A 48,797-nucleotide genomic window follows, 5' to 3' on the forward strand; every position below is an offset into this window, starting at 1 on the left:
CCAGTGGCCTGCTTTTACTCCGCCACGATGGCCTGGAATCCGACCGCCGTTGACATTTCCTAGACGACGCGCCGATGGGTCCGAGGGCGCCTCGCTCCACAGTTTCGACGCCGGAAGAAGAGGCCATGGCGGTGGTGTTTCAGCAGCATACGCTGCTGCCGCCGGATGATTGCCCCTACGCTTTGCAGGCCTCGATCCCGCATCTGACGCGCTCGGCCCGGCACCGCTGTTTCCAGCGCCACCGCATCAGCAGGCTGCCCGAGATCGACGGCGATAAGGTCGCAAGACGTCTCAAGGCCTTACGCGGCCTCACACCCTACGAAGCCATCTGCAAGGCATGGGCGGCCGGGCCAGAGCGCTTCAGACTTGATCCCGCCCAGGTGACCTCGGGACTGAACACCTGGAGGCTCCGCCTCCATTGTCTCATGCTTTATTCGGGATCAGGCATCACCCGATGTTATCCAGATCCTCCTCCGCACGGCGTCAGGCTTGTGGGCGCCGCCGCAGATACCAGAGTGCGAAGACGCCGGAGATCGCGAGCTGGCCGGCCACGAGCAGGAACGGCCAGTCGAAGCTGCCGGTCCGGTTTGCTATCACCGCAAAGACGAGGGGGCCGCAGATCGAGCCGACGAAGCCGAACAGGCTGGCGCCGGAGGTCACGTCGCCGATCAGTGCCGGTGGCGACACCCGCGCCAGCTCGGCCATGTGGACGCCGTTCCAGCCCATCGAGGTCGATCCGACCAGGGCCATGCAGAGATAGATCAGCCAGGGATTCGTCCCGGCCGTACCGATCAGGAGCGTGATGGCCGCGCCGGCGGCCAATGCCAGCAGGCAGAGCAGGCGCAATCCGCTGCCCATCCGGTCAGCCAGCCAGCCGAAGAAGATGCGCGCGATCGTGCTCGCCACGAGCAGGGTCGCGACGAGATGGCCGGCTTCCGCCAGCGTCTTCCCGTGCCGGGTGACCATATAGGTCGCGGTGAAGGCGGTGATGCAGGCCTGCGTGATCGAGAACGAGACGCCGAGCGCCGTCAGCATAGGCAGAGAAGCATGCGAACTCAGCACGCGGGCCGATCGCGAAAGCGACGAGGGCGACAGGAACATCCGCGCCCAGGCCCGGTTCTGCGTGCCCTTTTCCGCATCGAGGCTCCGGCGGAAGGGTTGCACGAACAACGCGCTGATCAGGACGACCGCGATCATGGCCTGGATCGCGCCGGTGAAGCCGAAGCTCAGGACCATCGGCGCGACGGAGAAGCCCGCGATGGCGCCGCCGAGCGGCACGCCGGCCTGCTTGATCGAGAAGACGAGAGTCCGGTGGTCGGCAGGCGCCGTGCGCATCAGGATCTGGCTGCCGGCCGGCGTGTTGGGAGCCAGCCCGAGCCCCAGCAGCAGGGCGCCGACAAGGCCAATCCATACGAAGGGCAGCGACAGCAGCAGCAGCAGCCCGGCCGCGACGAAGACCAGTCCGATCTGCAGCCCTCGCACCGGACCGTGATGGTCGAGCATCGGATTGCCGCAGGCGAGGAACCAGCAGATGCCGGCCGAGACCACCGCCGAGACATAGCCGATGCTCTCGGGCGCGAGGCCCCAGCGCAGGGTCAGAACCGGGCCGAGAAGCGGGGTGGCGGCGCCGGCGAACGAACTCACGACCTGGACGAGGAGCGTGGCGCTGAGCGCGCTTCCCCACAAAGGCAGCTTCAAGGCGGTTCCCCCGATCCCGTCGCCGCCTGCTGATTCCGCTTCTACGGAAGCGCGGGTAAGAGCGGCGGTCTAGGATCGTTCTCCGGCAAGGGCTTCGGACGGTCGAGATGGATTGATGGGCTGGCGGGCCTGCGCCAGGAGCATGCGGACTTCAGGTGGGCGTCGGCTCGATCAGCACGAGCCTCTTGCCGGCCTGGACCGTGTCGCCCGGCTGGCAGGCGATATCGGCAACCATGCCGCCGATGCCGGCCGGGAGCGAGGTGAACAGCTTCATCGATTCCAGCACGGCGACGACCTGTCCGGCCTCCACGACATCGCCTGGCGTGACGCGAACCTCCGCGACCACGCCCGGCATTGGGGCGGACACCGCCCCAGAGCCGGCTCCGGCGCCGCCGGCCGCCGCGGCGGGGCGTGCCTCGCTGCCGATGCCGATCGTGAAGGTCTCGCCGTCGAGGATCAGCCGGACACGGCCATCGGCTTTGGCATGGTGGCCGCGTAGGACGCGGTCCTCGAACGAGAGCTCGAAGCTTCCGGCGCTCAGGCGCAGCGCCAGTTCGATCCCGCCCTCCGGGTCGAGGACGACGCGTCTGCCATCCGGCAGGAATCGGACTTCCAGCTTCGTTGCTCCGTCTTCCTCCTCGGCGATCAGGCGGCTCGTCGCCACGCCACCGGCCGGCGCCAGCAGGCGGAAGCCCGCAAGGCTGTTCCAGACATCGAGATTCGGGCGTGCTGCTTTCTGGCTCTCCAACCAGAGCAGGGCGGCGACGGCGCGTGCCAGCCGGTGGTGGGGGCGGTTCGCCGTCCAGCCATCGGGGAAGGCGTCCTCGATGAAGCGTGTCGTCGCCTTGCCTTGCGCGAAGATCGGATGCTCGACCGCATCGATCAGGAAGGGCAGGGTGGTCGCGGGGCCGAGAATGGCGAACTCGCGCAGGCCCGCCGCCAGCCGCGCGCAGGCCGTGGCGCGGTCCGGCCCGGCTGCGATCGCCTTGGCGAGCAGTGAGTCGTAGAACAGCGACACTTCGGAGCCGGCTCGCACTCCGCTGTCGACACGGATCGAAGCGGGCTCGGCATAGCTCGCGATCCGCCCGGTATCGGGCCTGAAACCCTGGTCGGCGCGTTCTGCAGTGATGCGGGCCTCGATCGCATGCCCGTTCTCGCGGATATCAGGCTGCAAGGCCGGGAGCCTTTCGCCCGCGGCGATCCGGATCTGCCACTCGACGAGGTCGTAGCCGGTGATCGCTTCGGTAACGGGATGCTCGACCTGCAAGCGCGTGTTCATTTCGAGGAACCAGGGCTCGTCGAAGCCGTCCTCCAGGATGAACTCGACGGTGCCGAGATTGTCGTAGCCGATGGCCTTGGCGAGCGCGACGCCGCGCTGCAGCAGCTTGCCCCGGATCGCAGGCGCCAGATTGGGGGCGGGGGCTTCCTCCAGCACCTTCTGGTTGTTGCGCTGGACCGAACAGTCGCGCTCGAAGAGATGCACGACATTGCCGTGCTTGTCGCCCGCCACCTGCACCTCGAGATGGCGCGGGCGCATCACCAGCTTTTCGATCAGCAGGGCGGGATCGCCGAAGGCGGCCTGCGCCTCGGCGCGTGCGATCTCGATCGCCGGCACCAGCTCCGCGGCCGCGAAGACGCGGCGCATGCCCTTGCCGCCGCCGCCGGCCGAGGCCTTGATCATCACGGGATAGCCGATCCGCGCCGCCGCATCGGCGAGCGCGACGTTCGACTGGTCCTCGCCGGCATAGCCCGGCACGCTCGGCACGCCGGCCTTCTCCGCGATCAGCTTCGAGCCGATCTTCGGCCCCATCGCGGTGATGCATTCGGCCGAGGGGCCGACGAAGATGCGCCCCGCCTGCCGGCAGAGCAGGGGCAGGTCCGGCTTCTCGGAGAGGAAGCCGTAGCCGGGATGGATCGCTTCTGCGCCGCTGCGCGCGGCGGCCTCCATGAGCGCTTCCGCCCGCAGATAGCTGTCGCGCGCGGCGGCGGGGCCGATGCGCACGGCCTCGTCGGCGAAGGCGACATGCTGCGCATCGCGATCGGCATCGGAGAAGACGGCGACGGTGCGGATGCCGAGGCGCCGGCAGGTCCGCATGATCCGCACGGCGATTTCGCCGCGATTGGCAACAAGGAGAGAGCCGATCATCGGGGTCACATCCGGTAGACGGGACGATGCCCGGGCAGGTCGATCTCGCGCGCGGCGAGCGAGAGGCACAGGCCGATGACGTCGCGGGTCTGGGCCGGCTCGATGATGCCGTCGTCCCAGAGCCGGGCCGTCGCGTAATAGGGCGTGCTCTGCTCCTCGAATTGGCGGCGCGTCTCGCGATCGAGCTTCTCGATATCCGCCTCGTTCGCGTTGCCGCGCGTCAGGCTGGAGCGACGAAGCTCGGTCACCACGGTCGCCGCGACATCCGGCGACATCGTCGCGATCCGCGCATTCGGCCAGGCGAAGAGGAAGCGCGGCTGGAAGCCCCGCCCGCACATGCCGTAATTGCCGGCGCCATACGAACCGCCGATGATCACGGTGTAGCGCGGCACCCGCGCGTTCGAGACGGCATAGACCAGCTTGGCCGAATGCTTGGCGATGCCGCCGCGCTCGGCCTCGGTGCCGACCATGAAGCCGGTGATGTTCTGCAGGAACAGGAGCGGAATGCGGCGCTGGTCGCAGAGCTCGATGAAATGCGCGCCCTTGAGCGCGCTGTCGGAGAACAGCACGCCGTTATTGGCGATGATGCCGACCGGCTGGCCGTGGATATGGGCGAAGCCGGTGACCAGCGTCGCGCCGAAATCCGGCTTGAAGGCGTCGAAAACGCTGCCATCGACCATGCGGGCGATGACCTCGCGCACGTCGAAAGGCTGCTTCAGGTCGGTGCCGACGATCGCCTCGATCTCGGCGGGGTCGTAGAGCGGCGCCCTGACGGGGCGCGCCGTAACGCGCGATGGCGCCGGCCAGTTCAGCGCGCCGACGATGTCGCGGAGCTTGGCGATCGCTTCGTATTCGTCCTCGGCGAGATAGTCGCTGACGCCCGAGACCTGCGTATGCATCTCGGCGCCGCCCAGCGTTTCGCCATCGACGATCTCGTTGATCGCCGCCTTCACGATCGGCGGCCCGCCGAGATGGATGCGGCCGGTGCCGCGCACCATCACGACCTCGTCGGACAATGCCGGGATATACGCCCCGCCCGCCGTGCAGCCGCCGAACACCGCCGAGATTTGGGGCAGGCCGGCCGCCGACATCCGGCATTGCTGCAGGAAGGCGCCGCCGAAATGGTCGCGGTCGGGGAAGACGCGATCCTGTTCCGGCAGGAAGGCGCCGCCGCAATCGACGAGATAGACGCAAGGCAAGTGGTTCTCGAAGGCGATCTCCTGCGCCCGCAGATGCTTCTTCACCGTCTCGTGGAAGAAGGAGCCGCCCTTCACCGTCGCGTCATTGGCGATGATCATGCAGGGCGTGCCCGCGACGACGCCGATGCCGGTGACGATGCCGGCGCCCGGCACCTCGTTGCCATAGAGTTCCCAGGCCGCGAGGGCTGAGAGTTCGAGGAAAGGCGTCAGCGGATCGATCAGGAGGTCGATGCGCTCGCGCACCGGGATCTTGCCGCGCTCGCGATGGCGTGCCTTGAGCTTTTCGCCGCCGCCGGCCAGCACGTGCGCATGGCGCTCCCGCAGGGTCTGGATCAGAGCCCCGTAGGCGGCCCGCTTCTGCTGTTGCTCGGCTCCCGTGCCGACCCTGCTTTCGATGACCGGCATGCGTGCTGAGCCCCCTTGGATGTGCCGGCAGTTGGCCCGCCAACAGGATGTTGGCTATTGACCTACCTGCCGGTAGGCAGTTGAGCAAGAGGAAACGCTAGCGCGTCCGTCGAAGGTTCGACGCGGCCAGGTCGAGGATGGATGGTCGCTGTTGCGCCACATCCCCGGTCGAAGATGCGCGGCGGCTTCGGGCATCGGTCCGGCTTGGCCGGCATTCGTCATGCTGACACGCACAGGAGAGATGTATTGATATCAATCTAACCGGGAGCTGACACGCTCCCCGGCCTCGTCGGAAGGGTGCCGAAGCCCGTCAGTAAAGGAGACGACCATGAAGATCGTGACCAGCTTGAGTTTCCGGGGGGAGTGCAGGGCGGCATTCGAATTCTACGCCAAGGTCCTTGGCGGCAAGATCACCGCGGCCATGCCCTATGGCGACGCGCCGCCCGGCATGCCGATCACCGACGAGAAGTACAAGACCTGGCTGATGCATTGCTGGCTGGAGGTCGGCGATCAGGCCCTGATGGGCGCCGACATGGACACCGCCTGGGCCCCGAACGTGGACAAGCCGAAGAACGGCTTCGACGTCACCCTGCATACCGGCGACAAGGCCGAGGGCCAGCGCTGGTACGATCAGCTCTCCGAAGGCGGACGGGCCGCCATGCCGTTCAGCGAGACCTTCTGGTCGCCCGGCTTCGGCTCGCTCGTCGACAAGTTCGGCATTCCCTGGATGATCAACACCATCCCCGCGGCGGGCTGGAAGCCGGCGCAGGGCTGAGCCGTCCAGGCAAATCTGAGAGGCGCTCCGCAGCGCCTCTCACACGCGCTTGTAGATATCCTCGATGCGAACGATGTCGTCCTCGCCGAGATAGGAGCCGACCTGAACCTCGATCAGTTCGAGCGGAATCTTGCCGGGGTTGGCCATGCGATGCACGCAGCCGATCGGCAGATAGATCGACTCCGTCTCGTGCACGATGATGGTCTCGTCGTTGCGGGTGACCTCGGCCGTGCCCCGCACCACGACCCAGTGCTCGGCGCGATGATAGTGCTTCTGCAGCGAGAGGACGCCGCCCGGCTTCACGGTGATGCGCTTGACCTGATAGCGCGCGCCCATGTCGACCGAGAGATATTTCCCCCAGGGGCGCTGGATCTCGCGATGGGCGCCAGCTTCCGACTCGCCATGGGCGGTGATCAGCGCCACCATCTGCTTGACCTTGTCGGATTGCTCCCGCGGCGTCACCAGAACGGCGTCGCGCGTCGAGATGACCGCGATGTCGTCGAGGCCGATCACGGCGACGAGCGCGTCCTCCGAGCGAACGAGATTGTTCGCGCCGTTGAGCACATAGCCGCGCCCCTCGATGGCGTTGCCGTCCACGTCCTTCTCGGACAGGTCCCATACGGCGGACCAGCCGCCGACATCCGACCAGCCGAAATTGCCGGCGACGACGGCGGCCTTCTGCGTGCGCTCCATCACCGCATAGTCGATCGAGATGGTCTTGGCCCGGCTGAAGGCCGTCGCCTCGAGACGCAGGAAGGCGAGATCGGGTTCGGCTTTGGCCACGGCCTCTGAAACCGGAGCCAGGACGTTCGGCTCGAAGGCTCCGAGCTCCGCTCGCATGGTGGTCGCATCGAAGATGAAATTGCCGGAATTCCAGAAATAGCCGTCGAGCAGATACTGCGCCGCGCGCGCCGCGTCGGGCTTTTCGACGAAGGCGGCGATCCGGCGGGCGCCGTCCCCTATCTCTTCACCGGGCCGGATATAGCCGTAGCCCGTGGCTGGCGACGTTGGGGGAATACCGATCGTGACGATGCGGCCTTGCTGGGCGACGATTCCGGCCTGGCGGCAGGTTTCGACAAAGAGCTTCCCGTCCTGGACGACATGGTCGGCGGCGAAGACACCGACGATCGCACCCGGATCGCGCGCAAGTGCGAGCTCGGTCGCAGCTGCGACCGCAGCGGCTGAATCGCGCCGCACCGGCTCGAGCACGATCTGGGCGCTCGCGCCGCAAGCTTGAAGCTGCTCCTGAACGGTAAAGCGATACTCGACATTGGTGATGACGATGGCGGGCGCGAAGACCTTGTCGTCGGACAGGAGCCTCATGGTCCGCTGGAAGGTCGAATCCCCGCCGAACATCGAAATGAACTGTTTCGGCATCGTGTCGCGGGATACCGGCCATAGGCGGGTTCCGGCGCCGCCGCACATTACGATCGGGATAATCTTCGAAGGCATGGGCGATAGACCTGCGCAGCTCACTATGGCGAGCGTTCAATAAAGCATGTCGAGCGTTCATCCCATGGGGAAGATACGCGCTGATCCATCTTTTCAGGATCAGGCCTAACGATGCTGGAAGCAAGCCTCTCCGTGACGCTGCGCGATATTGGCGGCCATGACCAAACTGTCGGGGAATGTCCGGATCGTGCCGGAGCAGGCCAAATGAAAAACCCGGCATGGTCGCCCATGCCGGGTTCGCATCTCGGGCAGCGGCGCGGGCGCCTCAGGCGAGCAGGAACGACTGCTCCAGCACGTCGCGTGAATCGAGGCCGAGCTGGACGTCGAACTGGCCGCTTTCCATGACCTCTTTCAGGTCGCCATTGATGAATTTGAGCTGGTCCGGGCCGATCTCGAAGCGCACCACGCGGCTCTCGCCGGGCTTCAGCGTCACTTTCTGGAAGCCTTTCAGCTCCTTCACCGGCCGCGCGATCGAGGCATAGGGGTCGGCGATGTAGAGCTGCACGACATTGGCGCCTTCGAAGCTGCCGGTATTGGTCAGCGTCGCCTCGGCCGTCAGCTTCTCGCCGCGCTTGATGCGGCTGGCCGAGAGCTTGAGATCGGTCAGCGCGAACTTGCTGAAGCTGAGCCCGAAGCCGAACGGATAGAGCGCACCCTGTTCCTCCTCGAAATATTGCGAGGTGTAGTTGCCCGGCTTGCCCGGCGTGAAGGGGCGCCCGATCCGCAGCGCGTTGTAATAGGTCGGGATCTGGCCGGCCGAGCGCGGGAAGCTGATCGGCAGCTTGGCCGCGGGGTTGTGGTCGCCGAACAGGATGTCGGCGATGGCGTTGCCGCCCTCGGTACCGGCATACCAGGTCTCCAGCAGCGCGTCGGCATTGTCCTTTTCCCAGCCGATGGCGAGCGGGCGGCCGTTCATCAGCAGGACGACGAGCGGCTTGCCGGTCGCCTTCAGCGCCTGCAGCAGCTTGCGCTGCGAGCCCGGCATCTCGATCGTGACGCGGCTCGAGGATTCATGCGACATGCCGCGGACCTCGCCGACCACGGCGATCACCACATCGGCCTGATTGGCGATCGCGACGGCCTCATCGATCATCACATCGACCGGGCGCGGGTCCTGGATGACCTCGGGCTTGTCCCAGTTCAGGAAGTTCAGGTAGTCGACGATCTTCTGGTCGTCGAGCACGTTGCAGCCGCGCGCGACGATGAGCTTGGCCTTGTCGCCGATCGCGTTCTCGATGCCGGCCTTGACCGTGACGGCCTGCTCGGCGACGCCTTGCGCCGACCAGCTGCCGAGGATGTCGAGCCCGGAATCGGCCAGCGGCCCGATCAGCGCGATCGTGCCCTGCTTCTTCAGCGGCAAGGTCTGGTTGCGGTTCTCCAGCAGCACGATGCTGTCGCGGGCGATCTCGCGGGCCGGTTCCCGATGTAGCCGGTCGTTGGCGCGTACGTCGGACGGATCGTCCTCCTGCTTGCCCATCCGCAGGAATGGGTTGGCGAAGAGGCCCATGTCGTATTTGGCGCCGAGCACCTCGCGCACGCAGGCGTCGAGCTCGGCCATCTTGATCTCGCCGGAGGCGATCAGTCCGGGCACTTCGGCGAGATAGACCTGGTCGGCCATGCTGAGGTCGATGCCGGCCTTGATCGCGAGCTTGGCGGCCTCGCGGTTGTCGCGGGCGACGCCGTGGCGCGTCAGCTCCGTGATTGCGCCATGGTCGCTGACGGTGACGCCCTTGAAGCCCCATTGCTTGCGCAGGAGGTCCTGCAGCAGCCAGGTATTGGAGGTGGCCGGCACGCCATTGACCGAATTGAGTGCGACCATGACGCCGCCGGAACCAGCGTCGATCGCGGCCTTATAGGGCGGCAGATAGACCTGATGCATGCGCAGGGGGCTCATGTCGACCGTGTTGTAGTCGCGCCCGCCCTCGACCGCGCCATAGAGCGCGAAATGCTTGACCGCGGCCATGATCGTGTCCGGCTGGTTGGGCGAAGTGCCCTGGAAGCCGCGCACGCTGGCCCGGGCGCATTCGCTGACGAGATAGGGGTCCTCGCCGAAGCCCTCGGAGGTCCGGCCCCAGCGTGGATCGTGGCTGATGTCGACCATCGGCGCGAAGGTCATGTCGACGCCGTCATTGCAGGCCTCGATCGCCGAGACGCGGGCCATGCGCTCGATCACGGCCATGTCGAAGCTCGACGCCAGGCCGAGCGGGATCGGGAAGGTGGTGCGGTGGCCATGGACCACGTCATAGGCGAAGAAGAGCGGGATCTTCAGGCGCGAGCGCCTGACCGCGGCTTCCTGCATCGGCCGGTTGTCGCGCCGAACGACGGTGTTGAACGAGCCGGCGATGCGCCCGGCGGCAATTTCCTCGACGATTTTGGCGAAGGGCATCTCCGGGCCGATGCTGATCAGGCGCAACTGCCCGACCTTCTCGTCCACGGTCATCTGCGCGATCAGCTTGTCGACGAAGGCTTTCTTCGTCGCGGCCGGATCGGCGGCGCGCGCCGGCTTCGGCTGGGCCGCAGCGGGAAGCGCGGCCATTCCGGCGACGAAGGCGGCCGAGGCCATGGCTCCGAGCGCCTGCCGACGGGACAGGCCGGCAGCGGCCTCTTCAGGGGACACCGTCTCCAGTCCTTCGACGACCGGCGCAGCGTTCTTATGATCCATGCTGAGTTCGTTCACTTGAGAAGAGAGGGCGGCGAAGGGTCGCGCGGGAGCGGTCCGAAGAGAACGCGCTCATTCCTTGACCCTTGGGGCGATGATGGGCATGTGTTCGGTGCGCCGCTGCCAATGTAGGACGGGCGCTCCGTCCCGCCGACGCCCACCTTTAAGGAGGTAGTGTGAACTTGTCGACCCGTTCCGCCGACGGGGCCCCGCTCATGGCCCGATCTTCCTCTTCAGCCCGGCATGGGCTGATGCGGCTGCTGGACCAGTGCGGACAGGGCCGGAGCAGGTCCGGTTTCGCGCGGCTCGGCCTGCTGCTCGGCTGGCTGGCTCTGGCGGTTGTCGCCGGGCCGTCGGCCTTCGCGCAGCAGAAGCCGGCATTCGGGCTCGACGACGTGGTCGCCAAGGCGAAGGCGCTGGCGGATGCGCCTTATGTCGCACCGGTCAGCAACCTGCCCGACGTCTTCAGCAAGATGCAGTTCGCCGATTACCAGAAGATGCAGCCGAAGCGCGAACGCTTCGCCTGGATGGAATACAAGACGCCGTTCAAGCTGGCCTTCTACCATCAGGGCATGCAGTTCAACACGCCGGTGAAGATCAGCGAGATCGTCGACGGCGCCGCGCACGAAATCCCCTATGATTCCGGGCGCTTCGACTTCGCCGACCTGCATTTCGACCGCGAGGCGACCAGCAAGCTCGGCTGGGCCGGCTTCCGCGTGGTCTATCCGATCAACCAGGCCGGCAAGCTCGACGAGATCATGAGCGTGCTCGGCGCGAGCTATTTTCGCGTCATCGGCAAGGGCCAGATCTACGGCCTCTCCGGCCGCGGTCTCGCGATCGATACCGGCTTGCCGATCGCCGAGGAATTTCCCGCCTTCCGCGAATTCTGGCTGCGCCGCCCGAAGCCGAAGGACAAGCACCTGACCTTCTACGCACTGATGGATTCGGTGCGGGCTTCCGGGGCCTACGAGTTCACCCTGACGCCGGGCTCCGACGCCGTTCTCAGCGTCAAGGCGCGCGTCTTCCTGCGCCAGGGCGCCTCGCCGACGACGCTCGGCATTGCGCCCCTGACCAGCATGTTCCTCTATGGCCCGCAGCAGCCGTCGCCGACCCCGAATTTCCGCCCGGCGATCCATGATTCCAATGGCCTCGCCGTCCGCACCGGCACTGGCGAATGGATCTGGCGACCGCTGGTCAACCCGTCCATGGTCGCGATCAGCGATATCCCGGCGGAGAACCCCAAGGGCTTCGGCCTGCTCCAGCGCGGCCGCGACTTCTCGCGCTACGAGGATCTGAAGGATCGCTACGACCTGCGTCCGAGCGCCTGGATCGAGCCTACCAACGATTGGGGCAAGGGCAATGTCCGCCTCGTCGAGATCCCGACCGCCGACGAGACCAACGACAATATCGTCACGCTCTGGGTGCCCGACAGCAGGCCCCCGTTCGGCGAGCCGATGCGCTTCGACTACCGCATGCACTGGACCATGGACGAGCCTGCCCTGATGAAGGGCGACATCTCCCATGTCTGGCAGACGATGCGCGCGGCCGGCGAGATCTACCAGTCCAACCTGATCCGCGCCGGCGACGGCACGCTCGCCTTCCTGGTCGATTTCAAGGGTCCCTCGCTGCGCAAGCTGGCGAAGGACGCCCGCCCGACCGCCGTGGTCTCGGCCAACGACAATGTCGAGATCGTCGGCACGGAGTTGCAGCCCAATCCGGCCATCCAGGGCTGGCGCCTGATCTATCGGATCAAGGTCAGGAACCCGGCCGTCTCGTCTGATCTCGACGCGGTGCTGAAGCTCGGCGACCGCACGCTGACCGAGACCTGGAAGTTCAGGCTGCCGCCGACGCAGGCCGCGACGGACAAGGAAACCTATCTCAACCGCTTCAAGGCGATGGAATAGGCGCCGCGCGCGTCACGCTCGGCCGATAGCGAGCGCCCCAACCTGATCATCGGGCGCTCGACCGTGCGATAGATGAGCCAGGACAGCGTCAGCGTCAGGCCTATGCAGACGAGCATCGTGACGAGATCGCCACGCTCTCCGGTGAACGGCAGGACGCGGTAGACGGCGGCGTTGACCGGGCCGTGGAACAGGTACATCGCGTAGCTGATCAGTCCGGTCCGGGCGAGCAGGGCGGAGCGCGGCCGCTCCAGCCGGATCGCCGCCAGGAAGACCACGAAAGCGAGCAGATAGGCGGCAAGGACGGGCGCGAGCCCTTCCATGATGAAATGGTCGCCGCGTGCCAGCGAAAACGGCGAGACCGCGATCACGGCTGCAAGCTGCGCGAAACCGATCAGCCACGCCGCAAGGCAGGCGCCCGTCCTGCGCTCGACCAGCCAGAGCCGCAGCAGCAACCCGAGGAACAGGAACGGCAAGTGCATGCCGAGATACTGGACCGGCAGCTCCGCGAGGCCATGCAGGCGCAAGTGCACGGGCAGCACGGTCGCGGCGATCAGACCGAGGCTCAGGCCGAGCAACGCGAACACGTTTCGCAGGAGCCTCGTCGCGAACAGCAGCGCGACGAGCCCGTAGAAGACGAGCTCGACGAACAGCGTCCAATAGATCGGCGAGAGCCAGGGCTGGCCGAAGAGCGGCGGCGCCATCGTCATGTTGGCGAGCAATGTCGTCGCCGACGGCCTGTCGCCGGAAAGCCAGGCCGTTGCGGTAAGCACGGCCAGCGCCAGCCACAGCGCCGGGTAGAGCCGGAACAATCGCGAGATCGCGAAATGCCGGAGCGGCCGCTCGCCGGCGATGCTGAACGGCACGACGAAGCCGCTGATCAGGAAGAACAGCGCCACGCCGAACCGCCCGAGGCTCAGGGTCTCCACCACAGACCGGGCGAATGTGCTCATCGGCCCGGTCGCCGGTGGAGCCTGCCGCAACAGATCGCCGAACAGGTGCTCGATCATCACGCTAAGCGCTGCGATCGCCCGCAATCCGTCGAGATGGGCATAGCGCTGTCGGCTCATGCCGGCCTCATCGCAGGCCGAGTGCGCGCAGTGTTGCGCGATCGAAGCCCGGCCCGGTCTCATTCTCGGCGAGTGCGAAGCCGCCGGTTCCCGCATAGGTCCACGCAGCCCAGGCGAAGCCTTGCGCTTCGGCCAGCTCGCGCATGTCGCGCAGCCAGTGCTCGCGGGCGGCGGCACCTTCGGGCGTATCCATATAGGGCGTGCGGTGGACGCCGAACTCGCCGAGCAGGACGGCATGGGCAGGCAGGTGCTGCGCGATGCGCCAGTCGTTCACCCGCCGAAAAGTCTTCTCAAGGCTCGATCGATCGAAGCCGCCATAGCGTGCGAGGGATCGTTTCGCAGTGAGCGCCTGCTCAAGCGCGGAGCCGTCGAGAGCGAGGCCGGCAATGCGCTGCCGGGTTGCGGCCACCATCGCATCGGTCGAGGGAGGCGCCGGATAAGGAATCGCATCGAGCGCATGGGCCGGGCTGCCGCGCACGCCCTGATGGGTGAACTGCCAGGGTGCGTAGTCGTGATAGGTGTAGATAAGGCGGCTATCGCCCGCGAAGGGCCGCGTGTCGAGTGCGGTCAGCGCGGACGCTGCGTTCATCGACCCGCCGCCCAATACGAGCGGCAGCCTGGCTGAGCCTGTCCGGGCGGCCCGGTAGCAGGCTTCGAGCATGGGTTGCCACATCGCCTGCGACACCTCCGGCTCATTCATCAGCTCGAAGGCGAGCCTGGGATGCCCGGTGCTCGCCCTGCTCTCGGCAAGCGTTTCGAGAAGGTCGGCCAGGCGTTGCTGCAGGGCAAGCACGGCACGGAATTCCGGCGCATCGACACCTGCGGTCAAGGCGGCCGGCCGATAGGCCGGATTCATCGCGCTCGGATGCAGATCGACGATCACGCCAAGATCGGCATCGAGCAGATCGCGAGCCGTGCCGATGAGCAATGCATCGACCCGGTCACGCGCTGTCCCTTGGAAGGTGAGGAAAGGCCCGACATCGACGGCAAGCCGCACGAAATCGAAGCCGGCGGCACGGATAGCCTGCCGCTGCGCCGCATCGAAGCGGAAGCGCGGCGCCGAGAAGGGCGCATCGCCATAGCTGCCATCCGCGCGAACTTCGGCCCAGCCCAGGGCATGCGAGACGCCGATGCCGCGGCGGAACAGCGGGATATCGCTGCCGGCTCCGCTTGCGGCCTGTGCAGGCCCGAGCGCGGCGAGGCCGGTCAGCCCGGCAAGGACGGAGCGGCGGCTCGTCATGTCGAGGCCCCCGGCCAACCAGCCTTGCCCGGATAACGCGCCGTCAGCGCGCCATCGAGAATGATCATGTCGTCGCGGCCCGCGAAGGGCGCGGACAGCCCGCTGAGCGAGGCTTCGCGCAGAGCGGGGTCGACGGTCCGCGACGGCACGAAGCGGACATCGCTCCAGCCTTCGGTCTCGAAACTGCTCATGTAATCGGCGGGGCGCAGCCGGTTCGGCTGGCCGGGAAAGGCGAAGAGCCGGTAGAGCGGTGCCGGATAGCGATAGATGTTGTTGGGGTCCTGTTCCCGGATCCAGCGCGAATGGGTCTGCAGGTCGATGATATGGACCGCTTCGCAGCCGGGTCGCGCGACTTGCGTCATCGCGGCGATGGCGCTCGCCGGATCGTCATAATGCTCGAAGGCCGCGCAGCTCACGATCAGGTCGAATTGCCGCCCTTCGGACAGGCGCGGGATGTCGAAATCCCGGCCGACCGCATAGCCGAAAGCGCGGGGGCTCGCCGCGCCGGCAAGCGCCGATGCGCGCGCCCGGCCGAATGCATTGCCCTCCGGGAAACGCGCCAGCAGCCGCTGGTAGAAGGCGGGGTCCTCGCCCCCGGCGAGGTCGAACACGTCGATCGCATGATAGGAGCGGGCGCCCAGCGCTAAGAAGAGCACGCCGTTTCCGCGCGAGGCGCCGGGGCTGAGCTCCAGCACGTCCCGTCCCCGAACATCGAAGCCCGGTGGCATGAAGCGACGCAGCGAGGCGAAGATGTCGAGGAGATAGGCGATCTGCCCGTCGGGATCGGATTTCGCCACGGTGTTGGGCGTGCTGTAGCCGTTGAGCCTGCTCTTGCCCCAGGCCAGACCGAGGAAGCCGAGGCCGAGCACGGTCATTTCGAGATTGCGCAACGCGGTTTTCACCATCAGCCTCCCAGTTCGACATGTTTTGCCGGGCGGGCGCTGCGCTGGCGGACAGGCCCACGCCGCCAGTCGAGTAGCGCGCTCTCGTAGACATCCATGGTGCGATCGACGATCGCGCCCCAGCCGAAGGAATCGAGCACCTGCGCCGCGCGGGCGGCGCCTTCGGCCGGGGCGGGCGCGGCGAGTTTCGTCGCGATCGCCTCCGCCAGCCGGTCCACCGCGCCCAGCGGGAAATAACTGTCCGGCCCGAGATCCACGGCGAGGTTGGCGTCGATATCGCTGGCGAGGCTGGGCACGCCGTAGCTGAGCGCTTCGAGCAGCACCATCGGCATGCCTTCATGGCTCGAAGGCAGCACGAACAGAGCGGCATGCCGGTAGAGCTGGCAGAGGGCTTCGCCGCGCTGGAAGCCGGCCATCACCACGCCGGGCGTCGCTGAAGCCGCCGCCTCGACCGCGCGCTGATAGGGGCCGGCGTGATCGGCGGCGCCGGCGATGACGAGCCTGAGGCCGGGATCGGCGAGGCGCGCGAAGGCCTCGATCAGGTCGAGATGCCGCTTCTCCTCGACGATCCTGCCAACGGACAGGATGTAGCGCTGCGGCCGGACCCGGATGCGATCGAGATAGGACGTGTCGGGATCGGTCTGCACGGGGCTCTCGACGCCGTTCGGGATGAAGGTCGCGCCGACGCTGAACTTGCGCCGGACAGCCTCGACGATCGCTTTGGAGACGCCGATATTTGCATGCGAGAACAGCATACCCATCGCCTCGCCGGTGCGCAGGATGGATTTCGCGACTGGTCCCCATTTCTGGCGCTCGTAGTCGAAGCCGTGATGCGTCACCACGACGTGCAGGCCTAGCAGGCGCGCGAGCGGCGTCAGCAGCGCCGGCCCGATCGCATGGATATGCACGAGGTCCGGATTGCCGCGGGCCGCGACGAACAGGCCCAGCATCGTGTGCAGCAAGGCCTCGAAGCTGCGCGAGCGCGGCGCCCAGACCGGGGTGACGGTGACGCCTTTCCAGGTATAGGGCCGCTGGGACGCGAGATAGGGCGCGCGCCCGAGCACCTCGACCCGCCAGCCACGCTCGACCAGGCGCGCCGAGATCGCCGCGACATGGGTCTCGACGCCGCCCTGGATTTCGGGGACGCCGCGCAGGCCGACGAAGACGATCTTTCGTTCGGGCAGCCTGGCGCCGATCGGTGGGATCAAGGTGTACATCAGCAGATCGCCTCGTACAGGGTGAGGGTACGTTCGCGGTATCGATCGGGCGAAAACTCGCGGCCGACCCAGTCGCGGCCGCTGGCGCCCATTCCGGCCCGTGCGGAGGGGGAGTGCGCGGCGAGCGCGGCCATCGCCTCGGCAAGCGCAGCGGCGTTGCCGGATTCGACCAGGAGGCCGGTCTCGCCATCGGCGATCAGCTCGGGTATGCCGCCGATCCGGGCGCCGATGACGGGCCGTCCGAGCGCATAGGCCTCGAGCAAGCTGATCGGCGCGTTCTCGTACCATTCGGAAGGCAGGACCAGCGCCAGCGATTCCCCGATCAGGCGCTGCAGGGCCGGCTTGTCGAGATGGCCGGCAAAGACGACATCGGTGCCGAAATTCTCCGCGAGCCGGCGCAGGCGCTCCTCTTCCGGGCCGCTGCCGGCGAGGACGAGCTTCTGGCGCGCCAGCGCGGCGGCGCGCAGCAGCGTGGCTAGTCCCTTCTCCGGTGCGAGCCGCCCGGCATAAACGAAGTAGTCGCCTTCGCCGGCTGCGGACGTATAGGCGCTCGTATCGATGCAGTTCGGGATATGGGCGATGCGATCGGCATCCCAGCCCCAGGCGACGAGCTTGTCGCGATAGAAGCGGCTCGGCGCGATCAGGCGGTCGAGCGTGTCGCGATAGAGCCCGAGGCTGCGATGGACCAGTGTCTCCATCAGGACGAGGCCGCTCACCGCAGCGGAATCCTTGACGCAGCGGCGCAGCAGGACGTTGTGGATGCGCCCACCCCGGCAGCGCTCGCAGACGCTGCCCCGGCTCAGCATCTTGTAGGCCGGGCATGCCACTTTCAGGTCATGCGCCGTCATCACCAGCGGCACGCCTTCGGCCTTGAGGGCGCTGAAGATCGACGGCGAGATATGGTGGTAGACATTGTGGGCATGCGCCACATCCGGCCGCGCCCGCCCGATCAGCGCGCGGACCTTCCGGCGCGCCTCCAGCGAAAAGACGATCTTGGCGGCCTGCCGCGCCTTGGTCAGATGCCCGCTTGCCCGCCCGAACTCGATCTCGGACACGAAATGCCCGGACCACGGGCTCGGCAGGTTGGCGGGGTGCTGCATGGCGAAGGGCACCACGTCCCAGCCGGCGGCGGTGAACAGGTCGATATGGTCGAGAAAGACGCTCTCGGCGCCGCCGCGGCGATAGAAGTAGTTGTTGATGGCGAGCAGCCGCCGGGTGTGCGTCATCGCCGCTGCCCCCCCGAGCCTGTCGGCCTGAGGCCCATATGGTCGAGCGCCGCATCCACGGTCAGGACCCGGCAGCCGCGCGCGACCGCATAGCCGACCAGCAGGTGGAAGCTGGGCGCCGTGCAGCCATGCGGCGTCGGCCGCGGCGAGACGTCATGCGTGAAGAAGATCAGCCAGCCGGGATCGGTGACGAGCGCGTCGATCCAGCGGGCGAGCCCGAGCACATGCTGCTGCGGCTGGCGGATCTCGACCGCCCGCAGGAAGGCCGGGTCGGTTGGGCCGCGATTGATCCCTTCGCCGCCGGCCCGGCAACTGCGGAAGGCACGGGTGAGAAGGGCGCGCTTGCCGAAGGAGCCGCTATTGTAGGGATAGGCGAAATTACGCGGTGCGGGCCGCGGATCGATCGCGTCGAGATAAGCGGCATTGCGGGCGAGGTCGTCAGTCAGGGTGGGGCCGTCGACCTGCCTGACATCGTGATGCCCGAAGCTGTGGCAGCCGATCTCGTGGCCTCGCGCGGCGAGCTCCCGGCAGCCGGCCCGGTCGATCAAGGTGCGGCCGGGCTCGACCTGCCCCTCCAGCCCGCCCGAAATATAGAAGGTGCCGCGGGCGCGGTTGGCTTCGAGGACCGCAGCGCCGACATCGAGGGCGGAATCCGGCACGTCGTCGAAGGTGAAGGAGACGATCGGCTCCTGCGTGGGAACCTCCATGGTCGCGCGCGGGACGGCGCGGATCAGCCGGTTCTCCATGCGGCCGGCGAACTGGTCGAACCGCGTCGACAGGCGGGCGAGGCTTGCCCGCGAGGCTGGAATTCCGAATGGATCAGGCATGGGCCGGCTCCATTTCGCTGGAATGGTTTGCCGGCTCGCGGATTTCATGCGCGTTGGCCTGGAGATGCAGGCCGAAGATCGCGACGACCAGCATGAACCAGATCAGGCTGCCCGACTGGAAGAACAGGCTCTCGACGCAGGCCGCGAGGATTCCGTAGAGCCAGATCCGCACGAACAGGCGGGTCAACGCGGGGTCGTTGGCGGTCGCCTCTGCCCGGTTGATGTCGCGCAGCGGCAGCCAGACGATCAGGATGAGCGTCAGGACGAGGCCGGGCAGCCCGGTGGTGATCGCCATGTCGAGATAGGCGTTGTGGCCGTTGAAGGCAGCGTAGGCCCAGCCCGCCGCAGCGCCGCCCTTGTGGACCATCGCGTCGGTCTGCCAGAACAATTGGAAGCCATGGCCCGCCAGCGGCTGGTCGAGGGCGGCGGTGGCGCCGATCTTCCAGATGTCGATGCGGTTGGTGAAGGTCGGGTCGATGCCGAGCCCGGCGACGAGGCCGCGCATGGTCGGCGACATCGCGCAGCCGATCGTCAGGATGTTGAAGGCGGCGATCCCGAGCACGACCAGCGGAATCCGGATGGTGCGCCAGCGCTCGAAGACCCAGGCGATGGCGAGGATGCCGGGCAGGGCCGCGATCGCCGATTTCCCGCCGGTCTGGGCGAGGAACAGGGTAGCCGCCAGCACCATCAGTCCGCCGAGGAGGCGCCGGCCCGTGCCGAACAGGTAGAGACCGACGAAGCTGATCACCACCATTGCCGCGGCGGCGACGTTCTTATGGGCGAAATGGCCGCGCCAGAAGCCCGCATTCATCGGCTCGCGGACCTCGCTGGCCTGATGGATCGCGAGATGCGGCAGCAGGGCCACGCCGAGATAGGCAAGCGCCAGCGCCCCGAAGCAGCAGAGCGCGAGCATGCCGGCGAACTGGCGCTCGGAGCGCGGCAGCAGGAGCAGGGCGCTGCCGTTCACGATCGTCAGCATCGCCAGCAAGACGCGCTTGAGCGCGAGATCGGGCTGCGCCGAGAGCGCCGAGGCGAAGCCGAACCAGACCAGCATCACGATCAGGATGCCGCGCGGCCGGGCGGCCAGATGGCGCGCGCTCGACCGGAAGACGGTAAACCACAGAGCCGCGGTCAGCCCGAGATAGACGATCTGGTTGAGCGCGCTCGACCTGGTCGTCGCAGCATCGCCGGTGCCGATGGCCGAGAGATCGATGAACGGCGTCAGCGTGACCAGGTAAAACAGCAGCGTCGCGGTGAAGAGCAGGGGCGCGGCGATGCCGGCGGCAGGGCGCGGTTGCGCAAGGTCCATCATGGCGTTGCGCTCCTGCGAACGGCGCGGAGATAGCCGAGCCCGGTGAGCGCGCCCGTGGCGATGAGCAGGCCGAGCACCAGGCCGGCCCCGGCTGCGACGATCGGGCGGGGCGGCCAGCTCGGCCGCAGGGGCGCGGTGGCCGGCGTGATCACCCGCACATCCGTCGCGTCGATCTGCTGGCGCTGCGCCGTCTCGCCGGCCCGCGTCAGGAAGGTCTGGTAGAGCCCGGTTCGGGCGCTGGCCTCGCGCTCGAGTTCGCGCAGCCTGACCAGCGCCTGGTCGTCGACCGAGACATGGCCGCGCAGCGCCTTCGTCTCGCCGTTCAGCGTGTCGAGCGCGCGCCTGGCCTGGTCGACCTCGATGCGGGCGGCGCGGCGCAGGCGCTCGGTCTCGGATTTGATCGCCTTCGCCAGAGCGTCGGCTTCCGCGAGCACGTTCGCGAGCGATGGGTGGCGCGGGCCGAGCGTCTTGGAGAGCACCGCGACCTGCCGGCGCAGGCCCGCCTCGTCGGCGAGCAATCCGGCGAGCGTCTGCGACTGGACGGCGCCGCCCTGTACGCCCTGCGTCGAGACCGAGCGCGACACCTCGTTGTAGCGCGCCTCCGCCTCGGCGAGGCGTGCCTTGGCATCCGTCAGCTTGGCACTCATCCGCTCCAGCGCTTCCGAGCTCAGCGGTTGCTTCGACAGGCCCTGCTGCAGGCCATGCGCCCGGCGGAACGCGTCGACGCGGTCTTCGGCCTCGGTCGCGGCCGCCTTGATCTCGTCGAGGCGGGCGGCCAGTCCCTGCGCGGCGCGCCCGACCCGCTCGGCATCGGCCCGCACGATCTCGGCGCGGAAGGTTTCGACGATGGCGTTGGTCAGCCGGGCCGAGAGGGACGCATCGCTGGCCCAGGCCGACACGGATACGACATAGGAGCGCTCCTGCCGGGTCACGGTCACGCGCCGAGCGACGGTGCGGGCAAGCTCGGTCGTTTCAGGAGGCTGGCCTGAAGCCCGCAGGAAGTTCGGCAGCCAGGGGCTGGGCGCGAATTCGGGATCGTTCCTGAGATCGAGCTCCTCGACGACCCGCCTGATAACATTGCCGGAGGCGATCATCCGCATCTTGCTCTCGACATCCAGGATCTGGCTGTCGCTCTGGATATTGGTCGCGTAGAGGTCGTTCGGGGCGATCAGCAGGTTGGACGGCGCGATCGTCAGCTCCGTCGTCGCAGTGAAGCGCGGCGTGGCGAATTGTCCGGCGCCGACGGCCGCGACGGCGCCGGACAAGGCCGCGATCGCCAGCCAGGGCCAGCCGCCCAGGAGCCAGCACAGGACCCGCGTCGGGCTGATGGTGGGAGCCGGCGGGAGAGGCCTTTCGACGGCGCGCCGATAAGCGGCATCGTTCCCGCCCGGCATCGGGCTGGTTTCGGTCGTGACGTACATGGCGGCCTGCGTCAGTGAGAGGGGGAGTTGGCTTTGCGGCTTGCCGGGCTCAGCGCCGCGCCGGGCGGGCGGGCAAGGTTGGCGGCGACCATGTTGAGCATAGGTCCTCCCGGACTTGCGTTCTCTGCAAAATCACATCTTCAGATTGAAGTAATCCTTTTCTGATAAGAAAATACAACCTATGGTAGGGTTTTCAATTAAACGTTAACCTTAACTTGGGCGACGCTGACGATGGCCGGAATTGCCGCGAACGAGCGGTTACAGCGCATTCGCCCGGCTCTCGTCAGCTATCTCATGTCGAGCGGCGCGCTGGCTTCGGCTGCGTTCTCGCAGCTCGCGACCTTTGCGATCCTGGCGCGCGCGCTCGGGCCGATCGAGTTCGGGCTGTTCGTCCAGATATCCGCCGTCACCACCATCGCGGTCCAGCTCTGCGGCCTGGGCGCTTCCGACTGCCTGCTGCGCCGGGTCTCGCGCGAACCGGGAAGCTACGCCGCCCTGCTCGGCCATAATCTCTGCCTGATCGCTCTCACGGGTACGGTGCTCGTATCCGGCGGCGCGCTTGCGTTATCGGCCTGGCTCCGGATCGGCTCCGGCCCTTCGGTGGGCACCGGCACGTTGGTGCTGCTGCTCTTCGGCAATGTCGTCGTCGTCAGGCTGATCCTGCTGGCCGAGACCGCGTTCCTCGGTCTCGGCCGGTTCCATCAGGCCAATCGCGCGGTCGTCGGCTTCGCTCTGTCGCGCATGGCCGTCGCGGCGCTGGCCTGCCTGGTCTTCCGGGTCTCGACGCTGGCGGATTGGGCGCTCTGGCAATGCGCCGGGAACCTGCTTTACGCGCTGCTCGGCGCCGTCTGGCTTCGGCCGCTCGGCCGGCCCCGGCTTGCGGTCCTGCGCGAGGAGCTGATGCCCGGCCTCCTGTTCGCTTCGCAATTCGCCATACGGGCCGTCCGCGCCAATGTCGACCTGCTGGTGATCGGGCTGTTCGCACCGCTGGCGACGGTCGGCAGCTATGGTGTCGCCCGGCGGATCATGGATGCGAGCTACCTTGCGATCGATGCCCTCAACCGTCTGCTCTATCCGCGCCTGGCGCGGGCGAGCCGTGACGGCCTGCATCACGCTTTGCCCCTGACGAAGCAAGCACTAGCCGCGGCGCTTGCACTGGGCCTGACGACCTGCCTCACCCTGTTCCTGCTGGCGCCTGAGCTCCCGGCGCTGTTCGGGCGGCAATACCAGGAGCTCTCCTTCTTCGTGCGTTGCCTGTCGGGCACCATCGTCCTCGTCGGCGCCTGGGCTGTTGCGGTCGACCTGCTCGGAGCGTCCGGGCGTCAGGATATCAGGGCCTGGATCCTGAACGGGGCGAATCTGCTGGGCAGTGCCTTGATCGCGGCGGCGACATGGCTCGCGGCACCGATCGGCACCTTCGTCGCGCTCTACCTCGTCGAGGGCGCCATCGCGGGAATCGCCTGGATCGTGCTGCTCCGCCTCGTGCGGCGCAGCCGCGCGCAGGCCGAAGCAGGTCGCGTCCTATGAGGCATCCTTCACGACGCGGCTTTCGATCCAGGCGTCGGGAGCCTTGCGGGCCTGCAGGAAGCCGAGCGGCAAGGCGGCGGCGTGGAACAGCCAGGCGACGACCGCATAGAGCCCGAGCGAGACACTCCGTTGCCGCAGGCTCATCATGCCGACGATGCCGGTTGTCAGCGCGGCGTCGAGGGCGAGGCCGAGGAGAGGGCTCGGCAGCACGAAGGGCAGCGCCACCATCAGCACCAGCCAGGCATAGACGCCGGCCCAGAGCTTCAGCTCGGGCAGATCCTGGACGAGCTGCCGCCATTGCGGTTGGCCCATCGCCGCACGCAGCAACTCCCCGATGCCGCGCAGATAGCCCGATTTCCAGCGCCGCAGCAGCAGCGCATAGGCATTGAGCGCGTGGCCGAAATGGCGGACGAAGCGGCGGTCGAGCCGATGCAGGCTCCAGCCATGCATTCGCAGGCGCACGCCGAGATCGAATTCCTCGTAGCCGTGCAGGTTGCGGTCCGAGAGATACCCGGCCTGCTCGATCGCCGCGCGCCGGTAGAGCCCGCCGCCATTCATGCGGTCGATAGGCCCGGTCCGGTTCTCCGGCGAGGCGCGCCGCCCGCGCCGGACATATTCGAGGCTCGTATCGTTCATCTCCGCGACATGGCCGGTGACGCCGGCGGCCTTGGGATGAGCGGCGAGGAAGGCGTGCGCCTCGGGCAGGAAGCCGGGATCGAGCAGCATATCGCCGTCCATAAGGCAGATGAAGGGCGCGCGGCTGTACTGGAAGCCGAGCTGGGGGCCGATGCCGCAGCTTGGAGCGGTGGCGGCATCGAGCTGGACGACGCAGATGGGATAGGCCGTGGCGATGGCCAGCGTGCGGTCGCGCGAGCCGCCATCGGCCACGATGACCTCGCCGCCGATCCCTTCCAGCGCCGCGAGCACGCTCTCGATGGCGGCGCCGATCCGCGCTTCCTCGTTGAGCGTCTTGAGGATGACCGAGACCGTCATCGCATCCGCCTCAGTCGAAATCGCAGAGGAGCCGGCTCCAATCCTCGCCGGCAAGCCCGCCGAGATAGATGTCGCCGCGTGCCAGCGCCTCGTTGATCTCGGGGATCCGCGTCAGCGCGACGGTGAAGGCCCGGTGCCGGAAGACGAGCCAGCGTTGCAGTGAGAGCCCGGTCATCAGGGCAGCCTGCGCGCGTCCCCGCGCCTCGACATGGCCGGTCTCGTCGAGATGGCGGAACATGGCATCGAGCACCGCGGATTCGCGGCCGGGAAGCGACAGCACGTTGAGGACATGCGCGGTCCGCCCCGGCGCAGCGTAATAGACGAAGCAGCCGATGATCGCATTGCCGCGGTCGAGCACGGAGCGGATCGTGAAGGCCCCGAGCCTGGTGTTCTGGGCGGCCAGCGAGACCAGCCAGAACAGCTCCTCCTCGGTCCAGAGCGGACGCACCGCGTAATGGGCGATGAGCCGGGGGGCATGGACGAGGAATGTGGGGACGGGCATGTCCGCGACGCGCAAGGCGCCACGATCGAGGGTGTCTCGCTGCGGCAGCAGGCGGCGCAGCAGGCCGTCGAGCGGTCGCGCGAGAACGGGCAGGCTAGGGACCTTGCTGCGCAGGAAGCGAGCGTCGAAACGCCCAGCCAGCGCGCCGAAAGGTCGGAAGCTGCGGGCCCATTCGAGGTTCTGCAGGGCGATCGGCTTGCCGCCGATGGCGAGGAGATGGTTGCAGCTCGTCGGCGAAGCACTGTCGCAGAAGGCGAAATCGGCGCGCCTTGGCCGCAGCGCGAGGATGAGCTGCGCCGCTCCGACGGCTTCCCTGTCGGCATCGGTCATGAAGACGCCCAGCAACCGGCCGGGCACGATATTGCCGCAGGCGACGAAACGCATGGGCACGGCGAGCAGCGCGCTCCGGATTCGCCCGTCCTGCTGCTCGTAGACCTGCGTGCCCACGCTCTCGCCATAGGATGGCGAGGCCAGCAGCATCGTCCGCAGGTAGTGCTGGAGGTCGGCGCCGGCCGGCTTGTCGGCTTGCCTGAAGACTTTCAGGAACAACCGCGCGACGGCCGGCACGTCCGAAGCCCTGATCGGCCTGACCGTGCCGCGCTGCGGGGGGCGAATATCGGCGCGCCTGTCCGGTTCGGCCAGCGTCATCGGGCCGTGACCTTGGAGTTCGGGCGGTGGAAAAGCCCCGCGGCTGGAGCGCGCCGATCCGGCATTGCAACGACCTCCTCATGCCCGGTGCCTGCGCCCCGGCGAAGCAGGGTGGCCATCTCGGTCGAGGTGGTTGCTCTGCGTTATGCAACCTATACGTTCAATTTATGAGATGTGCGTAAAGAATGGACGTTGTGTGCGCCTTGCGCTCTCACGCCTGCCGGCCGCTATAGCGCAGCAATTCCGGGACCCGCATCGCCAGGGTGGCGACGAGGGCGGCGAGCAGGAGCCCGTCGACCAGCGCGACAGTCGCGACGCCGAAGCGCTGTGCGGCCGCGCCGAGGATGACGGTCGCGAGCGGCATCACGCCGATTGTGAGTTCCTGCAGGCCCATCACCCGCCCCTGGACCCGTGGCTCGGTCATCATCAGCAGGAGCGTCGTCTGCATCACCACGAAAGGCGCGGCGCACATGCCCAGCGCCGCGATGATCGCGAAGGACAGCGGCAGCCAGGTCGTGAGAGAAAAGGCGGCCCACAGTAGGCCACAGCATGCCGTTCCCGCCAGGAAGATGCCGCCCTTGAAGCGGAAATCGCCGAGTGCGGCGATGGTCAGCGATCCACTGAGGCCACCGATGCCGGTGCAGGTCAGGAGCCAGCCCAGGCCCGTGGCGTCGAGGCCGAGATGAAGCTTGGCGAAGACAGGCATGAAGGCGGCCTGGAGCGGCCAGATCAGGATGTTCGAGATGAAGGTGGTCAGCAGCACCGTGCTGGCGAGCCGGCTCGAGAAGACCGCCTTCATGCCGCCGGTGAGCGAGGCCATGAGCGTTTCGCCGGAATGGCGCACGCCGGGCCGTCCGGCGCCGCGCAGGCGCCAGAGCGCGAGGAAGGAGAACAGATACCAGAAGGCCGAGACCCAGAGCGCCACGGCCGGGCCGAAAGCGGCGATCATCGCCCCGCCCAGCGCCGGGCCGACGATCTGCGTCATGTTCATGACGATGGAATTGAGCGCGTTGGCGTTGCTGAGGCTGTCGCGTTCGACCAGCTCGGAGACGAGCGCGAACCGGGCCGGCTGCGACGGAGATTGCGCCATGCCGATGCAGAAGCCGCCGATGACCAGACCCCAATAGGTGATGAGCCCGAGCGAAACCAGTGTCGCGATGGCCGCCATCGTGGCGAAGGCCCAGCCTGCCGCGATCAGCAGCAGGCGGACGCGGTCGAAGCGATCGGAAAGCACCCCACTCAGCGGCCCCAGCATCAAGGGCGACAGGCGCGCCGCCGTGAACAACGCGACCGAGAATTCCGAGCGGGTGATGTCGAAGACGAGCCAGCCCAGGACCAGCGTCTGCGTCCACAGGCCGGCGAAGAAGAACAGGTTCGAGATCCACAGCCGCCGGTAATTCGGAAAGCGGATCAGGGACGAGGCGATCCTGCCGCTCAAGCCGGACGGCTGGGCGGCGCGGGCAGTCGTCTCCCGACGCTGGCCCTCGTCTTTCTCCCGATCCGGCATGCGCATGCTTCAGTCCCGTTCCGTCTCGCGAGCTGCCTCGTCCCGGTGTCGCGGCAACAGGCGATGGCTTCCGGCACGCGAGAGGCCATGTCGATCCAGGCCGGGCAGCCGCGCGCCGACGTTACGCCGCGCGCCTGTCTTCATGAAATTAAATGTCCGGATGATCTCCATTCGGTTCTGGAATGACGGGCCTGTCGAGCTACCGTCCCGTCAAGGGAGCTATGTCGCGGGCACAGGCGCCAATCGGTGCGAGGATGCCTATGATCGTTGCAGCCGGAACCGCCCTCTGAAAGATGGGCAGGGCCGGAGCAAGGCCGAAGCGTTCCTTGCTGATCCGCTCAGGATCACCGCTTCGGCCTTCATGCGACTGTGGTGCCTCGCGATGAACATGCATGTTTCCCAGGCCGATCGCCCGGCAGGACGCGCTGCCGGAATCGGGCAGTCTCCCCCCCGCAAGGAGGACGCGACCCTCGTGCGCGGCGAGGGGCGCTATACCGACGATCTCTCGCTCGACGGCCAGCTTTATGCCGCCTTCGTCCGCAGTCCTTATGCGCATGGCGTCATCCGCGGCATCGACACCACAGATGCGAAGGCGATGAAGGGCGTCGTCGCGATCTACACGGCCGGCGACCTCGATGGGCAAGGTTATGGCGCGCTGAAATGCGTGATGGACCTGCCGAATCGCGACGGATCGGCGATGAAGAAGCCGGTCCGGCACGCGCTGACGGCGGACAAGGTGCGCTTCGTCGGCGATCCCATGGCCATGGTCGTCGCCCGCACGGCCCAGCAAGCGCGCGATGCCGCCGAGGCGGTCTCGCTCGATATCGACGTCCTGCCCGCCGTCACCACCGCCGAGGCGGCGCTGGCGCCCGATGCCCCGCAGCTCTTCGACGATGTCCCCGGCAACCTCATCCTCGACTATCATTTCGGCGAGGCCGAGAAGGTCGCGGCGGCTTTTGCAGAGGCCGCGCATGTCACCAAGGTGCGGATCGTCAACAACCGCATCATCGTGAACCCGATCGAGCCGCGCGCCGCGATCGGCACCTATGACCGCAAGACGAAGCGCTACACGCTCCATGCCCCCAGCCAGGGCGCCTTCGGTATGCGCAACAACCTTGCCGCGGCGATGGGGGTGCCGCAGGACAAGATGCACCTCATCACTGGCCATGTCGGCGGCTCCTTCGGCATGAAATCCGCGGTCTTCCCGGAATATGTCGTGTTGCTTCACGCGGCACGGCTTCTGAACAAGCCGGTGAAATGGGCCGACCAGCGCTCCGAGAGCTTCGTCTCGGATCACCATGGCCGCGACATGGTGTTCGATGCCGAGCTTGCCCTCGATTCACGTGGCCGCTTCCTCGCCACGCGCTTCACCGGCTTCGGCAATATGGGTGGCTATCTCTCGCCGCCTGGCCCGCTGATGGCGACGCTCAACATCGGCAAGAACAGCGTCGGCATGTACCGCACGCCGCTGGTCGAGGTGCAGACGCGCTGCGCCGTTACCAATACCGTGCCGATCGCTGCGTATCGCGGGGCGGGCCGCCCCGAGGGTAATTACTTCATGGAGCGGCTGATCGATACCGCCGCCCGCGAGATGGGGATCGACCGCGCCGTCATCCGGCAACGCAACCTGATCGCACCCAGGCAATTGCCGTGGAAGACCCCGATCGGGACCGTCTATGACAGCGGCGATTTCCCGGCGCTCTTCGCAAGGGCACTGGAGGCGGCCGACTGGAAGGGCTACCGGGCGCGCGAGCGCGCCAGCCGCCAGGCCGGCAAGCTGCGCGGTCGCGGCATCGGCTGCTATCTCGAGGTCACGGCACCACCGACGAACGAGATGGGCGGCATCCATTTCGAAGCGGACGGAACGGTCACCATCGTCACCGGCACGCTCGATTACGGGCAGGGCCACTGGACACCCTTCGCCCAGGTTCTGACCAGCCAGCTCGGCGTGCCCTTCGACAAGATCAAGCTGGTGCAGGGTGACAGCGACCGCCTGATCGCGGGCGGCGGCACCGGCGGCTCGAAATCGATCATGGCGAGCGGCTCGGCGATCATCGAGGCGAGCGAGCGCGTCATCGAGAAGGGCAAGCTCCTGAGCGCGCATGTTCTCGAAGCGGCCGTCGCCGATATCGAGTTCGTCGACGGCCGCTTCGGCATCGCCGGAACCGATCGCTCGATCGGCATCATGGAGCTCGTCCGCAAGCTTCAGGCGGGCCTGTCCTTGCCGGACGACTTGCCCAGGACGCTCGATGTCGATCACGTCTTCAAGGCCGCCCCCTCGGCCTATCCCAATGGCTGCCATATCGCCGAGGTCGAGATCGATCCCGATACCGGCCATGTCGAGATCGTCGGCTATGTCATGGTCAATGATTTCGGCGTGCTGGTGAACCCGATGATCGTCGAGGGGCAACTCCATGGCGGCGTCGTCCAGGGCATCGGCCAGGCCATCTGCGAGATGACCTCCTATGACGAGGATGGTCAGCTCAGGACCGGTTCCTACATGGACTATGCCATGCCGCGCGCGTCCGATGTCCCCTTCTTCACCTTCATCAGCGAGGGCGTGCCGACCCGGACCAACCCGGTCGGCGCCAAGGGCTGCGGCGAGGCCGGCTGCGCCGGTTCGTTGCCTTCGGTGATGAACGCGATCGTCGATGCTCTCGCGCCGCATGGCGTGCGCCATATCGACATGCCGGCGACGCCGCTGGCAATCTGGAGAGCTATCCACGCGAAGGCCTGACAGCGCGCCGGCACCGGCGCAGGATCGCAATATTCCAACGATAACGGGGAGGAAGTGATGCGCGTCGGTGTGCCCAGGGAGATCAAGGTTCACGAATATCGGGTCGGGCTGACCCCGGAGGCCGTCCGCGAATATGCGGCGGCCGGCCACGAAATCCTGGTCGAGACCGGCGCCGGCGCCGGCATCTCCGCCCCGGACGCCGCTTATGAGGCCGCAGGCGCGAAGATCGCCGCGAGCGCCTCGGAGGTCTTCGCCAGGGCCGAGCTGATCGTGAAGGTGAAGGAGCCGCAGCCCTCGGAATGGACGCAGCTGCGCGAGGGCCAGATCCTCTTCACCTATCTCCATCTCGCGCCTGATCCGGAGCAGACGGAGGGGCTGCTCAAATCCGGTGTCACGGCGGTCGCCTACGAGACAGTGACCGACAAGGCGGGCGGCTTGCCCTTGTTGGCCCCGATGAGCGAGGTCGCCGGGCGGCTCGCGATCGAGGCTGCGGGACGCTGCCTCCAGCGCCATGCCGGCGGCCGGGGCGTGCTGATCGGTGGCGTGCCAGGCGTGCCGCCGGCGCGGATCGCCATCATCGGCGGCGGCGTGGTCGGCACCCATGCCGCGCGCATGGCGGCAGGCCTCGGCGCCGATGTCGTGATCATCGATCGCTCGCTGCCGCGGCTCAGGCAGCTCGACGAGCATTTCGCGGGGAGAGCGCGGACGCGTTTCTCGACCCTCCATGCGATCGAGGAGGAGATCCTCGCGGCCGATGTCGTGATCGGCGCCGTGCTCATCCCGGGCGCGGCAGCACCGCGCCTCGTATCACGCGCGCAACTCTCCCGGATGAAGCGCGGTGCAGTCCTCGTCGATGTCGCGATCGACCAGGGCGGCTGCTTCGAAACCTCCCATCCGACAACCCATGCGGACCCGACCTTCGAGGTCGACGGCGTGATCCATTACTGCGTCGCCAACATGCCGGGCGCCGTGCCGCTGACATCGAGCTACGCGCTGAACAACGCCACCTTGCCCTTCGGGCTGGTGCTGGCGGCCGGCGGCCTGCAGGCGATCCGCAACGATCCGCATCTCGCCGCGGGCCTCAACATCCATCGCGGCCAGATCACCAATGCGCAGGTCGCGGAAAGCCTGCACCGGCCCTACGAGCCGGCAGAGGCGGCCCTGGCCGCCTGATGCTGCAGCTCAATCGGCTCGCAGGCCGGACAGGACCGGCGCGCGGTAGGAAGCCAGGGCGGGGAGGGCGGCCAGAACGCTGCCCACCAGGCACAGCAGCGCTGCCTGGGACAATTCGCCGATCCCCACGCTCGGCGCGAGAGCAAGCCCGGTGCGCGCCGCAACCAGCCCCGACACCGCATGAGTGGCGGCCAGTCCGAGGGCGAGCCCGAGCACGCAACCGGCTGCGATCAGCAGGGCCGCGCCGAGCCAGGTCACCAGCAGCACATAGGAGCGCGGCGCGCCCAGTGCTCGCAGGGTCGCGTAGCGCCGCCGCCGCAAGCCGTTGACCGCGATCAGGAGCAGCACGACGCTGAGCAGGATCAGTACCGTATTGGCGGCCGAAGCGACGACCAGGATCGAGCGGATATCGCCGAGCGCGCCATAGAGCGAAACCAGCACCTCGGCCGGGAAGAACGCCATCGTTCCGCCCTGCCGGTACTGCGCCCGCAGCGTGTAGGCGCCAGCGACGCTCTTCGGCTTGATCACGATGGCCGGCACGCCGGGCACGCGCTTGCCGTCGAAGGGCGGGCCGATGCGGTCCTGCGGTTTCGGCGGAGCGCCGGGCTTGTTGGTCCCGGCCTGCCAGAAGGGCGCATCGCTCGCCGCCGTCTCGGAGGCGTGGCCGTTGCCGAGGCCGTGGATCTCCCAGACGCTTTCGATCGGGACCAGGACGGCGCGGTCCCAGGGCGATCCGAGCTTCGGCAAGCGGCCGACGACCGTGTAACCATGACCTTCATGACGATGGGCGTGCTCTTCTTCGCTATCCTCGCCATGGCGGCCCTGGTTGCCGGCCGTGCCGTGCGACGGCGCGATCGTGTCGCCCAGGCGATAATTGACGTCCGCGCCGATCACGGCCTCGCCTTCCGCCGCGAAGAGCCGCCCTTCGCTGGCGGCTATCCTGCCCCAGCGCCCGGCGAAGGCAGCGGTGGTGCCGATCACCGGATAGCCGCGGCTGACGTCGCCGAATCCAAGGGGGGCGAAGGCGGCAACGCGCTCATCCTGCGCCAGCGCCTGCAGGATGCGGCCGTCGAGCAGGGGAAGGGCCTCCGGCTGCAGATAGACCGCGGACATCACCAGTTGCGTCTGGCTGCCCGGCGCGCCGACGATCAAGTCGAAATCATCGGCGGCCCGGGCCGAGCCCTGACGTAGCGCCCTTTCCTGCGCACCGATGGCGATGCCGCTGGCGATCGCGATTGCGACGAGCAGCACGATGGCCGGAGCCGTCCAGCGCAGCGCGCGCAGATCCGCCAGGAGCATCGGGAACGGGTTCATGACGCGAGCTTCGCGGGCGCGGGCGTCAGGTCGAGGCGTCGGTCCATCCGCGCCAGCAGCGCCGCATCATGCGAGGCGCAGATCAGGCTCGCGCCGCAGCGCGCCGCGGCCTCGACCAGCAAGGCACCGATGGCCTCGCCGCGCGCGACATCAAGGCTCGCCGTCGGCTCGTCGGCGAGAAGGAGGGCAGGCTCGCCGAAGAGGGCACGCGCGATGGCGACGCGCTGCTGCTCGCCGCGCGACAGAAGAGCGGCCCGTCGACGCGGATCGGCAAGCCCCATCTGCTCTGCAAGCTCGAGCGCGCGGCGCTTTCCAGCCGCATCGAGTCGCCAGGACGAGAAGCTGGCGGGAAGCGCGATATTCGCGGCGACATCGAGTTCAGGAACGAGATGGAAGTCCTGGAAAACGAAGCCGAGCGTGCGCCGCCGCCAGCGGTCTCGTTCGCTCTCGCCAAGTGCGGAGACCACGGTTTTGCCCCAGGATACCCGGCCGGCGCTCGGCGTGAGCAGGCCTGCGACGAGATGCAGGAGCGAGCTCTTGCCGCTGCCGGAGGGACCGCTCACGCCGAGGCTCGTGCCGGGTTCGAGCGTCAGGGCGGGAAGCGCGAGGATGCTGAAGGAGCGGCCGTCGCCATCCCTGCGATCGAGCGCCAGCCGATCGAGGACGAGCGTCTCGGTGCGCCCCTCAGGCAAGGGCGAAGGTGGCATGCGTGACCCGAATCTGGCTGACGAAGCCGGTCTCGGCATCGGTGGCGGAGCCGATTTCGAGCCGGCCGGTCACCACGACCTTGCGCCCGGCGCTGACCATCGCCGTCTCGTTCTTCATGAATACGACGACGATATCGACCGGCCAGTCGGCATCCGACTGGCAGAAGGGGCAGATCGCCAGCGGCTCCCGCGTCAGGACGAAGAAATGGCTCTCCGGCTTCAGCGGCGGCGCCATGTAGCCGGTGATCCGCACCTCCTGGCCGCGCAACGCCGTCACCCGGTCGGAGAATTCGAAGCCGAGCACGCCGAAGGATTTGTAGAGGCTGTCGAAGGCGATGGTCTCCGCGTCCGCAGCCATGGCGGTGCGGTCGAAAAGGCTGGCCGCCGCGAGGCCGAGAACGGCTCCACGGCGGGTCAAGGTTGCGAAGGGGCTGCGTAGACGCATCGATGCCTCCGTCGCCCCGATCATCGGCTCACTTGCCGCCGAGCGCCAGAGCTTCGGTCATCACGCGGAACACGAAGGTGTTCGGCTTGTGGCCGCGGAAGCGCTCGGCGCCGGGGCCCATCGCGGTCAGGATGACGTCGTCGGCCGCATGCACGCCGCTGTTGGAGTCGAAGGGCAGGTTGCCCGTCTTGCGCGCCGCCAGCGGGCCCGAGCAGTCCTTCTCGTTGGCGATGTTGGTCTTGCCGTCCGGGCCCTTCACGGCCGGGACGCGCTCGCCATCCATGGCGGGCCGGCCGGTGTCGCAGGTGTCGGGATAGGAGCCGTAGACCACGGCGAGGCGACGCGAGGTGTTCACATCGGTGGGATAACCCTCGGCATCGAGCGGGCCGTAGTTCGGCGGCACGGAGTCGGCGTAGACGCCGAGCTTGTCGCGCAGGAGCTGGCCCGGGCGGCTGTCGTCATAGGTGCCGATGATCGACATCGGGTGGGAGTGGTCCGGCACGACGATGATCAGCGTGTCGTTGCGGTCACCGGCGAAGTCCTTGGCGACCTTGACGGCGTTGTCGAGCATGATCGTGTCGAAGACCGAGCGCTCCCAGTCGAGCGAGTGGCTGTACTTGTCGATGCGGGCGGATTCGACCATCAGCAGGAAGCCTTCGGGATTGCCCTTGAGCATGTCGAGAGCGGCCTTGGTCTGCTCGACCACATCCGGCTGGTCCGGGAATTTCGAGATCGAGCCCTTCTTGGCCAGACGCAGGTCGAAGGCGCCGTCGATATTGCCGGTGTTGTAGAGGCCGAGCAGTTTCTTGGTGCCACCGGCGACGGCGGCGTTCATCTCGGTCTTGCTGGTGGCGAGCGTGTAGCCGGCCTCCTTGAACTTGGCGATGAAGTCCTGCTCGTCGGTGCGCTTCGAGCCCGGGGTCACCTTGCTCAGGAAGTTCGGCGAGCCGCCGCCCATGATCACGTCGGGCTTCACGGCATAGAACATCTCGACGATGTCGTTGTAGTCCGAGCGCCGCCGCGTATGGGCGACCATCGAGGCCGGGGTCGCGTCCTCGATCTCGGAATTGGTGACGACGCCGACCGACATGCCGGTCTTGCGCTTCACCAGCTCGGCGATGGTCTCGACCTTGGGATGGTCGAGGGTGAGTGCGTTCTTGGCGCAGTAGACGCCGAGCGCGTTGACGCAGGACTTGTGGCCGGTGGTGTAGGCATGCGCCGCATTGGCGCTGTCGGTGACGATCGAGTCGGTGCCCGAGGTCGAGATCAGCGCCATGTTGGACATGTCGTCCATGGCGAGCTCGCCGTCATATTTGCCTTCCTTCCAGCCCTTGGAAAGGATGCGGGCGGCGGTGCGGTTGGCGACCGTCATGCCGTCGCCGATGAAGAGGATGACGTTCTTGGCCCGGCGCGGCTGGACCGTGGCGAAGACGTCCCAGTTCACGACAGACTTGTTGCCGCCCTGCGTGGCTTCCACAACATAGCGGCCGGCCGGCAGCGAGGCGCCGCGCAGCCACAGGGCCGAGTGCTTCTGGCCTTCCTCGTTCTGGATGAAATTGGTCGGGCGGCCGAGCACGTCGGCGGCGGGCTTGCCGTTGATGGTGACATTGACGTCGGCCGAGGTCGGCGCGTTCGGGAACTCGACCTTGAAATCGAAGCGCGAGCCTTCCAGGATCTCGGCCCGGTCGATCGGATAGATCGTCTGGGCGATCGCAGAGCCGCCCATGAGGCTCGTGGTCAGGGCAGCCGCCAACAGGCAAGACGCGCGCATGTCATTCTCCGGATGTGCCCTCGGGCCGATCGCGGCAGCCCTTAGAACCGGCATATGACAGTTTCATCAAATGGGGAGGCTGCGCTAGCCCGGTGCGGGAGTCATATACCGGGGCATGGGCCCGGGCGCCGTTGCGGAGACCCCGATCGCGCATGGCCTCGATCCGCAAGGAGGCGGGCAAGCGACGGGCCTGGCAGTCCCTGGCAACCTCTAGGCATTTTCCGGATTGGCTGCTGCCCTGAGCAGGGAATTGCTGTTGGCCGGCTGCAGGAGCAGCGCGTTGTTCATGCCCCAGATCGCGGCCTGTGTTCGATTTTGGACGCGAATTTTCCGCAGGATGGCTTTGACGTGAGCTTTGACGGTCGCCTCGGTGATGCCGATCTTGCGTGCGATGGATTTGTTGGAGTTGCCGTCGATCAGGCAGAGCAGGATGGCCGTCTCGCGGGGAGACAGTAGCGGCGCCGCGGTGCTCTCGGCAGCCACGCAGCCCTCCTCGCTCTCCTCGTCGTCTTGCGAAGGGGCAGGAGCGTCCTTCTGGCGCCGCAGCTTCAGCGGAGGCACGGGCGAGGGGAATGCCGGGGGAAAGATGGCTTCACCCAGCATGAGCAGCTCGATCGACTTGACGAAGGCATCGCAGGACACGGCATTGACGAGATAGCCGATCGCGCCGGCCTTGAAGGCCAGCGCCGGCTCGCTCAGGCCGTAATGCTCAGCCACGACGGCGACATGGGATTCGGGATACTGCGCCTTCAGGAGTTCGATGTCGGTCACGATCAGGCCGAAATCGTCCCCAGCATGGACGATCAGGATCAGGAGTTTGTTGGGCGTTGACTTGGCCTTCAACTGGTCGATGTTCGAAAACGCCGGCAGCGTGCGGAAGCCCTTATCTTGCAATACACGGGTGATACCCTCTCTCATCAGAGAGTATTTCCCCAGTATGGCAATGCCGAAGCCCCTGTTTTCCTTCATGAAACTCTCCCGAAACGCAAATAGACGCCACCCCCTCTCCGAATCAAATCAACTGTTTGGCTATGTTTAGAGGATCCACCGAGATCGAGGATCCTGTGGAATTTCATCGTTGCCCAAGAACCACATGGAAATCTTTTGCCCCTTGCGTGAATTTTGTTCCAAGTTCAGAAAAGGTATTTGCCGTCTTCGATCAAGCCGCGACCACGAATGTTCTTTGTCCAGAGCAGGAAACGGCTCTGCTTTTCTTCAGCATCGCGCATGAGCTGGGCCTTGCGCCTGCGAATTCCGTCTAGGCAGCCCACGCCCACAGCCGCTGGCGACGAAGACGCTCGCCTGAGTTTGCTGAAGATGAGGAAAGGCGCTGTCGATCACTGCTATGCCCGCAACATGTAAACAATCAGATCGGGATGAAAACGATCTGCCGGCACTCGCGACCCTCACAGTACCAAAAAATTGTTCGCCCAGCAAGTTGGTTAGCAAATGGTTAATCATCACGGAAGTGTTATCGTGATAAAAATTTGCGTTACCGATCAGATGACCAAGAGAGATAGTTCAGGTTGAACTGGATAGAATTTATTCATGATGCGGTTAACGGCGATCGAGTATGAGATTTATTTCAGCTTTTAGGAGGTGCTTGCATGCCTCTCAGCATGGAATGCGTATGGACGCGATTGATGGCGGCTCTGATCGCCCATTTCGGATTCAGGAGTAAATCGATCAATTTCGCGGAAATGCTCTTGGAGAATTTCAGTTTGTCGAACCGGTATCCAAGTTCGTTCAGCCGGTCGGTGTGGTATTTCCAGAAATCCTTGTTCTTGAATTTCAAGGCGCTCGACGAAAGATAGCGATAATATTGATCCAGAAGCTGATTGATGCGGCCTTCTTTTTCAGCTTGAGAGAGGTACCAATCGCCATATTCCTGGCAGTCTCCGAGTTCGGAAGATACATAGGCATTGTTGTCGAGGGATATTGTCGTCACACGATTGTAGTGAACCCGCTCATGCGAAAGTATTTGATGGACGAAGCCGAAATCGGAGTATCTGAGGTGCTCGAGGCAGGCGCTGGTGTCCGCCTCGTGTGTCGGATTTGGGAAGAAATTCGACGTATTTCGGATCGCGTCAGCCCGGTACATGACCGATGTCGGGTTTCCCAGGACTCTCTGAAAGCCCAGAAGGTGGGCGCGGCAGATGTCATGACCCGAGATCACGGACTGCGAATACGATAGGCCGACATTCCGGACATACCAGATGTCGTTTCCGCCGCTGAGCTGGTAGGCACCGACGATGCCGATCGACGGGTGTGCCTCGGCAAGCCCGACCATCCTTTCCAGGCATTCAGGATAGATCCAGTCATCCGCGGAGACGACTTTGCAGTACTTGCTCTCGCTGGAGATGAGGCCGAAGGCCTTGTTGTGATTGGCGATGATCGGCAGCAGTTCGTCGTTACTGAAGACGCGAACCCGGCTGTCCCGCTGGCGATACTCCTCGGCGATGGCGAGGGTCTCGTCGGTGCTGGCGTTGTTGAGGATGATATATTCGAAGTTCGGGTAGGTCTGCGACAGCACGCTTTCGATGCATTCGCGCAGGAACTTGGCGCCGTTGTAGACGGGCGTGACAACGCTGACCAGCGGGTTGATCTTATCGGCCATTTTCGCCCCCCACCATGCTGTTATTTCGGTTTTCTGCCGTTCAGGTCGTTATCGTTCGGAAACAATTCGTCGAATTGCTCCGTCAACTGTTCTTGAAAATCGGAAACGCTCTGCTTGATGCGCGCTTTGATCGCATCGGCATTGGCAAGCAACTGGTCGGCCCTGGCCGTCAGGTCCTCCGCATCGCAACGCGCGATATCCACGCAATAATCAGACAACCCGAGGGCGGCCATGAGGTTGCTGACCTTGGGGTGAGGCGACAACGCGATGGTCGGAACATTCTGAAGGGACGCGAAGACAACGCCGTGAAAGCGGCAGGTGACGTAGCAATCCAGGCCGGACAGGGTGGAGAGCAGGCTCGGGATATCGCAAACCGCTTCCGGCATGACGCGATCGGGCGCCAGTCCGGGGTTCTTTGCCCGAATGGCGGCGTCGAGATCGGCGATAGCCTGGGAATCGAACCAGATGTCGCTGCTGAAGAGCTTGATCCGGTAGCCGCGCTCGAGCATCCGGCCGCAGAACTCGGCGAGATTGTCGATCAACCGGTGATAGATCTGGCTGTCGTCGACCCAGTGTCGTGAGGAATCGCCATAGGCCATCGGCGCGATTCCGATAACGCGCTCTGCCCGCTCGTCTTGCGGCACCTTCGTTGCGCTTTCGGGCAGCCGAAGATTCCAGACGGCATCGGCGACGACCTTCATCCTGCCGCGGAAGCCGATCTTCCGCAGCAGGTCGCCCGAGGCGCTGTCGCGCAGGGAGACGTAGTCGGCAAGATCGAGCGTGCGCCGGACGAACCAGCGGCTCAGTGGCGCATCCAGCGGGCCGGCGCCGTTGTTCAGGAAAATGCATTCCACGTTCAGGCATTTGGCGAGGAGCAGCCACTTGAACAATGTGTAAGGGAAAGCCCAGGGGCCGCCCCAGTCGAGCAACTGGCCGCCGCCGCTGATGACGAGCATGTCGAGCTGGCAGAGCAGGATGAACGAGCGCCCGAGAAAGAGCACTTCGTGAACGAGCTGGCTGGGGCGAACGAACAGGGCGTGGCGCAGGGCATTGCCAATGCGGAACAGGGGCCCGGTCTTCCTGGCCAGTGCCTTCAGCTTTTCCGCGAACCCCACGGGCTCGGACGAACGGGGCGTCGACGACCATTCCCGCTGGAACGGGAAAATCCTCTGGCGCATCGCGAAGGCGGGAATGCCGTGCCGGCGCGTGGTGTCTTCGGGATCCATCGACAGGCCGACGACGGAGGCCCCGGGCCATCTGCGCGTGATATTGTCGAGCACGGCCGCGATCGAGCCCTCGTCTCCCAGATTGCCGGTGCCGCAATGCGCCAGAAGGGCGATGCGGCCGGGCCTGGCGGGCGCCGCCTTGGCCGTCTCCATGTCGCTCTCCGGTCGGCCCGACCAAGGCTGGCCGGCTTGCGCGGCAGCGCCGATGTCGATGCCGACCCGCTCGCTCATGCGACTTGTGCCCGTTGCCGGAGCTGAGAGGCCGCGAGCCGCGTCAGCGCGGCTCCCGCCGCCTTCTCGCCGCTCTTGAAGCTCTCATCCGTCCACATGTACCCCCAATCGCCGTAGCGCCCGCAATAGGCGATGCCGAGGTCGTCGAGATAGCCGTGCACCGTCGCGAGCGCCGCGGCACGATCGAGGTCGAAGATGATGTTGGCGTAGCGCAGATACATCGCGTTGCGGCAGAGAATCCGGTCGCTGTCGCGCAGCAGCCCGCAGCGGCGCAGGTCCGCGATCACAGGTTCGATCCAGTCCCTCGGCTGGCCGGCGAACGGCTTGTACTTGTCCGAGAAATAGACCTCCGCCTGGATGCTGCCGGTGCCCTTCGGCGCATTGTTCGGGGACAGCATGTGCGGGAAGCCGAGGCGGGTGAAGCAGATGTCCTCGTCGTAGAAATACGTCATATGCGCGTTGGAAATGTCCTCGCGGTCCACGCCGATATTGACCAGGACGCAGGACGAGCAGGCAAGCTTCCGCGCGGCTTCCAGCACGTCGCGCGGTGCGCCTACGATCATCGGGATGAGATCGGGAAGCGGCACGGATGAAACCAGGAGGTCGTAGCTGCAGATCGTGCCATTGGAAAAGGTCAGCAGGCGCGCTCTCGGATCGACAGAGACCAGCTCGTGGTTCAGCTGGATGTCGCCGGAAGGCACGAATTTCTGCAGGTAGGAGACGAAGCCGCCCTGCTGCGGATAGCGGAAATGCGTGATGTAGTGGATGTTCGGCGACGAAGCCGAAATCGCGCCGCGCAGCACTTCCTCCAGGCTGGGACGATAGATGCGCGGCCCCAGCCAGTCCGTGCTCATGTTCTCGGCCGTGGTGAGGTGATATTTGCGCGTATACTGCTTCGGGAAGAGTTCCGCGAAGGTCGGGCCGAAGCTGGCGAGCAGCCAGTCGTTGTAGTTGTTGATCGGCCCTTCCGGCTTCTGCCGCTCCTCGACGAAATCGGCGATCACCTTGACGACCACGTCTTCGGGCAGGCCGTGCAGGTGAAGCTGCACGGGATGTTGCGGCCAGTAGCCCCGCCAATAGTTGTTCAGGTTGATCTGGATGGTTTCATAGAGCTGGTCGACGCTCTCGGCGAACAGATCCTGGATCCGTTCGTCCTTGGTGAAGGAAATATGTGGCCCGATATCGAAGACGAAGCCGGGCTCGTGGCGAAACGACATGGTATGGCCGCCGTAATAGGCGTTCTTGTCATACATGACGGGGGTGATGCCTTCCGCCTGGAGGCGGTGGGCTGCTCCGAAGCCGGCCATTCCAGTCCCAAGTACAACTGCTTTGGGCATGAGCGTGCTTTCCCTCGTTAAGGTCTCGGATCAGCCTTCCGCAGCCGAAAGCAGAGGCGCGGCGGCGGCTTTCATCCGCCGCGCCGCCAGCGCGCATGTCTCGGCATCGTCCTGGAGAAGATATTCGTAGCGTTCGATCTGCCGCCGCGTGAGTGACTGCAGATCCTTCCCGGCCTGGAAGGCCTCGTACCATTCGACGATCCAGAGCAGGCTCTGGTCGAGCTGAAGGACGGGGTGCCAGTTCAGCAGAGTCCGGGCCTTGGAGGTGTCGAGGCGCAGCAGTTGCGCTTCGGCCGGGTGCGGCGTTCCGTCCTGTGCCCAGGAGGCGCCTTCGCCCCATGACGAGACGAGCTTGTCGGCGATCCAGGAGACCGGCCTGGCATCCGCTTCCGCCGGCCCGAAATTCCAGCCTGATGCGAAGCGGGCGCCGTCCTCCGCCAGCCGCTCGCACAGCAGCAGATAGCCATGCAGCGGCATCAGCACGAACTGCCAGGGCCTGATCGCGGCGGGATTGCGGATGCGACAGGGCCGCCGGTCGATGAAGGCCCGGATCAGGTCGGGGATGAGCTGGTTCGCCGTCCAGTCGCCGCCGCCGATCGCATTCCCCGCCCGGGCGCTGGCCACCGCCACGCCGTGCCGGGACAGAGTCTCCGGCGGGAAATAGGAGTCGCGATAGGCATTGGTCACCAGCTCCGAGCAGCCCTTGGAGTTGGAGTAGGGATCATGGCCGCCCATCGCGTCGCTCTCGCGATAGCCCCAGACCCATTCGCGATTGTCGTAGCACTTGTCGCTGGTGACATTGACGACGACGCAGGGACGCGCGAGCTGGCGGACGGCCTCCATGAGATGGACGGTGCCCATGACGTTGGTCGCATAGGTGTCGACCGGATGTTCATAGCTGGTCCGGACCACCGATTGGGCCGCCATGTGGATGACGACATCGGGTGCGCAGGCGGCCATCGCGGCTTGCAGATGCGCGAGGTCGCGCACATCGCCATGGATCGAATGCACGCATTCGGCCACCCTGGCTTGCTCGAAGAGGTTCGGCTCGGTCGGCGGATCGAGCGCGTAGCCGGTGACGTCGGCGCCGAGCGCTTCCAGCCATAGCGAGAGCCACGCACCCTTGAAGCCGGTATGGCCGGTGACGAAGACCTTGCGGTTCTTCCAGAAAGAACGGTTCAGCATGGCCGAAGGCTCCAACGCTTGGATGCTGTGTCAGGGCGTCGCTTCTGCGAGGACGCGAGCCGGCGCAGCCTTCGCTTCGCGCATCGGCCAGCGCCTCTGCTGTTCGCGCCAGAGCGCATCCGCCTGGCGCCCCGCCGGCAGTTCGACATCGGCGAAGGAAACGACGTCGTCCTTCTTCTTGTCGCAGCGCATGACGCAATCCTCGGACAGGCCGATCGGCAGGGCGTCGCTGGCGCGTGCTTCCGTCGCGTTCTCGATCAGGCCGTAGGCGCAGAAGCCGCCGATGCCGTCTAGGCGCTCGCCGGCCTTGAGGTCGCGCTTGGCGACCGTGACGACCTCGCAGACCGGCCCGTCGAGGGGCGCCACCGTCGGATCGTGCTGGATCACCGCACGCGCGATCGTCGAAGCGATCTGGAGATGGGGCAGGTGGAACGGCGTGTAGAAGACGTAGAACGGGCCGTTTCCGAGCTTGTAATAGGCGAGCTGCGCCTGCTTCAGCGGATTCTCCTCGTGGATGACGACGAAGGCTCCGGTATGGGGCGCAGCCCCCAGGGCGTAGTCGACCAGCCCCGTTTCGAGCATCGCTTGCGCCGGCAGGCGTTCCGCGACCTCCCGAACATCGCCGCAGGCCGGTCCGTACATGCCGCGGCGGCCCGCATGGAAGCCCGTCGCATTGGCAAGGACCGTCGTTTCCATCGACAGCTTGGTCGCATCGGCGAAGGAGGTGACCTTGCGCGGATCCTGGTCGTTCTTTTCGGCGAAGGCGCGCTGCGTGTCCGGGTTGCGGTAGTAGTCGACCATGCCCTTGATGTTGCCGGCGGCGACGGGCTTGAGGCCGAGCGTTCGCAGATAGCGCAGCAGGGTCATGGCGACGCCGGGCTCGTCACCATCGGTATTGGTCAGGACGACGCCGGCCTCGCGGGCCTTCTGGTTCAGGATCGGGCCGATCAGGGAATCGAGCTCGGCATTGACCATCACGACATGCTTGCGATGCGCGATCGCGTCGAGCACCACGGCGGCGCCGGCTTCAACCGTCCCGGTCACTTCGAGGATGATGTCGATCGCCTCGCAGCCGGTCAGAACATACGGATCGTCGGTCAGAACAGGCACGCCGCGCGCGATCGCGCTCTCGGCCTCACGCGTTGACGAGACGCGGCTCCAGCCATGGATCTTCGCCTCGCGAAAGGCGCGTTCGGCATTGCCGAGCGTGCGGTTGGCGATGGCGACCAGCCGCATCCCCGGCACCGGCGTGCCCAGCTGCAGCGCGATGGCGCGCCCGGTGGCGCCAGCGCCGACCATGCCGACGCGGATCGGCCGCTTGCCTGTCTCATAGTCCCGTAACACCAAGTCCAGAGCCATAGCGCGTTCCTCTTTCGATGATGTCGGCAGGGCGGTCAGGCCGAGAGGCGTTGCTCCGGCGCGACATCGCCGGAGCAGCGCCGCGTCAGCGGCCAGTTGCGGTCCTGTTCGGAGATTTCGGAGACGGGCAGGGGCCAGGCGATGTCGAAGGCCGGATCGTCGAAGCGTACGCCCTTCGCAGACGCCGGCGCATAGAAAGCCGAGGTCATGTAATGCATCTCGGTATCCGGCCGGAGCGTCTGATAGCCGTGGGCGCAGCCCTCCGGCAGATAGAGCATGCGGCCGTTCTCGTCGCTCAGCTCGACGCCGTGCCAGCTGCCGTAGCTCGGCGAGTCCGGCCTGAGGTCGAGCACAACGTCGAACATCGCGCCGCGCGTGCAGCGCACCAGCTTCGCCTCGAGCGCGGGGGCCTCCTGATAATGCAGGCCGCGGAGCGTGCCGCGCTTCGTGCTGAAGCCCATATTGGCCTGAACCGGGGTGAAGGCCATGCCGTGCTCGGCGAATTCCCGAAGGCACCAGGCCCGCATGAAGCGCCCCCGCGCATCGGCATGCGGCGTCGGGTCGATGACCATCGCATCGCGAACGCTCGTCTCGGTGAACCGCATCCCCCAGCCCTCGCATTCAGGCGTCGTACCTGAATAATGTCCGCAGAAGCGCGGGTGTTCCGGCGCAGAAGCCGCGTCGTTTCAAGGATTTGCCGGAATCGGAAAAGCGCGCCGGCCCACGGCCGGCGCGCGGGGACATGCACGGGAATCTACGCGGGAGTTACGCGGTCTGGTCGGCACCGGTACGGGCGCTGCGGAAGAGGTCGAGATACAGCGCCTTCTCGCCGGCGATGAGCAGCAGCATCGCGAGATAGGTCGCGCCGAAGGAGCCGGCATCCAGCATGAGGCGGAAGAACGGCAGTAGCGTCGGCGGGCGCAGGCTGTGCACGCCGAAGCCGACCAGTGCCGCGACGGCGCAGGCGATGAGAGGGCACGCCAGCGCGCCGATGAATTCGCGGACCCGCACGCCCGTGCCGTGCAGTGCCCAGAGCGAGATCGGCACCAGCTTCAGCACCATGACCGCGGAATAGGCGAGGGCGACGCCACGCGGGCCATAGGGAAGCCCGATCACGATGCCCACAATCATGAAGGTCGCGGAGAACAAGCCGAGATAGACGCCGCGCCGGATCAGGCCGAGCGCATTGAGCAGCCAGCCGAGCGGGCTCGAGATCGCGATGACCAGGATGGTCGGGGCGAGGATCCGGAAGATCTCGATGGCGCTCGTCCATTGCGGCCCCAGCACGACCAGGATCACGTCGTCGGCGAAGAGCCCGCACACCACCGTCAGCGGCAGCGTCAAGGTTACCACCATCGAATAGCCCTTGAGGAAATAGCGCCGCAGGCGGTCGAGATCGTCCCGGGTCCGCGACAGCGCCGCGAAGGCAACCTCGCCGATCGTGTTGTTCAGGTTCTCGGTCGGAAAATTGATCAGGTAGAAGGCGCGGCTGTAGAGGCCGGTCGCCTCCGTCCCCCAGAACCGGCCGAGCAGGAGCTTGTCGATATTGATCGTGATGTAGGAGAGGAAGCCGGTCAGCGTCGCCCCGCCACCGAACTGCAGCATGGAGCGCAGGCCGGCGACGAAACGCGGCTTGCCCGGAATCCAGCCGGTCGCGAACCACAGGCCGATCGTCATGGCCAGGGGCAGCGAGATGGTCATCGAGACGATCGCCCAATAGCCGAAGCCGGCTTTGGCCATTCCGACCGAGATTGCGGTTGCGATCACCAGCGAGCTGATCTCGATCTTGGCCGAGGTCCCGAAGGCGAGGCGCCGCTGAAGCAGCACGCCATGCTGCACGCCGGCAGCCGTGATGATGAAGGTGAAGGCGATCACGTCCATGATCGCGACGAGCCTCGGCTCCCGGTAGAACGCGCTGACCATCGGTGCAGCCACGATGGCCGTCAGCGTCAGCGCCGCGCCGAAGGTCAGGTTGAGCCAGAACAGCGACGACGATTCCTCTTCGCTGAGCACGTCGCGTTGGATGGCGGCCTGGAACAGGCCGAAGCAGCCGAACATGTTCAGCACGCCGGTGAAGGCGGTGACCATCGTGACCAGACCGTAGTCCTCGGGCGTGAGCAGCCGGCCGAGCACCATGAGCGCCAGGATACGGATGACGAAGCCGAGCCCGCGGGAGCCGACATTGATCAATCCCGCGCGAACGGTTCTGCGCTTCAGGTCCTGCATGTCGTTCTCGATTGCCGCTTTTGGGGCATCGGGCCGGAAAGCGGCATCTGCCTTTCCGGGAAACCGGTGCTGGAACAGGGAGCTAGAGCATCAGCTTGCGAGCGTAGAACGCCTCCGCATAGCCGCTGGGGGCGTTGCATTCCATTCCGCGCAACCGCATCAGCGCCATGAAGGTGGTGCGGTCGAACCAGTGCTTGTTGCCCTGCGACTTGAAGGTGTCGAGGATCAGGTCGACCTTCTTCTCGCAGGTATCGTCGGACAAGGCGTTGAAGACGCTGGGCTGCCCGAGGTCGCCGTCATATTTCGGAATCTCGTATTCCAGGATCAGGTGGCTGCGGAACGTGTTCCAGGTCAATTCGGCGATCAGCCGGTGGTCCTGGTGGGAGTCGTGGCGGTTATGGGTGAAGATGATGTCCGGAGACACCTCCCGCTTGATCTCCTCGAAGACATTCTTGATCTCGGCCCCGGCGAACGGCATGTAGCCGTCCCTGAAGTCCTTCAGCACCACCCGCTTCATGCGGGCTGGATCGACGAACTGCCGTGCGCCGCTTGCAGCTTCCTCCGCACGGACGCCGCTCGCGCTGAAGACCACCCAGTGAAACACGGCGTCCGGGTGGTCGGCCGCGATCTGCAGCACCGTGCCGCCACAGCCGATCTCGATATCATCGGAATGGCAGCCCAGGCAGAGGATCTGCAGCGGGGACGCACCGGCACGGTCCGGCTTCAGGCGCAGCATGGTCAGGCCACCTGGTTCATCGTGGGAGCTGCGGCCGCCGTCATCGCCATCGCGGGATAGGCGAGATGCGCGCAGTCCTTCCACACCTTCCAGGGCGGGTTGGTGTCGTTGAGCTCCTCGAGGCGCTGCTTGTCCTTGAACGTGTCCATGCACTGCCAGAAGCCGGTGCATTTATGGGCCAGCAGGGCCTGGCGCTCGATCAGCCGCGCGAACGGCTCCCGCACCAGCTCGTCGCCGGGATTGATGTAGTCGAAGATCTCATGCCGGAAGACGAAGAAGCCGCCATTGATCCAGATGTCGGAATGGGCGAGCGCCGCGACCTCGGCGACCTTGCCGTCCGGCGCCATCCTGATCATGTCGAAGCTCGCCGTCGGCTGCACCAGCAGGAGCGAGCCGACGGCATCGCTCTGCTTCAGCTCGTCGATCATCGTCGGCAGATGCAGGTCGCTGAGACCGTCGCCGTAATTCGCCAGGAAATATTCCTCGCCCTGCAGATAGGGCTCGACCGCCTTGAGGCGCTCGCCGATCGTCGCATGCAGGCCGGTCTCGACGAAGGTGATCGTCCAGTCGTCGCTGTCCCGGTTGATGAAGTCGATCTTCCGGCCACCGCGGGACCAGACGAAATCGTTCGAGATCGACTCGTCGTATTTCAGGAAATAGTCCTTGATCGCGCCGCCCTTGTGGCCAAGGCAGAGGATGAAATCCTTGTGGCCGAAATGGGCGTAGTACTTCATCAGGTGCCAGAGGATGGGGCGCGAGCCGATCTGCACCATCGGCTTCGGAACGTCGTCGACATAGCCTCGCAGCCGCATGCCCATGCCGCCGCAGAAGAGTACGACCTTCATGATGCTCTCCCTCCGAAAATCTCGGCCTGGCGGCCGGAGTGGTCTGTTTCAAGCTGTCGTGGCGGCCTTCGAACGGGCGTGAAGCTCATAGCCATAACGCTGCATCACCCGTTCATCGGCCATGTTGAGGACGGAGCCGATAAACTTCCCCCGGGCCGCGCCCGCGGACTGGAAAGCCTGGCGGACCAGCTCCGATTGCGTCTCGCCCCATTTCACGACGAGCAGCAGGCCATCGAGTGCCGAGGCGGCTGCGCGCACCTGCGGACCGGCCGCCAGTGCAGGCATGTCGAGGATCACGAGATTGTAGGTGCTCTCTGCGGCGCGCAGGATGTCGTCCAGCAGGCCGCGCGGCATCAGGCGATCGCCGGCGCCGAGGCGCTTGTCGAGCGGCAGGACATCCAGACCGGGCTGCAGCTCGGCGAGGCCGTCGAGAGCCCGGGCTCGCGGGTGTTCACCGGGGAGGGGAGGGTCCTGCGCGAGCTTGGCAACCCAGCGCGAGAGCGAAGGATCGTCCGGCACGGCGTCGACCAGAAGCACGCGCTTTCCGGCTGCTGCGGCGGTCCTGGCCAGGGCAATGGCCAGCGAGGTCGTGCCCTCGCCGGGTAGGATCGAGGTCACGCCGATGGCATGGAACCCTCCGGGCGAAACATCGTCCATCACCGCCGTGGCGCGGCGCAGGACCTCATGCTGCGATGTCAACAGGTGTCCGGCGGCGGCATCTTCCGGCCAGGCTCCGATTCCCGGAAAGCGGGGCACGACACCGAGGCATTCCACGCCCAGGACGAACTCCATCTGGTCCCTGCTGCGGATCCCGTCGCTGAACATGTCGAGCAGGAGCGCGACCGCGGTGGAGGCCCCGAGGCCAAGCAGGGCCGCGATGGCGAGGATCAGGATGGCCGATGGCCCGTCCGCCCCGACAGGCGGCTCCGCTTCCGACAGAATCTGGGCGCTCGGGCCGAGATTCTGGTAGATTTCGCGCAAGGTGGGCGCGTGGGCAGAGGCCGCATCGGAGGCGCGCGGGCGTTCCTGCAGAGAGGTCCGGACGATGGCGTTGACGATCCGCGCCGCCTTGACGGGATCCGAGGCCTTGAGGCTCACCGCCACGATATGGCTCGTGCCGACCTGCCGGACGCTGAGCTTGCGGCCAAGGGCTGCGAGCGCCGCGCGATAGGCTGCGCCGTTCGATACGGCTTCCGGCGAGGTTTGTCCCTGAGGAGCCTTGGCGTCCCCGGGCAAGGCCGCGTGGGTGTCGTTGAATTCCGGGTCGTCGACGAGGTGCAGCGTTTCGACCACCGTGGCCAGGACATTGCCGGAGCGCAGCAGCTCGATCTGGTTTTGCACCATCGGGAGATCGGCACGCCCGGGCAGGATCGCCTGGTCGGGTCCGGTCAGGACCTGCCTGATATAGATCAGCAGCTGGCTGGATGCGGTGTAGGTCGCCGGGCGCAAGCTGACATAGGCCGCGGCGATGGCCACGCATCCGATGGTGCCGAGGGCCAGCAGCCATTTGCGGCTGCGAAGGCTCCCGAGGCCGAAGGACGGTCGCGGCCGCACCTCGATCCGGGCTTCGAGCCCTTCCGTGCTGGGAGCGACCTGCGGGCGGCTTCTTGTGTCCATCATGGGCTTCAATCAAAAATGGACCCGTTTCCGGAGTCCGGTTCGGCTCGACGCTGGTGGGAGAGGGGAAGCGATCGCCCTGGCGGCCTATCCTGGTCGAGACCTGATCGCCGGCTTCCGCGCCCCCCACCCGGCGCCTTGCGCCCGCAGTGGCATTCACAGTGCAAACGCCGGGCGATCCGCCGCCGTTCCTGCAGGGGCAGGCTCAAACCGACATCGCTTCGCGACGCTGTTCAGGGGCTCGATGCTGATCGCATAGACCAGGAACATGACCCCGCACACGCGCCAGGCGCTGCCCGTCTTGGTGTGGAGCAGGAAGACCGCGAGAAGGGGGATGTAGAACGTCACCAGCAGGCGGATCCGCTGGGATACGTCCCCGGCCCGCGAAGCCCTGACATAGAGCGCCAGCCCGAGCAGCAGCTCGAGGTAGAGCGCGTGGATGTTGGGGTGCGGGAAGGTGCTCTGCAGGCGGAAATCGCTGAAATCGGACAGCCCGTGGGCGATGTCCATGAAGGCATGGAGCGTGGGCGGCGGAGACGAGCCGAGCACTACAAGCACGAAGCGGGTCAGGTCGCGCGACGAACGCAGGATGTGCACGGCGGTGAGAAAACCATCCAGTGGAGCGCCTGCGTTTGTGCCGGCGC

37 protein-coding genes and 1 pseudogene are annotated in these 48,797 nt (G+C 66.3%); 6 read left to right on the top strand and 32 right to left on the bottom strand.

The genetic code is table 11. The features are described from left to right. Positions 1 to 32 precede the first annotated feature (32 nt). Positions 33 to 278: pseudogene (locus Q0Q36_RS18755) on the top strand (IS481 family transposase); the annotation flags it as partial. A gap of 205 nt (positions 279 to 483) precedes the next feature. Here the strand turns inward: Q0Q36_RS18755 and Q0Q36_RS18760 are convergent. The 3 genes from Q0Q36_RS18760 to Q0Q36_RS18770 all read right to left on the bottom strand — a co-directional run bounded on the left by Q0Q36_RS18760 (position 484) and on the right by Q0Q36_RS18770 (position 5,448). Beyond that, positions 484 to 1,698 (bottom strand): MFS transporter, encoded by a 1,215-nt coding sequence (locus Q0Q36_RS18760; RefSeq protein ID WP_293800273.1) that lies wholly within the window; start codon positions 1,696 to 1,698, stop codon positions 484 to 486. Positions 1,699 to 1,849: 151 nt separating this feature from the next. Further along, positions 1,850 to 3,844, bottom strand: a complete 1,995-nt coding sequence (locus Q0Q36_RS18765) for a biotin carboxylase N-terminal domain-containing protein (protein WP_293800275.1) — start codon at positions 3,842 to 3,844, stop codon at positions 1,850 to 1,852. Positions 3,845 to 3,849: 5 nt separating this feature from the next. Next, positions 3,850 to 5,448, bottom strand: coding sequence for an acyl-CoA carboxylase subunit beta (locus tag Q0Q36_RS18770; RefSeq protein WP_293800277.1), 1,599 nt, complete (start codon positions 5,446 to 5,448; stop codon positions 3,850 to 3,852). 328 nt (positions 5,449 to 5,776) lie between these two features. On the opposite strand from Q0Q36_RS18770, the gene Q0Q36_RS18775 reads away from it, so the two are divergent. Continuing rightward, positions 5,777 to 6,223, top strand: a complete 447-nt coding sequence (locus Q0Q36_RS18775) for a VOC family protein (RefSeq protein ID WP_293800279.1) — start codon at positions 5,777 to 5,779, stop codon at positions 6,221 to 6,223. 39 nt (positions 6,224 to 6,262) lie between these two features. On the opposite strand, the gene Q0Q36_RS18780 is transcribed toward Q0Q36_RS18775, so the two are convergent. Further along, on the bottom strand, positions 6,263 to 7,675 hold the full coding sequence (locus Q0Q36_RS18780; protein WP_293800280.1) for a mannose-1-phosphate guanylyltransferase/mannose-6-phosphate isomerase: 1,413 nt from the start codon (positions 7,673 to 7,675) through the stop codon (positions 6,263 to 6,265). A 265-nt stretch (positions 7,676 to 7,940) separates the two neighbouring features. After that, positions 7,941 to 10,337 (bottom strand): beta-glucosidase BglX, encoded by a 2,397-nt coding sequence (gene bglX, locus Q0Q36_RS18785; protein ID WP_293800282.1) that lies wholly within the window; start codon positions 10,335 to 10,337, stop codon positions 7,941 to 7,943. Positions 10,338 to 10,585: 248 nt separating this feature from the next. On the opposite strand from bglX, the gene Q0Q36_RS18790 reads away from it, so the two are divergent. Further along, positions 10,586 to 12,238, top strand: a complete 1,653-nt coding sequence (locus Q0Q36_RS18790) for a glucan biosynthesis protein G (protein WP_293800284.1) — start codon at positions 10,586 to 10,588, stop codon at positions 12,236 to 12,238. Here Q0Q36_RS18790 and Q0Q36_RS18795 read toward each other — a convergent pair. The 8 genes from Q0Q36_RS18795 to Q0Q36_RS18830 are packed head-to-tail and all read right to left on the bottom strand — an operon-like array spanning position 12,208 to position 21,450. Next, complete coding sequence (locus Q0Q36_RS18795) at positions 12,208 to 13,305, bottom strand: acyltransferase (RefSeq protein WP_293800286.1); 1,098 nt, start codon at positions 13,303 to 13,305, stop codon at positions 12,208 to 12,210. The two genes, Q0Q36_RS18790 and Q0Q36_RS18795, sit on opposite strands and share 31 nt — an antisense overlap. Before the next feature lie 7 nt (positions 13,306 to 13,312). Further along, positions 13,313 to 14,545, bottom strand: coding sequence for a cellulase family glycosylhydrolase (locus Q0Q36_RS18800; protein ID WP_293800288.1), 1,233 nt, complete (start codon positions 14,543 to 14,545; stop codon positions 13,313 to 13,315). Further along, on the bottom strand, positions 14,542 to 15,450 hold the full coding sequence (locus Q0Q36_RS18805) for a methyltransferase domain-containing protein (RefSeq protein ID WP_293800290.1): 909 nt from the start codon (positions 15,448 to 15,450) through the stop codon (positions 14,542 to 14,544). Before Q0Q36_RS18805 ends, Q0Q36_RS18800 begins: the two co-directional genes overlap by 4 nt. Then, positions 15,450 to 16,664, bottom strand: coding sequence for a glycosyltransferase family 4 protein (locus Q0Q36_RS18810; RefSeq protein WP_293800292.1), 1,215 nt, complete (start codon positions 16,662 to 16,664; stop codon positions 15,450 to 15,452). The genes Q0Q36_RS18805 and Q0Q36_RS18810 overlap by 1 nt, the downstream gene beginning before the upstream one ends. Then, complete coding sequence (locus Q0Q36_RS18815) at positions 16,664 to 17,890, bottom strand: glycosyltransferase family 4 protein (RefSeq protein ID WP_293800294.1); 1,227 nt, start codon at positions 17,888 to 17,890, stop codon at positions 16,664 to 16,666. The genes Q0Q36_RS18810 and Q0Q36_RS18815 overlap by 1 nt, the downstream gene beginning before the upstream one ends. Continuing rightward, a complete protein-coding gene (locus Q0Q36_RS18820) occupies positions 17,887 to 18,717 on the bottom strand; it encodes a polysaccharide deacetylase family protein (protein ID WP_293800296.1) in 831 nt (276 codons plus the stop codon). Before Q0Q36_RS18820 ends, Q0Q36_RS18815 begins: the two co-directional genes overlap by 4 nt. Continuing rightward, the gene (locus Q0Q36_RS18825) at positions 18,710 to 20,029 is read right to left on the bottom strand and encodes an O-antigen ligase (protein WP_293800298.1); all 1,320 of its coding nucleotides are present in this window, start codon (positions 20,027 to 20,029) and stop codon (positions 18,710 to 18,712) included. The genes Q0Q36_RS18820 and Q0Q36_RS18825 overlap by 8 nt, the downstream gene beginning before the upstream one ends. Continuing rightward, complete coding sequence (locus Q0Q36_RS18830) at positions 20,026 to 21,450, bottom strand: GumC family protein (protein ID WP_293800300.1); 1,425 nt, start codon at positions 21,448 to 21,450, stop codon at positions 20,026 to 20,028. Before Q0Q36_RS18830 ends, Q0Q36_RS18825 begins: the two co-directional genes overlap by 4 nt. 231 nt (positions 21,451 to 21,681) lie before the next feature. On the opposite strand from Q0Q36_RS18830, the gene Q0Q36_RS18835 reads away from it, so the two are divergent. Next, entirely contained in the window at positions 21,682 to 22,977 is a 1,296-nt protein-coding gene (locus Q0Q36_RS18835; RefSeq protein WP_293800302.1) for a lipopolysaccharide biosynthesis protein, read from the top strand. On the opposite strand, the gene Q0Q36_RS18840 is transcribed toward Q0Q36_RS18835, so the two are convergent. The 3 genes from Q0Q36_RS18840 to Q0Q36_RS18850 all read right to left on the bottom strand — a co-directional run bounded on the left by Q0Q36_RS18840 (position 22,972) and on the right by Q0Q36_RS18850 (position 26,633). Next, complete coding sequence (locus Q0Q36_RS18840) at positions 22,972 to 23,970, bottom strand: glycosyltransferase (RefSeq protein WP_293800304.1); 999 nt, start codon at positions 23,968 to 23,970, stop codon at positions 22,972 to 22,974. The two genes, Q0Q36_RS18835 and Q0Q36_RS18840, sit on opposite strands and share 6 nt — an antisense overlap. 10 nt (positions 23,971 to 23,980) lie before the next feature. Continuing rightward, positions 23,981 to 25,120: a GNAT family N-acetyltransferase gene (locus tag Q0Q36_RS18845; protein WP_293800306.1), complete on the bottom strand. Its 1,140-nt coding sequence runs from the start codon at positions 25,118 to 25,120 to the stop codon at positions 23,981 to 23,983. Between the two features lie 211 nt (positions 25,121 to 25,331). Beyond that, the gene (locus Q0Q36_RS18850) at positions 25,332 to 26,633 is read right to left on the bottom strand and encodes an MFS transporter (protein WP_293800308.1); all 1,302 of its coding nucleotides are present in this window, start codon (positions 26,631 to 26,633) and stop codon (positions 25,332 to 25,334) included. A gap of 382 nt (positions 26,634 to 27,015) precedes the next feature. On the opposite strand from Q0Q36_RS18850, the gene Q0Q36_RS18855 reads away from it, so the two are divergent. Beyond that, a complete protein-coding gene (locus tag Q0Q36_RS18855; protein WP_293800310.1) occupies positions 27,016 to 29,364 on the top strand; it encodes a xanthine dehydrogenase family protein molybdopterin-binding subunit in 2,349 nt (782 codons plus the stop codon). A gap of 57 nt (positions 29,365 to 29,421) precedes the next feature. Next, the gene (gene ald / locus Q0Q36_RS18860) at positions 29,422 to 30,537 is read left to right on the top strand and encodes an alanine dehydrogenase (RefSeq protein ID WP_293800312.1); all 1,116 of its coding nucleotides are present in this window, start codon (positions 29,422 to 29,424) and stop codon (positions 30,535 to 30,537) included. A 9-nt stretch (positions 30,538 to 30,546) separates the two neighbouring features. Here ald and Q0Q36_RS18865 read toward each other — a convergent pair whose 3' ends face one another. From Q0Q36_RS18865 to Q0Q36_RS18940, 16 genes are all read right to left on the bottom strand, one after another. Next, a complete protein-coding gene (locus Q0Q36_RS18865; protein ID WP_293800314.1) occupies positions 30,547 to 31,851 on the bottom strand; it encodes an ABC transporter permease in 1,305 nt (434 codons plus the stop codon). Continuing rightward, complete coding sequence (locus tag Q0Q36_RS18870) at positions 31,848 to 32,558, bottom strand: ABC transporter ATP-binding protein (RefSeq protein ID WP_293800316.1); 711 nt, start codon at positions 32,556 to 32,558, stop codon at positions 31,848 to 31,850. The genes Q0Q36_RS18865 and Q0Q36_RS18870 overlap by 4 nt, the downstream gene beginning before the upstream one ends. Beyond that, positions 32,536 to 33,003: a hypothetical protein gene (locus tag Q0Q36_RS18875; protein WP_293800317.1), complete on the bottom strand. Its 468-nt coding sequence runs from the start codon at positions 33,001 to 33,003 to the stop codon at positions 32,536 to 32,538. Before Q0Q36_RS18875 ends, Q0Q36_RS18870 begins: the two co-directional genes overlap by 23 nt. 28 nt (positions 33,004 to 33,031) lie before the next feature. Then, a complete protein-coding gene (locus Q0Q36_RS18880; protein ID WP_293800319.1) occupies positions 33,032 to 34,774 on the bottom strand; it encodes an alkaline phosphatase in 1,743 nt (580 codons plus the stop codon). Between the two features lie 210 nt (positions 34,775 to 34,984). Further along, positions 34,985 to 35,743, bottom strand: a complete 759-nt coding sequence (locus Q0Q36_RS18885; protein ID WP_293800321.1) for a response regulator transcription factor — start codon at positions 35,741 to 35,743, stop codon at positions 34,985 to 34,987. Between the two features lie 616 nt (positions 35,744 to 36,359). Next, positions 36,360 to 37,391, bottom strand: coding sequence for a glycosyltransferase family 2 protein (locus Q0Q36_RS18890; protein WP_293800323.1), 1,032 nt, complete (start codon positions 37,389 to 37,391; stop codon positions 36,360 to 36,362). A 20-nt stretch (positions 37,392 to 37,411) separates the two neighbouring features. Next, positions 37,412 to 38,848, bottom strand: coding sequence for a polysaccharide pyruvyl transferase family protein (locus tag Q0Q36_RS18895; RefSeq protein WP_367187185.1), 1,437 nt, complete (start codon positions 38,846 to 38,848; stop codon positions 37,412 to 37,414). Beyond that, positions 38,845 to 40,185 (bottom strand): NAD(P)-binding protein, encoded by a 1,341-nt coding sequence (locus Q0Q36_RS18900; protein ID WP_293800325.1) that lies wholly within the window; start codon positions 40,183 to 40,185, stop codon positions 38,845 to 38,847. The genes Q0Q36_RS18895 and Q0Q36_RS18900 overlap by 4 nt, the downstream gene beginning before the upstream one ends. A 30-nt stretch (positions 40,186 to 40,215) precedes the next feature. Then, positions 40,216 to 41,370: a CDP-glucose 4,6-dehydratase gene (gene rfbG, locus Q0Q36_RS18905; protein WP_293800327.1), complete on the bottom strand. Its 1,155-nt coding sequence runs from the start codon at positions 41,368 to 41,370 to the stop codon at positions 40,216 to 40,218. 30 nt (positions 41,371 to 41,400) lie between these two features. Next, complete coding sequence (locus Q0Q36_RS18910; RefSeq protein WP_293800329.1) at positions 41,401 to 42,729, bottom strand: NAD(P)-dependent oxidoreductase; 1,329 nt, start codon at positions 42,727 to 42,729, stop codon at positions 41,401 to 41,403. Positions 42,730 to 42,764: 35 nt separating this feature from the next. Next, the gene (gene rfbC / locus Q0Q36_RS18915) at positions 42,765 to 43,334 is read right to left on the bottom strand and encodes a dTDP-4-dehydrorhamnose 3,5-epimerase (RefSeq protein ID WP_293800330.1); all 570 of its coding nucleotides are present in this window, start codon (positions 43,332 to 43,334) and stop codon (positions 42,765 to 42,767) included. Between the two features lie 160 nt (positions 43,335 to 43,494). Next, on the bottom strand, positions 43,495 to 44,955 hold the full coding sequence (locus Q0Q36_RS18920; RefSeq protein ID WP_293800331.1) for a lipopolysaccharide biosynthesis protein: 1,461 nt from the start codon (positions 44,953 to 44,955) through the stop codon (positions 43,495 to 43,497). A gap of 82 nt (positions 44,956 to 45,037) precedes the next feature. Then, positions 45,038 to 45,691 (bottom strand): PIG-L deacetylase family protein, encoded by a 654-nt coding sequence (locus Q0Q36_RS18925; protein ID WP_265057805.1) that lies wholly within the window; start codon positions 45,689 to 45,691, stop codon positions 45,038 to 45,040. Between the two features lie 2 nt (positions 45,692 to 45,693). After that, on the bottom strand, positions 45,694 to 46,536 hold the full coding sequence (locus tag Q0Q36_RS18930) for a glucose-1-phosphate cytidylyltransferase (RefSeq protein ID WP_293800333.1): 843 nt from the start codon (positions 46,534 to 46,536) through the stop codon (positions 45,694 to 45,696). 48 nt (positions 46,537 to 46,584) lie between these two features. Further along, positions 46,585 to 48,156, bottom strand: coding sequence for a cellulose synthase operon protein YhjQ/BcsQ (locus Q0Q36_RS18935; RefSeq protein WP_293800334.1), 1,572 nt, complete (start codon positions 48,154 to 48,156; stop codon positions 46,585 to 46,587). Between the two features lie 153 nt (positions 48,157 to 48,309). Continuing rightward, positions 48,310 to 48,797 (bottom strand): hypothetical protein (locus Q0Q36_RS18940; protein ID WP_293800335.1); only part of this gene is annotated, 488 nt, incomplete at its 5' end.

Origin of the sequence: uncultured Allobosea sp. (assembly GCF_945957345.1) — a bacterium.
In the GTDB taxonomy this organism is placed as follows: domain Bacteria; phylum Pseudomonadota; class Alphaproteobacteria; order Rhizobiales; family Beijerinckiaceae; genus Allobosea.

What these genes read in the sequence shown, in the direction of transcription:
- Q0Q36_RS18850 (WP_293800308.1), bottom strand. Translation starts at nt 26,633, where the DNA reads ATGCGCATGCCGGATCGGGAGAAAGACGAGGGCCAGCGTCGGGAGACG.
- Q0Q36_RS18830 (WP_293800300.1), bottom strand. Translation starts at nt 21,450, where the DNA reads ATGTACGTCACGACCGAAACCAGCCCGATGCCGGGCGGGAACGATGCC.
- Q0Q36_RS18855 (WP_293800310.1), top strand. Translation starts at nt 27,016, where the DNA reads ATGCATGTTTCCCAGGCCGATCGCCCGGCAGGACGCGCTGCCGGAATC.
- Q0Q36_RS18775 (WP_293800279.1), top strand. Translation starts at nt 5,777, where the DNA reads ATGAAGATCGTGACCAGCTTGAGTTTCCGGGGGGAGTGCAGGGCGGCA.
- Q0Q36_RS18895 (WP_367187185.1), bottom strand. Translation starts at nt 38,848, where the DNA reads ATGAGCGAGCGGGTCGGCATCGACATCGGCGCTGCCGCGCAAGCCGGC.
- Q0Q36_RS18765 (WP_293800275.1), bottom strand. Translation starts at nt 3,844, where the DNA reads ATGATCGGCTCTCTCCTTGTTGCCAATCGCGGCGAAATCGCCGTGCGG.
- Q0Q36_RS18935 (WP_293800334.1), bottom strand. Translation starts at nt 48,156, where the DNA reads ATGATGGACACAAGAAGCCGCCCGCAGGTCGCTCCCAGCACGGAAGGG.
- rfbC (WP_293800330.1), bottom strand. Translation starts at nt 43,334, where the DNA reads ATGCGGTTCACCGAGACGAGCGTTCGCGATGCGATGGTCATCGACCCG.
- Q0Q36_RS18795 (WP_293800286.1), bottom strand. Translation starts at nt 13,305, where the DNA reads ATGAGCCGACAGCGCTATGCCCATCTCGACGGATTGCGGGCGATCGCA.
- ald (WP_293800312.1), top strand. Translation starts at nt 29,422, where the DNA reads ATGCGCGTCGGTGTGCCCAGGGAGATCAAGGTTCACGAATATCGGGTC.
- rfbG (WP_293800327.1), bottom strand. Translation starts at nt 41,370, where the DNA reads ATGCTGAACCGTTCTTTCTGGAAGAACCGCAAGGTCTTCGTCACCGGC.
- bglX (WP_293800282.1), bottom strand. Translation starts at nt 10,337, where the DNA reads ATGGATCATAAGAACGCTGCGCCGGTCGTCGAAGGACTGGAGACGGTG.
- Q0Q36_RS18790 (WP_293800284.1), top strand. Translation starts at nt 10,586, where the DNA reads ATGCGGCTGCTGGACCAGTGCGGACAGGGCCGGAGCAGGTCCGGTTTC.
- Q0Q36_RS18870 (WP_293800316.1), bottom strand. Translation starts at nt 32,558, where the DNA reads ATGCCACCTTCGCCCTTGCCTGAGGGGCGCACCGAGACGCTCGTCCTC.
- Q0Q36_RS18910 (WP_293800329.1), bottom strand. Translation starts at nt 42,729, where the DNA reads ATGGCTCTGGACTTGGTGTTACGGGACTATGAGACAGGCAAGCGGCCG.
- Q0Q36_RS18925 (WP_265057805.1), bottom strand. Translation starts at nt 45,691, where the DNA reads ATGCTGCGCCTGAAGCCGGACCGTGCCGGTGCGTCCCCGCTGCAGATC.
- Q0Q36_RS18800 (WP_293800288.1), bottom strand. Translation starts at nt 14,545, where the DNA reads ATGACGAGCCGCCGCTCCGTCCTTGCCGGGCTGACCGGCCTCGCCGCG.
- Q0Q36_RS18825 (WP_293800298.1), bottom strand. Translation starts at nt 20,029, where the DNA reads ATGATGGACCTTGCGCAACCGCGCCCTGCCGCCGGCATCGCCGCGCCC.
- Q0Q36_RS18920 (WP_293800331.1), bottom strand. Translation starts at nt 44,955, where the DNA reads ATGCAGGACCTGAAGCGCAGAACCGTTCGCGCGGGATTGATCAATGTC.
- Q0Q36_RS18770 (WP_293800277.1), bottom strand. Translation starts at nt 5,448, where the DNA reads ATGCCGGTCATCGAAAGCAGGGTCGGCACGGGAGCCGAGCAACAGCAG.
- Q0Q36_RS18780 (WP_293800280.1), bottom strand. Translation starts at nt 7,675, where the DNA reads ATGCCTTCGAAGATTATCCCGATCGTAATGTGCGGCGGCGCCGGAACC.
- Q0Q36_RS18875 (WP_293800317.1), bottom strand. Translation starts at nt 33,003, where the DNA reads ATGCGTCTACGCAGCCCCTTCGCAACCTTGACCCGCCGTGGAGCCGTT.
- Q0Q36_RS18885 (WP_293800321.1), bottom strand. Translation starts at nt 35,743, where the DNA reads ATGAAGGAAAACAGGGGCTTCGGCATTGCCATACTGGGGAAATACTCT.
- Q0Q36_RS18805 (WP_293800290.1), bottom strand. Translation starts at nt 15,450, where the DNA reads ATGGTGAAAACCGCGTTGCGCAATCTCGAAATGACCGTGCTCGGCCTC.
- Q0Q36_RS18815 (WP_293800294.1), bottom strand. Translation starts at nt 17,890, where the DNA reads ATGACGCACACCCGGCGGCTGCTCGCCATCAACAACTACTTCTATCGC.
- Q0Q36_RS18835 (WP_293800302.1), top strand. Translation starts at nt 21,682, where the DNA reads ATGGCCGGAATTGCCGCGAACGAGCGGTTACAGCGCATTCGCCCGGCT.
- Q0Q36_RS18820 (WP_293800296.1), bottom strand. Translation starts at nt 18,717, where the DNA reads ATGCCTGATCCATTCGGAATTCCAGCCTCGCGGGCAAGCCTCGCCCGC.
- Q0Q36_RS18890 (WP_293800323.1), bottom strand. Translation starts at nt 37,391, where the DNA reads ATGGCCGATAAGATCAACCCGCTGGTCAGCGTTGTCACGCCCGTCTAC.
- Q0Q36_RS18865 (WP_293800314.1), bottom strand. Translation starts at nt 31,851, where the DNA reads ATGAACCCGTTCCCGATGCTCCTGGCGGATCTGCGCGCGCTGCGCTGG.
- Q0Q36_RS18840 (WP_293800304.1), bottom strand. Translation starts at nt 23,970, where the DNA reads ATGACGGTCTCGGTCATCCTCAAGACGCTCAACGAGGAAGCGCGGATC.
- Q0Q36_RS18845 (WP_293800306.1), bottom strand. Translation starts at nt 25,120, where the DNA reads ATGACGCTGGCCGAACCGGACAGGCGCGCCGATATTCGCCCCCCGCAG.
- Q0Q36_RS18930 (WP_293800333.1), bottom strand. Translation starts at nt 46,536, where the DNA reads ATGAAGGTCGTACTCTTCTGCGGCGGCATGGGCATGCGGCTGCGAGGC.
- Q0Q36_RS18900 (WP_293800325.1), bottom strand. Translation starts at nt 40,185, where the DNA reads ATGCCCAAAGCAGTTGTACTTGGGACTGGAATGGCCGGCTTCGGAGCA.
- Q0Q36_RS18880 (WP_293800319.1), bottom strand. Translation starts at nt 34,774, where the DNA reads ATGCGCGCGTCTTGCCTGTTGGCGGCTGCCCTGACCACGAGCCTCATG.
- Q0Q36_RS18810 (WP_293800292.1), bottom strand. Translation starts at nt 16,664, where the DNA reads ATGTACACCTTGATCCCACCGATCGGCGCCAGGCTGCCCGAACGAAAG.